Source organism: Bacillus stratosphericus (assembly GCF_020524495.1).
In the GTDB taxonomy this organism is placed as follows: domain Bacteria; phylum Bacillota; class Bacilli; order Bacillales; family Bacillaceae; genus Bacillus; species Bacillus stratosphericus_B.
Genome location: NZ_JAIVLB010000009.1, coordinates 1 through 57,370 on the forward strand (window position 1 = coordinate 1; position 57,370 = coordinate 57,370).

59 protein-coding genes, 1 tRNA gene, 1 other RNA gene and 2 pseudogenes are annotated in these 57,370 nt (G+C 41.2%); 13 read left to right on the forward strand and 50 right to left on the reverse strand.

What is annotated here, in order from left to right:
* Positions 1-95: 95 nt before the first annotated feature.
* Complete coding sequence (locus LC033_RS05045) at positions 96-299, reverse strand: helix-turn-helix transcriptional regulator (RefSeq protein WP_226567166.1); 204 nt, start codon at positions 297-299, stop codon at positions 96-98.
* Between the two features lie 37 nt (positions 300-336).
* Positions 337-543, reverse strand: coding sequence for a helix-turn-helix domain-containing protein (locus LC033_RS05050; protein ID WP_226567167.1), 207 nt, complete (start codon positions 541-543; stop codon positions 337-339).
* A gap of 142 nt (positions 544-685) precedes the next feature.
* Between LC033_RS05050 and LC033_RS05055 the strand changes: the two genes are divergently transcribed.
* A complete protein-coding gene (locus LC033_RS05055; RefSeq protein WP_226567168.1) occupies positions 686-1,075 on the forward strand; it encodes a helix-turn-helix domain-containing protein in 390 nt (129 codons plus the stop codon).
* A 207-nt stretch (positions 1,076-1,282) separates the two neighbouring features.
* Here the strand turns inward: LC033_RS05055 and LC033_RS16795 are convergent, their stop codons facing one another.
* Together LC033_RS16795 and LC033_RS05060 are read right to left on the reverse strand one after the other, a co-directional pair.
* Complete coding sequence (locus LC033_RS16795; RefSeq protein ID WP_264188646.1) at positions 1,283-1,405, reverse strand: hypothetical protein; 123 nt, start codon at positions 1,403-1,405, stop codon at positions 1,283-1,285.
* 18 nt (positions 1,406-1,423) lie between these two features.
* Positions 1,424-2,512, reverse strand: coding sequence for an AimR family lysis-lysogeny pheromone receptor (locus LC033_RS05060; protein WP_226567169.1), 1,089 nt, complete (start codon positions 2,510-2,512; stop codon positions 1,424-1,426).
* A 251-nt stretch (positions 2,513-2,763) separates the two neighbouring features.
* Here LC033_RS05060 and LC033_RS05065 point away from each other — a divergent pair, with 251 nt between their 5' ends.
* Positions 2,764-3,831: a tyrosine-type recombinase/integrase gene (locus tag LC033_RS05065; protein WP_226567170.1), complete on the forward strand. Its 1,068-nt coding sequence runs from the start codon at positions 2,764-2,766 to the stop codon at positions 3,829-3,831.
* A gap of 73 nt (positions 3,832-3,904) precedes the next feature.
* On the opposite strand, the gene ssrA is transcribed toward LC033_RS05065, so the two are convergent.
* The 7 genes from ssrA to LC033_RS05100 all read right to left on the reverse strand — a co-directional run bounded on the left by ssrA (position 3,905) and on the right by LC033_RS05100 (position 9,265).
* Positions 3,905-4,268, reverse strand: a transfer-messenger RNA (tmRNA) gene (ssrA, locus tag LC033_RS05070).
* Between the two features lie 175 nt (positions 4,269-4,443).
* Complete coding sequence (gene smpB / locus LC033_RS05075; protein WP_226567171.1) at positions 4,444-4,914, reverse strand: SsrA-binding protein SmpB; 471 nt, start codon at positions 4,912-4,914, stop codon at positions 4,444-4,446.
* 141 nt (positions 4,915-5,055) lie between these two features.
* Entirely contained in the window at positions 5,056-7,395 is a 2,340-nt protein-coding gene (gene rnr / locus LC033_RS05080; RefSeq protein WP_226567172.1) for a ribonuclease R, read from the reverse strand.
* A 19-nt stretch (positions 7,396-7,414) separates the two neighbouring features.
* Positions 7,415-8,161, reverse strand: a complete 747-nt coding sequence (locus LC033_RS05085; RefSeq protein WP_226567173.1) for an alpha/beta hydrolase — start codon at positions 8,159-8,161, stop codon at positions 7,415-7,417.
* Positions 8,162-8,285: 124 nt separating this feature from the next.
* Positions 8,286-8,519 (reverse strand): preprotein translocase subunit SecG, encoded by a 234-nt coding sequence (gene secG / locus LC033_RS05090; RefSeq protein ID WP_226567174.1) that lies wholly within the window; start codon positions 8,517-8,519, stop codon positions 8,286-8,288.
* 186 nt (positions 8,520-8,705) lie between these two features.
* Positions 8,706-8,996, reverse strand: a complete 291-nt coding sequence (locus LC033_RS05095) for an AbrB/MazE/SpoVT family DNA-binding domain-containing protein (protein ID WP_226567175.1) — start codon at positions 8,994-8,996, stop codon at positions 8,706-8,708.
* Positions 8,997-9,034: 38 nt separating this feature from the next.
* The gene (locus LC033_RS05100; RefSeq protein WP_226567176.1) at positions 9,035-9,265 is read right to left on the reverse strand and encodes a helix-turn-helix domain-containing protein; all 231 of its coding nucleotides are present in this window, start codon (positions 9,263-9,265) and stop codon (positions 9,035-9,037) included.
* A gap of 157 nt (positions 9,266-9,422) precedes the next feature.
* Between LC033_RS05100 and LC033_RS05105 the strand changes: the two genes are divergently transcribed.
* Both LC033_RS05105 and LC033_RS05110 read left to right on the forward strand, forming a co-directional pair.
* The gene (locus LC033_RS05105; protein WP_226567177.1) at positions 9,423-9,827 is read left to right on the forward strand and encodes a helix-turn-helix domain-containing protein; all 405 of its coding nucleotides are present in this window, start codon (positions 9,423-9,425) and stop codon (positions 9,825-9,827) included.
* Positions 9,828-9,957: 130 nt separating this feature from the next.
* Positions 9,958-10,359: a helix-turn-helix domain-containing protein gene (locus LC033_RS05110; protein WP_281430308.1), complete on the forward strand. Its 402-nt coding sequence runs from the start codon at positions 9,958-9,960 to the stop codon at positions 10,357-10,359.
* A gap of 286 nt (positions 10,360-10,645) precedes the next feature.
* Here the strand turns inward: LC033_RS05110 and LC033_RS05115 are convergent, their stop codons facing one another.
* From LC033_RS05115 to LC033_RS05130, 4 genes are read right to left on the reverse strand one after another with little or no spacing between them, the layout of a single operon-like run.
* A complete protein-coding gene (locus LC033_RS05115; protein WP_226567179.1) occupies positions 10,646-11,335 on the reverse strand; it encodes an ABC transporter permease in 690 nt (229 codons plus the stop codon).
* A 21-nt stretch (positions 11,336-11,356) separates the two neighbouring features.
* Positions 11,357-12,274, reverse strand: coding sequence for an osmoprotectant ABC transporter substrate-binding protein (locus LC033_RS05120; RefSeq protein WP_226567180.1), 918 nt, complete (start codon positions 12,272-12,274; stop codon positions 11,357-11,359).
* A gap of 13 nt (positions 12,275-12,287) precedes the next feature.
* On the reverse strand, positions 12,288-12,941 hold the full coding sequence (locus LC033_RS05125; RefSeq protein ID WP_226567181.1) for an ABC transporter permease: 654 nt from the start codon (positions 12,939-12,941) through the stop codon (positions 12,288-12,290).
* Between the two features lie 13 nt (positions 12,942-12,954).
* Entirely contained in the window at positions 12,955-14,100 is a 1,146-nt protein-coding gene (locus LC033_RS05130) for a betaine/proline/choline family ABC transporter ATP-binding protein (RefSeq protein ID WP_226567182.1), read from the reverse strand.
* Between the two features lie 269 nt (positions 14,101-14,369).
* Between LC033_RS05130 and LC033_RS05135 the strand changes: the two genes are divergently transcribed.
* A complete protein-coding gene (locus LC033_RS05135) occupies positions 14,370-14,906 on the forward strand; it encodes a GbsR/MarR family transcriptional regulator (protein WP_226567183.1) in 537 nt (178 codons plus the stop codon).
* A gap of 52 nt (positions 14,907-14,958) precedes the next feature.
* Here LC033_RS05135 and LC033_RS05140 read toward each other — a convergent pair whose 3' ends face one another.
* Complete coding sequence (locus tag LC033_RS05140; RefSeq protein WP_226567184.1) at positions 14,959-15,591, reverse strand: MarC family protein; 633 nt, start codon at positions 15,589-15,591, stop codon at positions 14,959-14,961.
* Positions 15,592-15,707: 116 nt separating this feature from the next.
* Here LC033_RS05140 and LC033_RS05145 point away from each other — a divergent pair, with 116 nt between their 5' ends.
* Together LC033_RS05145 and LC033_RS05150 are read left to right on the forward strand one after the other, a co-directional pair.
* Positions 15,708-16,172, forward strand: a complete 465-nt coding sequence (locus LC033_RS05145; protein WP_226567185.1) for a hypothetical protein — start codon at positions 15,708-15,710, stop codon at positions 16,170-16,172.
* 15 nt (positions 16,173-16,187) lie between these two features.
* On the forward strand, positions 16,188-16,652 hold the full coding sequence (locus tag LC033_RS05150) for a GNAT family N-acetyltransferase (RefSeq protein ID WP_226567186.1): 465 nt from the start codon (positions 16,188-16,190) through the stop codon (positions 16,650-16,652).
* A 452-nt stretch (positions 16,653-17,104) separates the two neighbouring features.
* On the opposite strand, the gene eno is transcribed toward LC033_RS05150, so the two are convergent.
* From eno to LC033_RS05190, 8 genes are all read right to left on the reverse strand, one after another.
* Positions 17,105-18,397 carry a phosphopyruvate hydratase gene (eno, locus tag LC033_RS05155; RefSeq protein ID WP_226567187.1) on the reverse strand — a complete coding sequence of 431 codons (1,293 nt, stop codon included), beginning with the start codon at positions 18,395-18,397 and terminating at the stop codon, positions 17,105-17,107.
* Positions 18,398-18,427: 30 nt separating this feature from the next.
* Positions 18,428-19,963, reverse strand: a complete 1,536-nt coding sequence (gpmI, locus tag LC033_RS05160; protein ID WP_226567188.1) for a 2,3-bisphosphoglycerate-independent phosphoglycerate mutase — start codon at positions 19,961-19,963, stop codon at positions 18,428-18,430.
* Positions 19,956-20,717, reverse strand: coding sequence for a triose-phosphate isomerase (tpiA, locus tag LC033_RS05165; protein ID WP_226567189.1), 762 nt, complete (start codon positions 20,715-20,717; stop codon positions 19,956-19,958). Before tpiA ends, gpmI begins: the two co-directional genes overlap by 8 nt.
* Before the next feature lie 30 nt (positions 20,718-20,747).
* A complete protein-coding gene (locus LC033_RS05170) occupies positions 20,748-21,932 on the reverse strand; it encodes a phosphoglycerate kinase (RefSeq protein WP_226567190.1) in 1,185 nt (394 codons plus the stop codon).
* A 212-nt stretch (positions 21,933-22,144) separates the two neighbouring features.
* On the reverse strand, positions 22,145-23,152 hold the full coding sequence (gene gap, locus LC033_RS05175; protein WP_226567191.1) for a type I glyceraldehyde-3-phosphate dehydrogenase: 1,008 nt from the start codon (positions 23,150-23,152) through the stop codon (positions 22,145-22,147).
* Positions 23,153-23,183: 31 nt separating this feature from the next.
* Positions 23,184-24,221, reverse strand: coding sequence for a sugar-binding transcriptional regulator (locus tag LC033_RS05180; RefSeq protein ID WP_226567192.1), 1,038 nt, complete (start codon positions 24,219-24,221; stop codon positions 23,184-23,186).
* Between the two features lie 264 nt (positions 24,222-24,485).
* Entirely contained in the window at positions 24,486-25,871 is a 1,386-nt protein-coding gene (locus LC033_RS05185) for an amino acid permease (RefSeq protein WP_226567262.1), read from the reverse strand.
* Positions 25,872-26,008: 137 nt separating this feature from the next.
* Positions 26,009-27,202 carry an ornithine--oxo-acid transaminase gene (locus LC033_RS05190; protein WP_226567193.1) on the reverse strand — a complete coding sequence of 398 codons (1,194 nt, stop codon included), beginning with the start codon at positions 27,200-27,202 and terminating at the stop codon, positions 26,009-26,011.
* 205 nt (positions 27,203-27,407) lie between these two features.
* Here LC033_RS05190 and LC033_RS05195 point away from each other — a divergent pair, with 205 nt between their 5' ends.
* On the forward strand, positions 27,408-28,853 hold the full coding sequence (locus LC033_RS05195; protein ID WP_226567194.1) for a sigma-54 interaction domain-containing protein: 1,446 nt from the start codon (positions 27,408-27,410) through the stop codon (positions 28,851-28,853).
* A 24-nt stretch (positions 28,854-28,877) separates the two neighbouring features.
* Here the strand turns inward: LC033_RS05195 and LC033_RS05200 are convergent, their stop codons facing one another.
* Both LC033_RS05200 and rpoN read right to left on the reverse strand, forming a co-directional pair.
* A complete protein-coding gene (locus tag LC033_RS05200; protein WP_226567195.1) occupies positions 28,878-29,615 on the reverse strand; it encodes a FadR/GntR family transcriptional regulator in 738 nt (245 codons plus the stop codon).
* Positions 29,616-29,770: 155 nt separating this feature from the next.
* Positions 29,771-31,069, reverse strand: a complete 1,299-nt coding sequence (rpoN, locus tag LC033_RS05205; RefSeq protein ID WP_226567196.1) for an RNA polymerase factor sigma-54 — start codon at positions 31,067-31,069, stop codon at positions 29,771-29,773.
* A 70-nt stretch (positions 31,070-31,139) separates the two neighbouring features.
* On the opposite strand from rpoN, the gene yvfG reads away from it, so the two are divergent.
* Complete coding sequence (yvfG, locus tag LC033_RS05210) at positions 31,140-31,355, forward strand: protein YvfG (protein ID WP_226567197.1); 216 nt, start codon at positions 31,140-31,142, stop codon at positions 31,353-31,355.
* Between the two features lie 554 nt (positions 31,356-31,909).
* On the opposite strand, the gene LC033_RS05215 is transcribed toward yvfG, so the two are convergent.
* The 13 genes from LC033_RS05215 to LC033_RS05275 all read right to left on the reverse strand — a co-directional run bounded on the left by LC033_RS05215 (position 31,910) and on the right by LC033_RS05275 (position 45,623).
* On the reverse strand, positions 31,910-33,088 hold the full coding sequence (locus tag LC033_RS05215; protein ID WP_226567198.1) for a DegT/DnrJ/EryC1/StrS family aminotransferase: 1,179 nt from the start codon (positions 33,086-33,088) through the stop codon (positions 31,910-31,912).
* A complete protein-coding gene (locus LC033_RS05220) occupies positions 33,085-33,774 on the reverse strand; it encodes an acetyltransferase (protein ID WP_226567199.1) in 690 nt (229 codons plus the stop codon). The genes LC033_RS05215 and LC033_RS05220 overlap by 4 nt, the downstream gene beginning before the upstream one ends.
* Positions 33,737-34,330: a sugar transferase gene (locus LC033_RS05225; RefSeq protein WP_226567200.1), complete on the reverse strand. Its 594-nt coding sequence runs from the start codon at positions 34,328-34,330 to the stop codon at positions 33,737-33,739. Before LC033_RS05225 ends, LC033_RS05220 begins: the two co-directional genes overlap by 38 nt.
* Positions 34,331-34,350: 20 nt before the next feature.
* On the reverse strand, positions 34,351-35,880 hold the full coding sequence (locus LC033_RS05230) for an MATE family efflux transporter (RefSeq protein WP_226567201.1): 1,530 nt from the start codon (positions 35,878-35,880) through the stop codon (positions 34,351-34,353).
* 28 nt (positions 35,881-35,908) lie between these two features.
* Positions 35,909-36,937, reverse strand: a complete 1,029-nt coding sequence (locus LC033_RS05235; RefSeq protein WP_226567202.1) for a polysaccharide pyruvyl transferase family protein — start codon at positions 36,935-36,937, stop codon at positions 35,909-35,911.
* A 5-nt stretch (positions 36,938-36,942) separates the two neighbouring features.
* Complete coding sequence (locus tag LC033_RS05240; RefSeq protein WP_226567203.1) at positions 36,943-37,965, reverse strand: glycosyltransferase family 2 protein; 1,023 nt, start codon at positions 37,963-37,965, stop codon at positions 36,943-36,945.
* 26 nt (positions 37,966-37,991) lie between these two features.
* A complete protein-coding gene (locus LC033_RS05245; protein ID WP_226567204.1) occupies positions 37,992-39,095 on the reverse strand; it encodes an EpsG family protein in 1,104 nt (367 codons plus the stop codon).
* A gap of 15 nt (positions 39,096-39,110) precedes the next feature.
* Positions 39,111-40,241, reverse strand: coding sequence for a glycosyltransferase family 1 protein (locus tag LC033_RS05250; protein ID WP_226567205.1), 1,131 nt, complete (start codon positions 40,239-40,241; stop codon positions 39,111-39,113).
* A complete protein-coding gene (epsE, locus tag LC033_RS05255) occupies positions 40,234-41,073 on the reverse strand; it encodes a glycosyltransferase EpsE (protein WP_226567206.1) in 840 nt (279 codons plus the stop codon). The genes LC033_RS05250 and epsE overlap by 8 nt, the downstream gene beginning before the upstream one ends.
* Positions 41,066-42,214: a glycosyltransferase family 4 protein gene (locus LC033_RS05260; RefSeq protein ID WP_226567207.1), complete on the reverse strand. Its 1,149-nt coding sequence runs from the start codon at positions 42,212-42,214 to the stop codon at positions 41,066-41,068. Before LC033_RS05260 ends, epsE begins: the two co-directional genes overlap by 8 nt.
* Positions 42,180-44,054 carry a polysaccharide biosynthesis protein gene (locus tag LC033_RS05265; RefSeq protein ID WP_226567208.1) on the reverse strand — a complete coding sequence of 625 codons (1,875 nt, stop codon included), beginning with the start codon at positions 44,052-44,054 and terminating at the stop codon, positions 42,180-42,182. Before LC033_RS05265 ends, LC033_RS05260 begins: the two co-directional genes overlap by 35 nt.
* A 164-nt stretch (positions 44,055-44,218) precedes the next feature.
* Positions 44,219-44,902: a CpsD/CapB family tyrosine-protein kinase gene (locus LC033_RS05270; protein WP_226567209.1), complete on the reverse strand. Its 684-nt coding sequence runs from the start codon at positions 44,900-44,902 to the stop codon at positions 44,219-44,221.
* Positions 44,892-45,623 carry a YveK family protein gene (locus tag LC033_RS05275; RefSeq protein WP_226567210.1) on the reverse strand — a complete coding sequence of 244 codons (732 nt, stop codon included), beginning with the start codon at positions 45,621-45,623 and terminating at the stop codon, positions 44,892-44,894. Before LC033_RS05275 ends, LC033_RS05270 begins: the two co-directional genes overlap by 11 nt.
* Positions 45,624-45,879: 256 nt before the next feature.
* Between LC033_RS05275 and slrR the strand changes: the two genes are divergently transcribed.
* The gene (slrR, locus tag LC033_RS05280) at positions 45,880-46,347 is read left to right on the forward strand and encodes an HTH-type transcriptional regulator SlrR (protein ID WP_226567211.1); all 468 of its coding nucleotides are present in this window, start codon (positions 45,880-45,882) and stop codon (positions 46,345-46,347) included.
* A gap of 91 nt (positions 46,348-46,438) precedes the next feature.
* On the opposite strand, the gene LC033_RS05285 is transcribed toward slrR, so the two are convergent.
* The gene (locus tag LC033_RS05285) at positions 46,439-46,663 is read right to left on the reverse strand and encodes a phage holin (protein ID WP_226567212.1); all 225 of its coding nucleotides are present in this window, start codon (positions 46,661-46,663) and stop codon (positions 46,439-46,441) included.
* Positions 46,664-46,805: 142 nt separating this feature from the next.
* A pseudogene (locus tag LC033_RS17195) lies at positions 46,806-47,159 on the reverse strand (TroA family protein); the annotation flags it as partial.
* Between the two features lie 316 nt (positions 47,160-47,475).
* Between LC033_RS17195 and LC033_RS05290 the strand changes: the two are divergent.
* Positions 47,476-48,885: a polysaccharide deacetylase family protein gene (locus tag LC033_RS05290; RefSeq protein ID WP_312887857.1), complete on the forward strand. Its 1,410-nt coding sequence runs from the start codon at positions 47,476-47,478 to the stop codon at positions 48,883-48,885.
* A gap of 15 nt (positions 48,886-48,900) precedes the next feature.
* Here LC033_RS05290 and abc-f read toward each other — a convergent pair whose 3' ends face one another.
* Together abc-f and LC033_RS05300 are read right to left on the reverse strand one after the other, a co-directional pair.
* Positions 48,901-50,460, reverse strand: coding sequence for a ribosomal protection-like ABC-F family protein (gene abc-f, locus LC033_RS05295; RefSeq protein WP_226567263.1), 1,560 nt, complete (start codon positions 50,458-50,460; stop codon positions 48,901-48,903).
* 748 nt (positions 50,461-51,208) lie between these two features.
* Positions 51,209-51,284 (reverse strand) — tRNA-Arg (locus tag LC033_RS05300).
* A 252-nt stretch (positions 51,285-51,536) separates the two neighbouring features.
* On the opposite strand from LC033_RS05300, the gene clpP reads away from it, so the two are divergent.
* The gene (gene clpP, locus LC033_RS05305; RefSeq protein ID WP_226567214.1) at positions 51,537-52,133 is read left to right on the forward strand and encodes an ATP-dependent Clp endopeptidase proteolytic subunit ClpP; all 597 of its coding nucleotides are present in this window, start codon (positions 51,537-51,539) and stop codon (positions 52,131-52,133) included.
* A gap of 56 nt (positions 52,134-52,189) precedes the next feature.
* Here clpP and LC033_RS05310 read toward each other — a convergent pair whose 3' ends face one another.
* Positions 52,190-52,768 (reverse strand): LOG family protein, encoded by a 579-nt coding sequence (locus LC033_RS05310; RefSeq protein WP_226567215.1) that lies wholly within the window; start codon positions 52,766-52,768, stop codon positions 52,190-52,192.
* A gap of 135 nt (positions 52,769-52,903) precedes the next feature.
* On the opposite strand from LC033_RS05310, the gene LC033_RS05315 reads away from it, so the two are divergent.
* The gene (locus LC033_RS05315; protein WP_226567216.1) at positions 52,904-53,245 is read left to right on the forward strand and encodes a MazG nucleotide pyrophosphohydrolase domain-containing protein; all 342 of its coding nucleotides are present in this window, start codon (positions 52,904-52,906) and stop codon (positions 53,243-53,245) included.
* Here the strand turns inward: LC033_RS05315 and LC033_RS05320 are convergent.
* The 6 genes and pseudogenes from LC033_RS05320 to LC033_RS05345 all read right to left on the reverse strand — a co-directional run.
* Positions 53,240-53,391: pseudogene (locus LC033_RS05320) on the reverse strand (hypothetical protein); the annotation flags it as partial. The gene LC033_RS05315 and the pseudogene LC033_RS05320 overlap by 6 nt on opposite strands.
* Before the next feature lie 272 nt (positions 53,392-53,663).
* Complete coding sequence (locus LC033_RS05325; RefSeq protein WP_226567217.1) at positions 53,664-53,921, reverse strand: HPr family phosphocarrier protein; 258 nt, start codon at positions 53,919-53,921, stop codon at positions 53,664-53,666.
* Positions 53,922-53,947: 26 nt separating this feature from the next.
* On the reverse strand, positions 53,948-54,898 hold the full coding sequence (gene whiA / locus LC033_RS05330) for a DNA-binding protein WhiA (RefSeq protein WP_226567218.1): 951 nt from the start codon (positions 54,896-54,898) through the stop codon (positions 53,948-53,950).
* A gap of 17 nt (positions 54,899-54,915) precedes the next feature.
* Positions 54,916-55,875 carry a gluconeogenesis morphogenetic factor MgfK gene (gene mgfK / locus LC033_RS05335; protein WP_226567219.1) on the reverse strand — a complete coding sequence of 320 codons (960 nt, stop codon included), beginning with the start codon at positions 55,873-55,875 and terminating at the stop codon, positions 54,916-54,918.
* The gene (gene rapZ / locus LC033_RS05340; protein WP_226567220.1) at positions 55,876-56,763 is read right to left on the reverse strand and encodes an RNase adapter RapZ; all 888 of its coding nucleotides are present in this window, start codon (positions 56,761-56,763) and stop codon (positions 55,876-55,878) included.
* 39 nt (positions 56,764-56,802) lie between these two features.
* The gene (locus LC033_RS05345; RefSeq protein ID WP_226567221.1) at positions 56,803-57,267 is read right to left on the reverse strand and encodes an 8-oxo-dGTP diphosphatase; all 465 of its coding nucleotides are present in this window, start codon (positions 57,265-57,267) and stop codon (positions 56,803-56,805) included.
* Between the last annotated feature and the right edge of the window lie 103 nt (positions 57,268-57,370).

A 57,370-nucleotide genomic window follows, 5' to 3' on the forward strand; every position in this document is an offset into this window, starting at 1 on the left:
CCTCGTCTGTCTTCTGTTCAAAAGAAAACTTCTCCGACAAACAGATTGCTTTTTTTCTCTTTTTTACTTTGAACTTTTGGTTCACTTTTTTTTATTCATGATCTAACCTCCACCGTATTAAATAACTCCTCTACCTTTTGATCAAAAAAACTTGCAATAGTTAAAGCTTCATCAAGCAGAAAATCTCTTTTCCCAGTTTCTTTTAGGTGATAAGTTTGTGGGTGTGTTCCAATCAATTCAGCTATTTCTCTTTGAGACATCCTTTTTTCCTTACGGGCAACAAATAGATTTAAGTGCATATAATTCCCTCCTAACATTTTGTTTCCTCACAGACACCTATTTTGTCAAAAAAAATTTCACTTCTATATTTAATATTTTTGAAATTTTTTCAACTGCATCAATACTCGGCTTCGCATTTCCATTTTCTATTCTACTGATGAATGATGCAGAAAACCCGGTCATTTCACCTAATTCAGTCTGAGAAAGCTTTCTTTTAATACGAATTCTTCTGACTAGTTTTCCAAATTCATTGAAAACGGACATTCCTTATTCACCCTCTTCGGTGTCTGTGATGTACCAAAAGTGTAACACACGTTTATTTTTAACACAATAGTTATACAAAAAGAATTTTCATGACAGGAACATTCTGTGATATAATTTAGCTAGATAAGGTGGGTGTTTTACCGTGAAAAACAAAATGGGTGAGTCAATTCGTTCATTGAGGAAACAAAAGAAAAAAACACTTAGAGAAGTTGCAGTGGCAATTAATGTTACTCATAGCTATTTATCTAGACTTGAAAGAGGCTTAAAGAAACCCTCTATGGATATGATAGAGAAACTGGCTGATTACTTTGACGTTCATAAATCTTATTTTTTCTTAGAGGATGATAAGATTGAGGAAATGTCTACTGGTGAAAAAATTCTAACCTTTGAGAAAGATCTTTCAATTGAAAATTTAAAAGAAAAATACAATATTACTCACAAAGGAAAACCTGTTTCTGATGATGAGTTAAAAGTGATGATAACTGTTTTAGAAAGTTATAGAGATTCACAAAACATAGGCAATAAAGATTAAGAATCCGTTTGATCTTTATTGCCTTTAATTATGCCCATGAATTCTTCATAATCAATATCAATTTTCATAATAGCCCTCCTCAATAAAATGTCTCTATATGTAGTTTGAACGACTGAGTTTTTAAAGGTTTCCTGTTTTCGCAAATCCGGAAAACAGGAAACTCCCCGTAAAAACACGAAAGACGGTACCATTTCTGGTAACGTCTTTTTACATTCCTACTTTTACATCTTTAGTTTGATAAACAGGTTCTGTAGTTGATACAGTTGTTTGGTACCCTGAAACAAGCAGAATTATGCTTGCTAAAATCAATGTTTTTGTTAAGTATTTCATTTGTTCACCCCCTGACTATTAGAGTTTATAGTCAAGTTCCAATTTTTGCAACTCTAGTTTAGGAATATTAGCTCTGAAATACTCTCTTTTTTCAGAGAAATAATGAAGTGATAACAGAATTTTATCTGCTCTCGCTTCTTTTACTCCATCGAATAAGTATGCATATGGTTTAAGGCGTTCATCACTATAATAATCAGATAATTTATTATGTTCCTTTAGATTTCTGGTAAATTCAGAAACATTATATCTCGAATCAATATCAGTTTTCCAATAATATTGTAAAATCGCAATTTCCTCTTTATTTTGTACAATCTCATCTACTCTTTCTGGATGCTTCTCCATGAGATTTAAAAATCTATTATAATACGTTAATGATTTTTCATAAGATGTTAAGAAATAAGATAGTGCAAGCAGATGGTTAGCAGTTATTTCATGACTTTCACTAACTTTGTTTTCAAGAAGTGAAGTCGCCGCTAGTCTTGCAAGCCCAACATTATTTTCTTGCTTAAGGTAAACATTTGCTAATACCTCATCTATTCTGGCACTGAAACTCTTCCGAAGAAAAGGGTCTTTCATGTTATTCATGCAAGAATCTGCTTTGTTAATATAAAAATGAGCCATATCGAACTTCCCTAAATTATAGTAACCATAAGTTTCAAGGATTAGCAATAATGATTTTGCTTCTTTTGTTTTGAAATTATTCATGCGCAACTTACTAATATTCTGCATGTCAAAATTTCCTCTATAATTCAAAATCCATTTATACAGTAAACAAGGTTCAGGTGCAACCGCTGAATATTCTACAATCAAGTATCTCATAACACCAAACATTTTTTGGTTATAACAATACTCCAAAGCGCAAAAAATATATTTTTTATCTATTCCACTTTTACAGTAATCTTTCATCAATTCTTTTTCTTTATCAGGAGATATGTATTGAACGGCTTGAATCACCATCCAAAAGGCTATCTCTTTCCCAGAGAGAAATTTACTCATATAACCTTTAGTTATACCAATACTTTTTGCAATCTCTATCTGAGTATTTTCTGATATATCTAATCTTTCCTTTAATATTCTCCCAATATCCTTTTTTTCCTTGACTGTCATAAATATCACCTTTTCAATAACAATTTACCATTCTACTGAGAAAAATTATGTCGAATTGTGACGATGAAAGTTAGAATTTTTTGATTTTTCTGATGTAATTAATTCCTCCAATTCTCTATTATACCATATTTTACACTTTTTTCTTGCTAATATAGTCTTATTTTCAAAAAACAAAACTTTTAAAAAGACAATAATAGTGTTATCTTTATATCTAATCTAAGAGTAAATGGAAATTTGTTAGAGGTGAAATGATGCCTGTATACAAGGATAAGAAAACCAATACATATTACTTTGCAACAAGAATCACTTTAAGTGATGGGACAAAAAAACAAGTAAAGCGCAGAGGATTTAAAAAGAAGAAAGATGCTCAAGAAGCCGAGGCAGAGTTACTTCTCGGCTACAATGATGAAAAAATAGCCCAGATTACTTTTCAAGAAGCTGCTCAATCTTATTTTGACTGGTATCAAGCTCGACGAAAAAAGTCATCAATTCAGGTGATTAAAAACATCATCTTCAACCACCTAATACATGAATTTGGACAAATGGAAATCAAGAAAATTTCACCAAGGCATGTAATGCTTTATCAAAATAAAATCATTAATAAATATGCTCCTGATTTTCTTAAAAAAATCCACTCTACCTTATCGGCAGTATTCAACTTTTCAGCGAAGTATCATGGTACTGAGAATAACCCGGCGAAAGTAGTTGGTAATTTTGAAGTGTCTGTTAATAAAAGGTTGAATTACTGGGAGTTTGAAGAGTTTAAAACATTTATAAGTGTGGTCGACGATCCATTGTATAAAGCATTCTTTTCCACGCTTTATTTTAGTGGAGCAAGAAAAGGAGAGTTACTTGCCTTAACATGGGCTGATGTCAATTTTGAAGAAAATTATATAGACATTAATAAAACTGAGTATAATAGAGAAATTACCCCTCCAAAAACAGCCGCATCTATAAGAATTATTTTGATGCCAAATCAAGTGATGGATCTATTAAAGGGCATAAAAAAAGACGCTGAAAAAATAGCGCCAGTTAAAAATGATTATAGAGTTTTTGGAACGTTTTACGATAGTATAGCTACCAGCACTATCGACAGACGTTATGCAAAATATTTAAAAGAATCGAATGTCAGAAAGATTGTTATTCATGAATTCAGACATTCTCATGCCTCATATTTAATAAATAAGAATTGCAACCCTTTGGTACTAGCCAATCGTTTAGGGCACTCAGATGTTGCAGAAACTTTAAACACTTATAGCCATCTGTACCCTTCCAAACAAAAGGAAGTTGTGGCTTTCATGGAAGAAGAGATTTTCTAAAATGTTGCCAAAACGTTGCCAGACCCATATCAAGGGCTTTCAAACCCTTGATATGACTGCATTCTAAAAGTTTTGATGGAGACGGTGGGAGTCGAACCCACGTCCAGAGACATCGATTACTTAAGCGTCTACGAGCGTAGTCAACATATTTACGTGTTCACTCATCCGCATGCCTGCTGACGGGCGCTTGGAGAGCTAGTCTGATGGATCTCTTCTTACGTCCTCAGACGAAGACGTAAGCGTAGCCTACTTCATTGGGCTCCTCACAAACACATAGGCGATGTCAGGAAGAGCTCGCTGCGCTTATTAGGCAGCTAGTGCTAAGTTTTGGTTAAAACTTTTAGTTTTGCCAGTTACATTTAAGTGCGTGTTAACGAGATCGCCTCTCGGCTCGCAGCCTAAGCTCGAACCATCCCTGTCGAATCCGTAACGTCCCCTTGTAAAAGGGATATACGGGATGGAAACGTTCAGCTTAACTGCTTCCGTATATAACTATTATAACAGCCTTATTGCCCGAAACAACTGGTGGTTTCTGTAAAAATGCGATGATAGTTTACTGCACATCGTATTTTAGCATAGTGTTGATGCTCTTAGCAAGCCATCCGCCCCGGGCTAGAATTGCTTCTGCCGATCACGGAAGGCACGTTCGATTTCACGTTTTGCATCTTTTTTCTTCAAATCTTCACGTTTATCGTATTTCTTTTTCCCTTTACCGACTCCGATCAGCACTTTGGCAAAGCCATTTTTCAAATATAATTTAATGGGAACGAGTGAGTAGCCCTCTTCCTTCGTCACACCAATCAATTTGCTAATTTGCTTGCGATGAAGCAGTAGCTTTCTCGTTCTCAGCGGATCATGATTATAGCGGTTCCCCTGCTCGTATGGGCTTACGTGCATGTTGTGAAGAAATACTTCTCCTCGTTCAATTTTGGCAAAGGAATCTTTTAAATTCACTTTTCCTGCACGAATCGATTTAATTTCAGTTCCTTGTAAAACAAGGCCGGCTTCGTACGTTTCTTCTATAAAATAGTCATGGTTCGCTTTTTTGTTTTGGGAAATAACCTTTCCCTCTCCCTTTGGCATTGGCGTACACCCTCCTTTTGACACAATCACGGTCCAAATCGTACGGATTATTTTATCAAACAATCCAGCTTTCGACAATGCTGACGCCATGTGGCCAAAAAAGCAAATAGAGCATGATGCCCTATTTGCTTTTTTGGCCCGTTACTTTTTCTTTTTCCGCTTTTGATTCGGTGTGTTATCAAATACGCGTTTTTTCTTTTTCTTCTTTTTACGGCTAGTGAACCAGTCGCCGCCTTTATCATCTTTGACTTTATCCCCGGACGGCTTTTGACCTCCGTGCCCTCTTTTTGCAGGTGGATCTGTCCGTTTTTTGAACTTGAAATCTTTTGGCAATTTGCGGCGAGTGCCTTTCATCCCGACGATTTCAAAATCAATGGAGTGCTCATCTTTATTGACATCAACCACTTTGACAGTGATTTCATCACCAATACGGTAGACATTTCCTGTGCGTTCACCGATCATGGCAAAGTGCTGTTCATCAAAGCGATAGTAGTCGTCTGTCATGTAGCTGACATGGACAAGACCTTCTATTGTATTCGGTAATTCAACGAATAGTCCGAAGTTCGTCACGGAACTAATCATGCCATCAAACTCTTCACCAATTTTATCAAGCATAAACTCAGCCTTTTTCAGGTCATCTGTTTCACGCTCTGCATCGACTGATCGGCGCTCCATCGTAGACGCATGGTCTGCGATTTCTGGCAACAGCTGCCCCCATTTTTCAAGGGTCTCTTTGTCTGTCTTTTTCTGAATTAAATAGGTTCTGATCAGCCTATGCACGATTAAATCAGGATAACGGCGGATCGGCGATGTGAAGTGCGTATAAAATTCCGTAGATAATCCAAAATGGCCGATGCTTTCCGGATCATACTTCGCCTGTTTCATCGAGCGAAGCATCACGGTTTGAATCACCACTTCTTCTGGTTGATTTCGGACGGCATCGAGTACACTTTGAAGTGCACGCGGGTGAATATTCGTCGACGTACCTTTCACAATGTAACCAAATGTCGTGACGAACTCTAAAAAGCGCTGAAGTTTCTCAGGATTAGGTTCTTCGTGAATGCGGTAAATGAATGGAACATTCATCCAATGGAAATGCTCTGCCACCGTTTCGTTTGCAACCAGCATGAATTCTTCAATTAATTTCTCTGCGACGGAACGCTCACGAATCACCACGTCTTTCGCTGCTCCTTCATCATCTACAAGTACTTTTGCTTCCTTGAAATCAAAGTCTACAGCTCCGCGCTCCATCCGCTTGTCACGAAGAATTTCTGCAAGCTTCTCCATCTCTTGGAACATCGGTACAAGTAGCTCGTATTTGTCTAGTAGCTCTTCGTCTTGATCCACTAAAATCTTATTCACATCTGAATACGTCATTCTCTCCGTCGTTTTGATCACACTTTGGAAAATCTCGTGTTTGACGACCTTCCCGTTTCGATCAATAACCATTTCACAAGACAGTGTGAGACGATCGACCTTCGGATTTAATGAACAAATGCCGTTTGATAGGCGATGAGGAATCATCGGAATCACTCGGTCTACAAGATACACACTCGTCCCGCGCTCATAGGCTTCCTGATCAATGGGAGAATTCTCTGTGACATAATGAGAGACGTCCGCAATATGCACCCCTAGCTTGTATTTACCATCATCCAGCTTTTGCACAGTGACGGCATCATCCAGATCCTTTGCGTCTGCACCGTCAATTGTCACAATCGTTTCGTTGCGCAGATCACGTCTGCCTTTCAAATCTTTTTCATCGATTGTTTCAGGTGTGTCTGCTGCCTGCTGGAACGCTTCTTGTGGGAACTCACCCGGTAGGCCGTGTTTATGAATGATCGACAAAATATCGATGCCAGGGTCATTTTTATGACCTAAAATTTTAGTCACTTCGCCCTCTGCACTCATTCTTCCTTCTGGATAGCTTGTCAGCGTAACAACAACCTTATGACCTTCTACCGCTCCGTTTTTAGCGGATTTCGGAATAAAGATATCGTTTGTGATCTTTTTATCATCAGGAATGACAAAACCAAAGCTTTTCGTTTCTGTATAGGTACCGACAACCGTTTGAATATTTCGCTCCAGAATTCGAATGACTGTTCCTTCTTTTTTGGTGCCATTGGATTTATGGCTGACACGAACCATGACCGTATCGCCATTCATCGCTGTTCCAAGCTCTGTTGGAGGAATGAAAATATCATCCTGTCCAAACTCTTCAGGTGTCACAAAAGCAAATCCTTTCGTATGAGCGGACAGCTTTCCTTTTACCAAATTCATTTTTTCAGGTACACCGTAGCGATCACTGCGTGTACGTACAATGAGTCCCTGATCTTCTAGTGTCACAAGGGCTTTAATGAGCTCTTTATAATCATCCGCATTGGTAATTTCCATCATGACTTCTAGCTCTTGGACCGTTAACGGTTTATATGCTTCTTCTTTCATGAAAGCGAGTAATTCATCCATAAATTCTTCTTTTTGCACACTCTAACCTCCTATATATTTAAATTGACCAATCGAGTGATTCCAAGAATGCATATACATCCTGATGAACCTTTTCTCGCTCTTTATCAAGCGTGATGACATGGCCCGATTCTTCATACCATTTCAAGTGTTTTTCATCTGATTCTACTTCGTTATAAATAATATTGGCACTGTCTGTATTAATCATATGATCATGACGTGCCTGAACAACAAAAGTAGGTGAATAAATCATGTCAACATTACTTCTGACATCTGCAATCAGTTCTTGCAGAGCCTTGAGCATACCCATTGGTGGTTTCTTAAATTCTTCCATTTCTTGTTCAATCTGGTCCTCTGACTTACCCTCGAATTTTTTATAGTTACGGGCATAATCTAGTACACCCTGGTACATGACTTCTTCACTTTTTATGTACATAGGTGCACACATAGGTACAATTCCCTTTACAGGTACAGTGTAACCTAATTTCAATGAAAAAACTCCTCCGAGGGATAGTCCGCACACAGCAATTTCCTCATAGCCCTCATCTTTTAAAAATTGATAGCCTTCTTCTACATCTTTCCACCAATCTACCGGGCCTGTATAGACAAGCTCCTCTGGTGGCACGCCGTGTCCTTTGTATTGGGGTGCGTGGCATGTATAACCTCTTTCATTCAAATAACGGCCAAGCATTCGAACATCTGCTGTATTTCCAGTAAAACCGTGAAGAAGAAGCACCGCCTTTTCTCCACCTTTAAACGTAAATGGTTTTGGTGTAACAACTTTCATGATGTGACTTCCTTTCCTTCTGATATGGTTTATATTTTCCACTTGTATGTATGAAACACAGAAAAAAGAGTGCTGATAATAAAAAAAGGTCTGAAAAAAGATCAGACCTTCTGTTACTCGCGCCTTACACGCCTAAATATGCCAATGCAAGTGTTAAAATGAAGAAAAGCACTGACAAAATGACAGTTAATCGGTGAAGAATCAAGTCAAGACCTCTCGCTTTTTGCTTACCGAAGAGCTGCTCGGCTCCACCTGAAATAGCACCTGACAGTCCGTCACTTTTACTTGATTGTAATAATACAACAATGATAAGTGCGATACTGACAATTACGAGTAATGTGATAGCAAATACGTGCATGAAAACACCTCCAGACAAACTGGTACACATAACTTTATTTTACATGAAAATAAGGTGCATGTCACGAAACATCAAAATAAAGATTTACTATATATCGTCGACTTTATTTATCATTTTGATTCAATTTCTTTCCAAAGGTTTTCATACAACATGTTTTATATGGCATTTTTCTTTTAAAAAAAGATTTTAACGAGTTGCTTCTTCTTTTAATAGCTGTTTTAATTCTACTAACAGTCGTTCAGCCCCTTCAGGACTCAGCACCACTTTGCCATTTCCGTAGCTTTTGTTGTATTTCGTTATTTGGCCAGTTAACTGGCAGCTCTTATCTGCATCATATTTTTTCAGCATAATGGTTTGACCTTCGATGAAAATTTCTAAAAGCTGCTCTACTTTGATATTGAGTACCTTTCGCATTTCTGAAGGCAGAACAATTCTGCCAAGAGAATCAATGTGTCTGACCATCCCAGTCCTTTTCAATGATGTTGCCTCCTTTAGTTAAGATACTATGATTTTATTTATTGACTTTTGTCAATACTTTCATAGTAAAATAGATCTTCAAATTTTTTTTCAAAGTAATGAATCATTTTGCCAATGACAAGCTGTCCTGGTTTCCGGTGACCATTTAATACCCTGCTGAGTGTGGCAGGAGAGATGCCAATTTCATCTGCGAGCTGATTTAAAGACATATCGTTTTCGATCATATACTGCATCACAAAAGAACGCCTGATCTGAATCTTTTCAACCATCTTTACAACCTCCTATAGGATCAATATGTACAGAATGTAAGACTCTCTCATCAAACAGCTCCATTTACTTATGTCAACACTTTTATACCCTTGCTATTTCCTTTGGTCAATGATCATACTAAAATAAGTCATATACTGTAATGTGAGGTTCGATGACATGAATCCCTTTGGTGAACAATTACGCATTTTAAGAGAAAATAGAAAGATGTCTGTCAATCAACTCGCCATGTATTCTGGTGTAAGCGCTGCTGGTATTTCCCGTATTGAAAATGGAAAGCGTGGTGTGCCAAAGCCTTTAACCATAAAAAAATTAGCACACGCTTTGAAGGTGCCTTATGAGGATTTAATGCTGCTTGCCGGTTATATTGAACAGGAAAAAGTTCATGAAATGAAACCTAAATATGAGTCCATTTTGAAAATCTATCAAACGGCGCTCCAAAAGGATGTAGAACATCTCCCCATTTTTGATGGAGACCAATGGGAAACACTCACCACACAAGACATCAGACAGCTAAATCAATACTTTTTCACGCTCACCAACCAAAAAAAAGCGAACAAATAGCGGGGCATAAACTTAATGTACATCCACCATTAACTAATGTCAATATTTTCATGGTATACTTATTGCCAATAGTCAACAAATCGAGTAAAATAGAAATACCTAATCTTTAACCATGTGAGGTTTTGAGTTGATGAACTTCGGTGCATATTTAAGAGCATTACGTGAGGAAAAGAAACTATCTGTGAACCAATTAGCCATGTATTCAGAGGTTAGCGCTGCCGGTATTTCTCGGATTGAAAACGGGAAACGCGGCATTCCGAAACCTCCAACGATTAAGAAACTAGCAGGTGCATTAAAAATACCCTATGAGGAAATGATGCTGGCTGCAGGCTATATTGAGGAAGCATCCCCTGTCCCTCTGATCAAGGAAGCGGAAATGGCTTTGTCCAAAATAAGGGAAGCAGCAGAGCAATATGAACTTGGAGATCTCGAAATATTTGATGGAGACATATGGTCTACCCTTTCAAAAGAAGAAATTGAGGGCCTAAACCGCTATCTGTTATTTATGTTAAACATCCGTTCGTCATCATAAAATATTTTGATCATTGACAAGCTTTTTACGCTTATTTATAACTGAATTTCGGTATTATGGTGTCAGATTGCAGTGAAGAAAGATGAATTAATCTGACATGTGCCCCGGTTTGAAAAAGCAGAGATTAAAAGAGCTAGGAGCATCAGGTATTGTAAAACGGAGGTTTTTGCATAAACACCAGTACGCATTGAGTATTCTTTTGATGTGAGCCGCGTGATGATCATAAAACAACCTCCCTATCACATATGTAAGGGAGGTTTTGTCTTTTCTTTATGCCTCGAAATGCTTAAGCAGAGGTGATGTTTTTTTCAGGTAAGGCTTTTCTTTCTTTTTTCTTGTTGGTCGGGCTTAAATAGCGTTCAAGCCAGCCCATGACAAGATCGGCAATAATGGCCATGAGCGCAGTTGGAATAGCACCTGCTAAAATAATGGCTGTTCCGTTTGTGGCGTTTGATCCTCTGATGATGATATCACCAAGTCCTCCAGCACCAACAAATGTCCCAATCGCTGTAATGCCGATTGCGATGACTAGTGCGGTTCTTAAACCAGCCATAATGACAGATAAAGCAAGCGGTAATTCAACCATTCTCAGCACTTGCCATTTCGTCATGCCCATTGCCTTACCAGATTCTAAGTAGGCGTGCTCAATGGTAACAATTCCTGTGTATGTATTTCGGACGATGGGCAGAAGCGAATACAGAAAGAGTGATAGGATCACTGTATTTGCGCCAAGTCCTAAAACAAGCATCAACACAGAAAGCATCGCTAACGCTGGTATGGTTTGAATGACATTTGTAATGGCGAACACCCAATTGCTCAGCTTGCGATAATGTGCCACGAAGATGCCTACCGGAATTCCAACAATCGCCGCAAACAACACCCCATACGCTGACATGAGAAAATGCCGATAAAATTCTTCTAACACATATGAACCGTTCTGCTGATAATACGCCCATAATTGCTGCAATGTGTCCATCAGATTTGACACCTCCCAATCTTATTCAAAGTAATTGTGTTTTTTCAAGAAATTCTTCGCAACGGTCGCTGGTTCTTTAAGTTCCCCATCAACTTGATAATTGAGCTCTTGCATTTGTTCCGTATCGATTTTCCCAATCAGCCTGTTAATCACCTTATCCAGCCCTGGATTTTCTTTTAACACCTTCTCCGGGACAACTGGTGATGCATCATACGGCGGGAAGAATCGTTTATCATCTTTTAAAATTTTGAGATTATAGGCTTTGATCCGTCCATCTGTTGAATAAGCGAGCACAATATCCATTTTTTCATTTTTCAATGCATCATAAACTAAACCAATTTGCATCGGAAATGTGCTTCCAAATTGGATGCCGTATGTTTTCACAAACCCCTCATACCCGTCACCTTTCTTTTTGAGCCAAATATTATCAACACCGAAGCGATAATTTTTCGCATTCTTTTTCAAATCAGAGACAGTTTCTAAATTGTTTTCCTTCGCCATCTTTTGCGTCACGGCAAAGGCATAGGTATTATCAAAGCCATAGGAATCAAACCAATTGTATCCGTAGCGCTTTTTGAATTCTTTCTGGACAATTTCCATCGCAAGCTTTGGGTCCTTTTCCGCATCCATTCCAAGCGTACTTGTCAAATCCGTGCCTGAATATCTTGTCGCAGAAATGTCAACATCACCGTTTTCCATCGCTTTCTGCTGTACGGTGTTAGATCCTAGGTTTTTCACAATGGTCGTCTTTTTATCTGTGTAATGCTCAATCATATCCCCAACCATATAGGCCATAATTTCTGATTCGGTAAAGTTTTGTGCTCCAATTCGCAGCGTATTGCCTGAGGAGCCGGCTAGTCCAGGAAGTGAACAGCCACTTATCAATAGCAAGCATCCGGCAAGCAGTGCACTGATCCAATTTGTTTTTCGATTCTTCACATGAGCCAACTCCTTATGAAACTTCCTTCAATCCTTTTAAGCCTTCTGGTGTAACTTTTTTCTCAAGCTTCATCAATGTAAAATCGATGATTACCGCTAAAATCGTGACTGGAATGGCACCAGCAATAATGTATTCCGTCTGATATAGTTGAAGTCCAATTAGAATATAGTCACCAAGACCGCCTCCACCGATAAAAGCGGCAAGTGTTGTCCAGCCAATCAAATAAATCGTTGACGTTCTGACACCTGCCATAATGACCGGAACGGCAAGCGGGAGTTCAACAAGACGAATTTGTTCAAATGTCGTCATGCCGATCCCTTTACCAGATTCAAGCAAGTTTTTGTTCACACCTTGAACACCGGCATACGTATTTCTCAAAATAGGCAAAACCGAATAGAAAAATAGAGCAACGATTGCAGGTATTTTCCCAACCCCCAAAATAGGAATAAAAAATGCAAGAATCGCTAAACTAGGGAGTGTTTGAAAGACATTGACAACACCGATGATAAAACCTGCGCCTTTTTTCATTCGTGTGAGAATAACACCTAGAGGAACGGCGACGATAATGCCTAACACGACAGCAATTAAAGAAATATATAAATGCTCCCACATTTTTGTGAGGAGTTCCCCACCATTTTTCTCTAGAAAATTGATGATTTGATCCATATGTACACCTCCCTTAGTTCATTTCAGTGACAGCCGGTGTATCTTCTCCCCAAATGGAATCATACACAACATCAACAAGACTTGCACGTGTCACAATGCCTTTTAAATGCCCTTGTGCGTCCACAACCGGTACATATTTAATGCCGCGTATTAAAATTCTTCGGACGGTGTCTCTTAGCAGCGCGCCTTCTTGTACTGTATAAAACTCTGTATTTAAAATATCGCCAACGAAGGCTGCTTTTCTGCGGTTCGCATCGATCGTTTCAATATCGATATAGCCTTTTAGCAATTGATCTTCATCCACCACAAGCAAGGAATCAACCCGCTTTTCTCTCATGATATAAATGGCATCCGTCAGCGTTTTTTCAACTGTAATCGTTACTGGTGACGTATTCATCATTTGCTCTACACGTTCCATGTTCGGATTTGATTGAAGCAGACGTTCTTTCCCGATGAACTCTTCTACGAACTCATTGACAGGGTTACGCAAAATATCATCTGGCGTGCCTACTTGGACAATCTCTCCATCCTTTAAGATCACTATTCGATCAGCGAGTTTGATCGCTTCATCCATGTCATGTGTGACAAATACGATTGTTTTATTTAACGTTTTTTGTAGTTTCTTAAATTCTTCTTGCAATGAATCTCGTGTAATTGGATCCAGTGCACCAAATGGTTCATCCATAAGGATGAGAGGGGGTTCTGCTGCTAGTGCGCGAAGAACGCCGATTCGCTGCTGCTGTCCGCCACTGAGCTCATGCGGGTAACGCTCTAAATATTCCGGCCCCATGTCCACTAGCTTGAGCAGTTCTTGCGCCCGTTCTTTTCGTTTTTCTTCCGGCCATTTTAATAGCTTCGGAACAAGTGAAATGTTTTGCGCAATGGTCATATGGGGGAAAAGTCCAATTTGTTGAATGACATAACCAATCTCTCTTCTTAATTGGACTGGATCTTTTTTCATAATGTTTTCTCCCTCGATTAAAATGTTTCCTGAAGAAGGTTCAATGAGCCGGTTGATCATCTTCATAGTTGTCGTCTTACCACAGCCACTCGGTCCAATAAAACAAATAAATTCTCCTTTTGCTATTTCTAAATCAATATTTTTGACAGCTTTTCTTCCGCCTTTATACGTCTTAGATACATTGTCTAGTTTCAGCAAATGAGACACCTCCAATTAGTGGGATATATATTTTCAGAAAATTTTCACCTTATTTATTATAGTGCAAACTTTATAAAATAAAAAGTTTACGGTGTGTTTGTATTACATAAGATTCATTTAAAATTTTCAGTTAACGGTCTAATATGTAGTAATCCCTCCTTTTTCCTCCAAATTACTAGCAAATACTCAATATTTATTGTTTTCATCAACAAACAGGTATATGATATATTGTGATACAAATTGTCAGTCGTGAAGGGATGAAGCCAAGAGTGGACAAGTTAGCGTTAGGTGCCATTCAAAAAGCACAGGATCATTATATTGAAAAAGCTGCCGAGAACATGAATGCCTTTGGTCTTTCTGCTACAGTGGGTAGAGTGCTTGGTATCATTCACATGAACCGTAAACCGATGACGCTAGGAGAGCTATCAGAGGAGACCGGCATGAGCAAAACAAGAATGAGTCAAGTCGTTCGAGAAATGCTTGATTTGAATATTGCTGAAAAGGTTTATGAAAAAGGAATACGTAGAGATCTGTATGACGTTGAACAAGATCATTACCAAACGTTTATTTCGTTGTTTGCAGCCAATTGGTCACGTGTTGTCAGCAAAAATCGCAAGGCACATAAGAAAACGTGCAAGGAATTGTTGGAGCTACTTGAACAGGACGACTTACCAAAAGAGACAGAGGATAAAATCAATCTTCTTCTTTCAGAAATTAAGGAAAGTCTAGATTACTATGATTGGATTAGCCGCTTAATTGAGTTTTTTGAAAGTGAAGAAGTGTTTAAGCATGTGCCAAAACCTTAAAAAAGCTGTTTTATTTTACATTTTGTAGAAAAAACGGCTTTTTTATATACACTTATGACATCAACATTGGGAACATCCCTTTTATTCCTGCGCCAATCATCTCTACTGCTACTACAGCAAGAATCAAACCCATCAAACGAGTGACGACATTCATCTCTGTTTTCCCCATTTTTCGCATGATGAAACTTGAATATTGAAAGGCATAATAGGTCATGGCAAGAACGATCATAATGCCAATCAGAATCGCAAACATATGAAGCGCCACCTGACTTCCTGGGGTTAAACTCATCACTGTGGCAATCGTACCGGGGCCGGCAATAATGGGGATCGCTAGCGGTGTAACAGAGACATCTGCTTTCTCTTTGCTTTCTGCCTTTTCGTCCGAATGAGGGTTTTGAACATGGGATTCTTTTGCATTCAGCAAATTGTAAGCGATACCAAAAATAAAAATACCTCCGGCAATGCGGAGTGCATGAATATCAATTCCAAATAACTTGAAAATGAGCCTACCTGCCAGTAGAAAAGCAATCAAAATGATAAAAGATACGATAATGGCTTTTTTGGCCGTCTGGGTGCGCTCTTTCTCTGAATAGCCTTCTGTTAAGGTGATAAAAAGAGGCACGTTTCCAATTGGGTTTGACACAGCAAATAATGACACAACGACATGAATCATAAAGGAAATCAACAGACACCCTCCTTTTTTCATAGTGTCTGCCAATATGACGTAATTATTCCCATGTTCTGTTAAAACCTGTTTGTCTTTAACCGATGTTAATAGAGATTAAGAGAAAGGGGAATCACATGAAGAAAACCATCACCATTATCCTTCTGTCTGTTGCGATTTTAGGCGCAGTTGGCTGGATTGTCTGGCAGCAGCAGACCATCAACGAAGCAGAGGAAAAACATCAGCAACAAACCAAAACGACCGATCAGCAGCTAGCGCAGTTAAAATCAGATAAAACGGATATGAAACATGAAAACGATGATCAAAAAAAGAAACTGTTCACCGTCACAAAAAAGCTGGAGAAAGAAAAGAAGGCTTATCAAAAAGAGGTCAAACAGCGTAAAGCTCTTGAGTTAAAAATTGACCAGCTTCAAAAAGAGCTGGCAGCAGCGAAAACAACTGCTCAAGCAAATAAGCAGACAGCACAAGCTACTAGGAAACCACCTGTCAAAAAAGACCCGAATGTCACTCATCACCCTCCCTCCCAGTGGGTACAGGATCAATATGATTGGGGCGTTAAACAAGGGTATATTAAAGAATAAAGAGGATGAAGTGAATTGATACAGATTCGGCCATTGTCTCGTGATCAATCTGTTCCTATGGATCTTTTACTATTAGCTGACCCTTCAAAAGAAAAGGTCCTTGCCTATATACAATCTGGCTCTTGTTATGTCGCTTTTCATGAACAAGAACTGATTGGTGTCTATGTTCTTTCATCTCGATCCCAGCACACCGTAGAAATTATGAATGTCGCCGTCAAGGAGTCATGGCAAGGAAAAGGAATTGGGAAACAGCTAGTCCGCCACGCCATTACTGAAGCTAAAACAGCCGGTGCTCACACAATCGAAATCGGCACGGGAAACTCTAGTATTCATCAGCTAGCCCTTTATCAAAAGTGTGGCTTCCGCCTTACATCCATCGATCATGATTTCTTCCTTAAGCATTATGATGAACCGATCTATGAAAATGGCATTCAATGTATGGATATGGTCCGACTTTCGTACGTTCTTCAAGCAGACTGACTTCATTCAGTCTGCTTTTTTATGTTCTGCGCTTTTTTACCACATGAATCACATATTGAATCAAGAAGTAGAGTACACCGCCCGCTAAAAAGCATACCACGCATCCAAAAAGGGTCGCCTCTGAGCTGAATTGATCCTCATCAATTTTCATGATATAAAACGGCATGCCAAACAAAGTGGGACTTGATTCAACATGATTGACCTATATCATCAGTAAAATAATACCATTATCGTATATAAAACATACAGTTTAATTAGAATCGTATTTTTATTATGTATTTAGTTATTTATTTCACATAAATTTTGGTCGATTTATATTTTCAACTGACATCAAGATCCTTTTTTCACAATGAAACAAAGCTGACTAAACATTCAGCTTTGCGGATTCCAAAAACAAAAAAACGCTGTTGCACGCTCTCATAAAAGAACGGCACGCAGCGCCTTGTTTAACATTACTTATTCAAGTTGTAGAATGTTGCAATACCGTGATATTGTGCTGTTTCAGCCAATTGATCTTCGATGCGAAGTAATTGGTTGTATTTCGCCACACGGTCCGTACGAGACGGAGCACCTGTTTTGATTTGTCCAGCATTTGTTGCAACTGCGATGTCTGCGATTGTGCTGTCTTCAGTTTCACCAGAACGGTGAGAGATGACAGCTGTGTATCCTGCACGTTTCGCCATTTCGATTGCATCAAATGTTTCAGTTAATGTACCGATTTGGTTTACTTTGATCAGGATGGAGTTACCGACACCATTTTTGATACCTTCAGAAAGCTTCTTCGTATTTGTTACGAACAAGTCGTCTCCTACTAACTGAACCTTGCTGCCAATACGCTCAGTTAATAGTTTGTGACCTTCCCAGTCGTTTTCATCAAGGCCGTCTTCGATAGAGATGATTGGGTATTTCGATACCATATCTTCATACCAGTCAACCATTTCAGCAGATGTTTTCACAACACCTTCGCCTGATAAATGATATTTACCGTCTTCTTTGTTATAGAACTCAGAAGATGCAGCATCCATTGCAAGTTTCACTTCTTCACCTGGTTTGAAGCCAGCTTTTTCAATAGCTTCTACGATTGTTTGAAGCGCTTCTTCGTTAGAACCAAGGTTTGGAGCGAATCCACCTTCGTCACCTACAGCTGTGTTTAAGCCTTTTGCGCTTAATACAGATTTCAGGCTATGGAAGATTTGTGCGCCCATGCGAAGTGCTTCACGGAAGTTTGGTGCACCTACAGGCATAATCATGAATTCTTGAATATCTACGTTGTTATCCGCATGCTCTCCGCCATTGACAATGTTCATCATTGGAACTGGAAGCGTTTTGGAGTTGAATCCACCAAGATATTGGTAAAGTGGAATTTGTAAAAAATCAGCAGCTGCACGTGCTACAGCGCTAGATACGCCAAGGATTGCGTTTGCGCCTAATTTCCCTTTGTTTTCTGTTCCATCAAGTTCGATTAACAGCTTGTCAATCGCTACTTGTTCTGTTACATCAAATCCTAAAAGCTCTGGTGCAATGATTTCGTTTACGTTGTTTACTGCTGTTAGAACACCTTTTCCAAGGTAACGGTCTTTGTCCCCGTCACGTAGTTCTACTGCTTCATATTCACCAGTAGAAGCACCACTTGGAACTAATGCACGGCCAAAGCCGCCAGACTCCGTGTACACCTCTACTTCAACTGTTGGGTTACCGCGAGAGTCTAATACTTCGCGTGCATATACGTCAACAATGTATGGCATTGTTATTTCTCTCCTTTTGAAATCAATTTGTTATTTATGAATCAATGATGTTCCTGTCATCTCTTTTGGTTTTTCAAGACCAAGTAAGTCTAAAAGCGTTGGAGATAGGTCGGCTAAAATGCCGCCTTCTCTAAGCGTCACACCTTTTTTCGTCACGATCACTGGAACAGGGTTTGTTGTATGCGCAGTATGCGGCTTTCCTTCTTCGGTAATCAGCACGTCTGCGTTACCGTGGTCTGCCGTGATGATGGCGTGTCCGCCTTTTGCTAGAATTGCGTCGACGACAGCTCCTAAGCACTCATCCACTGCTTCAATTGCTTTAATTGTTGGGTCGAGCATCCCTGAATGACCAACCATATCCGGGTTAGCAAAGTTCAGAATGATCGCATCATGCTTGTCTGCATTGATGTCTTCAACAAGTGCATCCTTTACCTCGTAAGCACTCATTTCCGGCTTTAGGTCATAGGTTGCAACCTTTGGTGAATTGATCAGGATGCGGTCTTCACCAGGGAATTCTTCTTCACGTCCACCACTCATAAAGAAAGTCACATGAGGATATTTCTCTGTTTCCGCAATACGCAGTTGTTTCATTCCATTTTTAGAAATGACTTCTCCTACTGTGTTATCCAAATTCACGGGTTTGAAGGCTACATAGCCATCAACCGTTTCACTGAAGTGTGTTAAGCAGACGAAATGTAAATGCTTCGGATGCGCTTCTCCGCGGTCAAACGAGCGGAAATCTTCATTTGTGAATGTGTTAGAAATTTGGATCGCACGGTCTGGTCGGAAGTTATAGAAAATCACAGAGTCGCCGTCGCTTACTTTCCCAACAGGTTCACCATTTTCTCTTGTAATGACAGATGGAATCACGAATTCATCGTAGATTCCATTTTCATATGAGTCATCAACAACATCATAGATGTTTTGATAACTTGGGCCTTCACCATACGCCATTGCGCGATATGCTTTTTCCACACGATCCCAGCGTTTGTCACGGTCCATTGAGTAATAGCGTCCAGAAAGTGTTGCGACTTCACCAACACCAATTTCTTTGATTTGTTCCTCAAGCTGTTTTAAGTACACTTTGGCTGTCTTCTGACCTACATCACGTCCGTCCAAAAAGCCATGAATGTATACCTTTGTTAAGCCTTCTTTTTTCGCTAGTTTCAGCAGGGCAAAAAGATGCTGGATGTGACTGTGTACACCACCATTAGACAATAGACCAAATAAATGAAGGGCTTTGTCATTCTCTTTTGCATAAGTCATTGCATCTAGGAACGTTTCGTTTTTCTCAAATTCCCCATCACGAATGGCAACATTCACTCTTGTTAAACTTTGATATACAATGCGTCCTGCACCGATGTTCAAATGCCCCACTTCAGAGTTCCCCATTTGACCTTCCGGGAGACCTACTGCCTCACCTGAAGCCGTTAAGGTTTGATGCGGGAATTCGTTCCAGTAGCGGTCATAGTTCGGTTTCTTTGCTTGTGCAACAGCGTTACCGACTGTTTCGCTTCTTAAACCGAACCCGTCTAAGATGATTAATGCAGCTGGTTTCTTACTCATATTGACCTTCCTCCAATAATTGAACGAAAGACTGAGGCTCTAGGCTTGCGCCACCAACCAAAGCACCGTCAATATCGGATTCTGCCATATATTCTTTAATATTTACCGGCTTCACGCTTCCGCCATATTGAATGCGAAGGCTATCTGCCGCTTCTTGACCAAATTCGTTTGCAACGGTCTGGCGAATGTGTGCACAAACATCGTTTGCATCTTTGGCTGTAGAAGATTTCCCTGTACCGATGGCCCAGATTGGCTCATACGCAATGACAGATTCAGCCACTTGCTGCTTTGTTAAACCAGCTAGTGCTTGCTTCACTTGATCAGCGACAAGTTCATTTGTTTTGCCGGCTTCACGCTCTTCAAGCGTTTCACCTACACAGATCATTGGTACAATACCATGCTTGAATGCTGCATGTGCTTTTTTGTTCACTGTTTCATCTGTTTCAGCGAAGAATTCGCGGCGCTCTGAATGTCCAATCACTGAGTAGCCGATACCTAGATCTTTTAGAGCAGTAGGGCTGATTTCGCCAGTGAATGCACCGTTTTCTTCAAAGTGCATATTTTGCGCCCCAATTTTAAGGTCTGTTTCGTTTGAAAGGCTGTTTAGCTTTTCAAGGAAAAGTGCTGGCACACAGACAATAGATTCCACTTTGTCAGGAGATGGAATAGATGACTTTACTTCTTGAACGAAGCTTACTGCTTCGCCAAGGGTTTTATTCATTTTCCAGTTCCCAGCTATAATTGGTTTTCTCATGATTGACACTTCCTTATAGCAGTTTTGGTCTTATTTATCGTTTAATGCAGTAACACCTGGAAGTTCTTTGCCTTCCATAAATTCAAGTGAAGCGCCGCCGCCTGTTGAAATATGGCTCATCTGATCCGCAAGGCCAAATTTCTCAACAGCTGCTGCTGAATCTCCACCACCAATGACAGAATATGTATCTTTTGCTTCTGCCAGTGTTTCTGCGATTGCTTTTGTTCCTTTCGAGAATGCATCGATTTCAAATACACCCATTGGTCCGTTCCAGACAACAAGTTTGCTCTTTTTGATTACGTCAGCATACATGTCTCTTGTCTCTGTCCCAATATCAAGTGCTTCTAGATCACTTGGAATATCAGAGATTGGCACAATGCTTGTATTCGCATCATTTGAAAAGTCGTCGGCTACTAGAACATCTGTTGGAATCAGGAAGTTCACGCCTTTTTCTTTTGCACGATCCATAAAGGATTTCGCTAAATCTACTTTGTCTTCCTCTAAAAGAGATTTCCCTACTTCGTGGCCAAGTGCTTTGACAAATGTATAAGCAAGTCCGCCGCCGATGATGAGATTGTCCACTTTATTAAGAAGACTTTCAATCACACCGATTTTATCCTTTACTTTTGCACCACCGATAATCGCTGTAAATGGGCGATCAGGGTTTAATATTGCCTTTCCTAGAACCTCAAGCTCTTTTTGCATGAGGAAGCCCGAAACAGCAGGAAGATATGCTGCAATACCAGCTGTCGATGCATGTGCACGATGTGCAGCACCAAACGCATCATTGACATACACATCCGCTAAATCAGCAAACGCTTTTGATAATTCAGGATCGTTCTTTTCTTCACCAGGATAGAAACGAACGTTTTCAAGCACTAGCACATCTCCTTCTATTAAGTCAGAGATTTGCTTTTTCACGTCATCGCCGTAAGCTTCATCCGCTTTTTTCACTTCTTTTCCAAGAAGCTCTTGCAGACGTTTAGCCACAGGTGTCAGTCGCAGTTCTTCAGTAACTTGACCCTTCGGACGACCCAAATGACTAGCTAGTAGTACCTTTGCGCCTTCTCCTGTTAAATACTCAATCGTTGGTAATGCTGCGCGTATACGAGTATCATCCGTCACTTCTCCGTCCTTCATTGGAACGTTAAAATCTACGCGGCAGAACACAACCTTACCTTTTACGTCAATGTCTTTTACTGATTTCTTATTCATGCTCGTCAGGAGATCCTCCTTTATTCTGGTTTCCTTACGCATTGGACAAGTCTCTCTTTATCCTTTTCCCATTTTGCCCTCATCAAAACGAGAAATCGTGCAGAACGGATAAAAACAGAGAAAAGGGAAAGGGATGCTTCCCCTTCCCTTGTCCGTCTTCATTATATCGTGTCTCTAGGAAAGAACCAAGTGAGTTCCTTCAGTGTGAGAAATTAAAGACCTTGTTTTGCAATATAAGCTGCAAGGTCAACTACGCGATGAGAATACCCACTCTCGTTATCGTACCAAGAGATGACTTTTACCATGCTGCCTTCCATGACCATTGTAGAAAGAGCATCAATTGTAGAAGAGTTTGCATTACCATTGTAGTCACCAGACACTAATGGCTCTTCGCTGTAGCCAAGGATTCCTTTAAGTTCTCCTTCAGCTGCTTCTTTTAATGCTGCATTTACGTCTTCAGCTGTCACATCTTGGTTTAATTCAGCAACAAGGTCAACTAAAGAAACGTTAGGTGTTGGAACACGCATTGCGCCGCCGTTTAATTTGCCTTTTAGTTCAGGCAATACAAGAGAAACTGCTTTTGCAGCACCTGTAGAAGTTGGGATGATGTTTTCCGCAGCTGCACGAGCACGACGGTAGTCTTTGTGCGGAAGATCAAGAATTTGCTGGTCATTTGTGTATGAGTGAACTGTTGTCATCATACCGCGTTTAATGCCAAAATTATCGTTAAGTACTTTTGCAAATGGAGCTAAGCAGTTTGTTGTACAAGATGCATTAGAAATGACATCGTGGCTAGCTGCATCGTATTTGTCTTCGTTTACACCCATAACGATTGTGATATCTTCTTCGTTAGCAGGAGCAGAAATGATCACTTTTTTAGCGCCAGCTTCTAAGTGTTTTGCAGCGTCTGCACGTTTAGTGAAGAAACCAGTAGATTCAACAACGATTTCTACGCCTTGTTTACCCCAGCTTAATTTTGCAGGGTCACGCTCAGCTGATACTTCGATTGTTTTACCGTTCACTACTAAGTTTGTACCGTCTACAGAAACCTCTGCGTCTAGTTTTCCGTGAACAGAGTCATATTGTAAAAGGTGTGCAAGCATGTTAGCGTCTGTTAGATCGTTAACCGCTACTACCTCAACCTCAGGATTAATTAATGCTGCACGAAATACGTTACGTCCAATACGTCCAAATCCGTTAATACCGACTTTTACTGCCATGATGTTTCCTCCTTTTAGGTAACAGAATGTTTTATATTGAGGGATCAATTGACTCCCTTAATAACTCTTTTGCGGCTCCTTCGTCTGTGACAAGAACGGTTCGGCGGGGTTTTTTGAAATAAGCTTCAATGGCCCCTGCCTTTGAAGATCCACCTGCAACAGCAATGATGTGTGGAATGCTTTCTAAATCATCTAGCTGCATGCCGACGGAGTGAACTTTGTGGACGACCTCACCATCACGATTAAAGTAATAGCCAAAGGCCTCTGTCACTGCGTCAAGCTCATCAATCTTTTTTAAATCTTCATCTGGTGTGTTTCGTCTCATCGCCATTGTTTTTGCTTCACCGATCCCATGTATGAGCATCGTGGATGATTTAATCGTTTGAAGCACTTCTTTGACGGACGGCTCTTCAATAATCGAAGAGTACGCACCTTCTGACAGCTGCCCTGGAACAAACAGCAGCTTGTAAGTACCGGAAGCTTTTTCAGCCATGTGGGCACAAATGGTGTTTGCCTGATTTTTTACATTCTCCCCAAGACCGCCTCTTGCAGGGACAAACATCATGTCTCGATTTTTGGCATCAGGGGTCATCATGTCGGCAACGGCTTCCATCGTCGTTCCGCCAGTGACGGCGACGATATTATTTCCTGTAAACCTTTTTTTCATACATTGGACAGCAGCTCTTCCCATTTCTTGCTTCACCCACAGGGATTCATCACTGTCACCAGAAACGATCATGACTTCTTCCAGGCCTAACTTTTTCTTTAATGTATTTTCCAAAAAGGTTAAACCTAAAACGTCCTTCATCATTCCTTCTAGTAATTCCAGCAAAGCATGACCTTCACTTGTCAGCATCATACCGCTTGCTTTGACATCCAGCAGGTTTTGTTCTTTTAAGAATAGAACTTCAGCTCTTAATATACGCTCACTGAGACCAAGACTATTCGCAAGGCTTCTGCGGCCAATTGGTTCAGCTAATCTAATGTACTGCAAAATGTCGTAGCGTTTTTGCATAACTGTGAGAAGATCTGGCAATAATTTTTTTTGAGCTTCCAATAAACGATTCATGGCAAACGACCCTTTCTCGGACTTAAAACGTCCCACTGTGACAAAAAACGTCCCACCACAGCCAAAAAAAATCAATCCCTGCTTTCTTTAATTATTTTAACAGGACCATCTTTCATTTTCAACTCTTACAAGCACATTTAGACAAAAAATAGACACATTTTCACCGTTATCCTTCTTGTCATCAAGCTTTTCGCAAATATTTATTTTTTTCTATATTTAATGATTTTGTCATTGAAAAGGTGCAGGCTGATGTCCTCAGCCTGCTTATGTTTTTGGTATGGCCCCTTCCTCTTCGGCAAACCGTTTTGCATCCTCCTTCGGTTTGATTTTGAGGTAATAAATGATGTAGCAAGCGGCCATGAACGGAACACCGCAATAAAGGCCAATCCGCTGATCCTCAATAAAGAATAAACTGATGAGGACAATGCCAAATACGATAAAGCCTGCCAATGGCACAAATGGATATAGGGGTGTACGGAAGACGAGATCCTTTACATCGCCGCCCTCTTTCACGAATTGTCTTCTAAAGAAATACTGAGATAGACAAATGGACATCCACACGACCACAAGCACCATACCTGAAATTGAAATAAGCCAGACATAGACCGTTTTTGGTGCGACAACACTCGTAAGCAGTGATAGAGCGGACACGCCCATTGTCACCAATAATGCATTGATGGGAATTTTACGCTTGGACAATTTTTTCGTAAAATCAGGGCCTTTCCCGTCTTTTGAAAGTGCCCAGAGCATACGTGATGATGCATATAAACCAGAGTTCGCCACAGATAAGACGGCTGTGATGATAATAAAATTCATAATATCTGCGGCGTATGGTATACCGACTTTGTCCAGTACCACAACAAACGGACTATCAACGGCATCTGCTGTCTGCCATGGGAGAAGTGCAGCAAGAACCGCAATAGATAAGACAAAAAAAACCATCGTTCTCCATATAATATTCCGAATTGATCGAGGCAATGTCTTTTCTGGATTTTCACTCTCACCAGCTGCGATCCCTACAAGCTCTGTTCCCTGAAAGGAGAAATTGACTGTGACCATGGTTAATAAAATAGCAAAAATCCCATTTGGAAAAAGTCCACCATGGTCCGTCAAGTGACGGAATAGAGGAGCCGGTTCTCCGTCTTTCAGATGAATCATTCCGAAAATTGCGCCAATTCCAATAATAATAAACAATAAGATGGCGGCTACCTTGATCGCTGAAAACCAAAACTCTGTTTCAGCAAAACTACGCGCTGATATGGCGTTGATCACAAATAAAATCACACTAAATACAAGACACCAAAGCCAAACTGGGATATCAGGGAACCACCTTTGGAGTAAAATACCTGCCGACGTAAACTCCAGTCCGATCGTACATGCCCAACTAAACCAATAGAGCCAGCCGATCATAAAGCCTGTGGAGGGTCCAATATACTTGGTTGCATACTCTTGGAAGGAACCTGCTGTCGGCATCGCCACTGCTAATTCACCAAGACACAGCATCACCAAGTACATCAATAGTCCGCCAATAATAAACGAAAGAATGGCTCCCCCAGGTCCTGCCTGGTGAATAATAAGTCCTGATCCAAGGAAAAGGCCTGTGCCGATGACGCCTCCTAAGGCAATCATAAAGAGATGTCTGCTTTTCATGGAACGCTCTAGTTCATTATGCTGTTCTAGCTTCAAATCCGCTTCCCCACTTTCACTCTTCTATTCATCATTCTTTGACAAAATTCGCCGTTTGTTGAAAGAGAAAGGGAGAATTCTAAGGCTTCTCCCTTTTATATTTATGCTTGAAACAAGGCTTCAATATGACCGATCGCCCAGTCTAAATCTTCCTTCGAAATAGTGAGCGGCGGTGCAAAGCGGATCACTGTTTCATGCGTTTCCTTACATAACAGCCCAGCTTGCTTGAGCTTCTCACAATATGGTCTAGCTGCCTGGGTCAGCTCCATACCAATAAATAGTCCGCGCCCACGTACTTCCTTAATGACAGGGCTTTGGATACGTGACAGTTTGTCTTTGAAATAGTGTCCAAGCTCCATAGAACGCTCTGCAAGCTTCTCATCGATTAAGACTTCCAATGCAGCAAGCGACACCGCACAGGCAAGAGGGTTTCCACCAAAGGTAGAACCATGAGACCCAGGGTTAAACACGCCTAAAATATCGCGGTTCGCCACGACACATGAGATTGGGAAAACACCACCGCCTAATGCCTTACCGAGGATCATCATATCTGGCTCAATTTCTTCCCAGTCGCATGCAAACATCTTGCCTGTTCGCGCTAATCCCACTTGAATTTCATCTGCAATGAATAAAACATTTTCCTGCTCACATAGCACCTTTGCTTCTTTCAAAAACTCCTGTGGCGGCATGACAATGCCCGCTTCTCCTTGAATCGGCTCAATAAGAAAAGCCGCTGTCTGCGGAGTGATGGCTTCACGTAATGCATCAATATCTCCATAAGAAATGAGCTTGATTCCCGGAAGCATGGGCCCGAAGCCTCTTTGATATTCTGCTTCAGAAGAAAGTGAAACAGCCGTCATCGTACGCCCATGAAAATTTCCGACACACGCGATGATTTCAGCGCGATTCTCTTCAATTCCCTTGACGTCATAGCCCCAGCGTCTCGCTGCCTTTACAGCCGTTTCCACAGCCTCGGCTCCTGTATTCATCGGCAATGCCATATCTTTATTCGTCAGTTTACAAATTTTCTCATACCAAGGACCAAGCTGATCATTGTGGAAGGCTCTCGATGTGAGCGTCACGCGGTCAGCCTGCTTTTTGAGCGCATCAATAATACGGGGATGGCGATGCCCTTGGTTCACTGCGGAATACGCACTGAGCATATCCATGTATCGATTACCTTCAGGATCAGTCACCCAAACCCCCTCAGCCTCTGAAATCACAATTGGCAGCGGATGATAGTTCGTAGCACCATATTGCTCTGTTTGTTGAATCAATTCATTTGTCTGTGTCATCTTGTTATCCTCCTTCGATTAACATTCTTTCAATTGGGCTCATCTTCACTCATATGTTATGCAAGGATTGTGCCAACTTGCTGATCGCTTTTTCTCAAGGGTTTTCTTTTTCTTGAAAGCAAAAAAAATTTGCATATGCCAAATTTTTAGAGGAAACCGCAAAATTTTTCATGTAAAATGGTGGTAAGGTCTGGAGGTGGCGTAAATGAAAAAAGATCCACATGTCTTGAAGCTAGAAAATGAGATTGATTTGTATAAACAAATGCTTGATTTAATTGACGTCGGTGTTCATGCCATTGACGAAAATGGCAATACCGTTGTTTATAATCAAAAAATGATGGAGATTGAATCTTTAAAACGCTCTGATGTTCTCCATAAAAATGTATTAGACTTCTTCGTATTTCAAGACGAGATGCACAGCACGCTTGTCCAAGCACTACGAACTGGGAAACAAACCGTTCACGCAAAACAGACATATCATAATTACAACGGGAAAGAAATCACAACCATTAACCATACATATCCGCTCGTTGGAGGTGGCCTCATTCAAGGAGCGGTTGAAATCTCAAATGATGTGACCAAGCTAGAACGGCTTATTCATCACAACATGAAGAAAAAAGGAAACACACGCTTTACATTTGATTCGATTATCGGGAAAAGTCCTGCATTTTTAGAAGTGATTGAACATGCGAAACGAGCGACACGCACCTCTTCTTATGTACTGATTGTTGGTGAAACAGGGACGGGAAAAGAACTATTTGCACAAAGCGTTCATAATGGCAGCAGCCGTTCATCTGGACCATTTATTACCCAGAATTGTGCGGCGCTGCCTGATCATCTCATTGAAAGTATGCTTTTTGGTACGCAAAGAGGTGCTTTTACGGGTGCAACGGATCAGCCCGGTCTATTCGAACAGGCACAAGGAGGCACACTGCTTTTAGATGAGATCAACTCATTAAACCCCGCTCTTCAAGCAAAACTATTGCGCGTATTGCAGGAAAAACGTGTGAGACGGTTAGGCAGCACAAAAGAAATCGCCGTGGATGTCAGAGTAATTGCCAATATAAATGAGGACCCTGTTGATGCGATCGCAAGTGGACGCATGAGAAAGGATTTATTTTATCGATTAGGAATTGTCACCTTATTTATCCCCCCCCTTTCTGAACGAAAAGAAGACATTCCTATGTTTGTGGAACATTTTATTCAAAAATATAACGAGCTGTTTCAGATGAATGTGAAGGCGGCTGATGAAGAGGTACTTGCCCTCTTTCAAGCTTATCATTGGCCAGGCAATGTAAGAGAGCTGGAGCATGTGATTGAGGCTGGGATGAATATGATGATGGATGAAGCATACTTAAGCTTGCATCACCTCCCCTATCATTTCAGGTTCAAGTACGGCGAAGGTCGTCCTGCTGCACAAATTCAGGCGAATTCTTTGCAGCAAACAGCAGCGGCTGACACCTTTATCTACACAAGCCCAGAGCATACGACTGATTTTCAAACCCAGATGGAACGATTTGAAAAACAATACATCGTCCACTACTTAGAAAAAATGGACGACAATATTTCACAGACTGCAAAGATACTGGGCATGAGTAGGCAAAGTCTGCAATATCGAATGAAAAAGCTACATATTTCTCGACAATCATAGAGCTGTGCCATCATTCGGCACAGCTTATTGTGTATCTGACTGCCCTACCGGTTTTTGCAGCACATCACTTAGCAGTCTTTCTACATGTTCCAGATGTGTGATCATCGCTCTCTCCGCTTCCTCTGGCTGCTTGGCAATGACAGCTTGATAAATTTGTTCATGTTCTTTGTAAAGCTGCAGAATGGAAGCTTTTTGTGAAAACAACACGACTTTTCTCGTTTCACGCATCGTTTCTGCTAACAAGGTTGAGACCTGATTCATTAATGCCTTTAATAAATCATTCTTTGAGGCTTTCGCTAAGGCTAGATGAAACATGAGGTCTGCCTCTTCACCAATTTCTTTATGCACTTCAGCCAGTTTCATTTGTTCGAGTGCATCACGCAGTTGATGGAGGTCATCGTCCGTTCTTAGCAGCGCCGCCTTTTTGACAGCTCCTGTTTCAATGATTGATCTCACTTCAAGGAGCTGCGCTACATTATTTTGCTTCATTAAAAACACAGGGGATAGGCAAAATGTGAACTGATTAGGATCGAACTGCTTCACATACGTGCCTTCCCCTTGCTTCATCTCTATTAATCCAATTGCTTTCAGAGCGGATAGCGCCTCCCTCACAGCGGAACGACTGACTTGAAAACTTTCAGAGAGCGCTTGAACGGAATCTAATTTTTCCCCCGGAAGAAGCTCACCCGTACGAATGGATTCGACTAATGCATCCGCAATTTCTTCATATATTTTTTTTGTTTTGATTTGTTTATATTTCAATTGGTCTCACCTCATCACTGTTGTCTAACGGCCCATGCCCTATATTATACTTCACCCCAACATTTCCGATCCATTTCTCAATTTTTCAAGAATTCTTCGGGGTCTCCTCTTATCAAAAAAAGAAGCACCTGCCATTTTTCTGGAAGGTTCTTCTTTTAATCATAACGCTTCCGCAGCGTTGATGATGGAAGATTCATTTGTTCACGATATTTTGCAATTGTTCTACGTGAGACTCGGATTCCGAAGGTTTGCTGAAGCTGCGTCATCATTTGCTGATCTGAATACGGTTTTTTCTTATTTTCCGTTTGAATCAGCTCCGCGATGTGGGTCTTGACTGTGTAGCTTGATGCCTCTTCTAGCGAATGCCCCTCTAGTTTTGATTGGAAAAATTGTTTCATTTCCATTAAACCATAAGGGGTTTGCACCATTTTCCCTTTTACGGTTCGGCTGACTGTCGACTCATGCACTTGCAATATATCTGCTATCAGCTTCATCGTAAGCGGTTTCATTTTGTGCTTGCCTGTGAGGAAAAAATCTGTCTGATGTAAGATAATCTCACGAACGACATGTGTCATCGTTTGCTTTCTCTGCTTGAGTGCTTGGACAAGCCAATTGTACTGCTGCTCTTTCTCTTTTAAATACGCATATGCTTCATGCCGTTTTTGGTCTTGAATCATCGCAAAATAACTTTCATTCATTTCAATGTCAGGAAAGGCGCGCTGATTCAGCTCAAATGTGATGTGATCCTGCATCACAGTAATCAATACATCTGGCTCTATATACACATGCTGTTCTTCAAAAGAGAAATGAAGGCCTGGCCTTGGTTCAAGGAGCGACACCTCATCTTGTATTGCTTGAAGTGTTTTCATTGAAACGCCTGTTTTCGCCGCAATTTCCTTCCAAGCCTTCCTTGCAAAAAGAAAGAAATGCTTTTCAATGATCAGCTCGGCTTCATACCAGCGCTCCTGTTTTCTTCTTAATTGCAACAAGATGCACTCTTGCAATGATCTTGCGCCAATACCGGCAGGCTCTAATGCTTGAAGCTGATGAAGAACGGCCTCTACTTCTTCCGACGAAACCTCTAAAACAGCGGCCATTGCGTCAACCGGTTCATTTAAATAGCCATTTGAATCAATGGACTCAATCATAAAGTGAAAGATCCTTTGATTCTTTTCACTTAAGGTCAAATCAATTGCCTGCCTTTTCAAATACATTTGCAGGCTTTCTTTTTGATGCGTACGATACGGCTCTGACATTCGATCTTGTGATCTTTTATGATAAACTGGTTGAAAGCTGTCCGTGTCTTTCCGCTCAATCAGAGGGTTCTCAAGCGCTAATTGGTCAAGATACTCACCCAGCTCTGCACAATTCAATTGCAGCAGCGTAATGGCCTGCCTGAGTTCTTGTGTGAGCACCTGCTTTAATACTTGTTCTTGTTGCAGTTTAAGGCTCATTGTCTCCCCTCCCTCTCATCATTTTACATGAAGATTGACGGACCGTATATACGAAATAGGAGTGATTTCCATGTCTGAACTTTTTTCCGTTCCATACTTTGTCGACAACTTGAAACAGCATATCGCCATGAATCAACATGAGGACAAGGTTCATGCCATGAATGCTTACTACCGCTCGTTGGTTTCTACACTGGTTCAGGACCAATTGACCAAAAATGCTGTTGTATTGAAACGAATTCAACATCTTGAAGAAGCCTATCAAAAGGTGAAAAAAGAAAGCGAATAAATGGACGAAAAACAACACCCTTTGTCACGATTGCAAAGGGTGTTTGTCATGTAGAAAAAGCTTCTAATCCAGCTTTGATTTGTACATCATCAAATACATCCCACAGTATAAATGATAAAGGCACGTATTGTGCCAAATCGGGGTGACCGCCACCGACAAAAAAACATCATCGCAAACAGCATCGAATTTCTGAAAGGAATTTCTGTCGCACCTATAAATAAACAAGCGGCGAACGGATACAGAACAAGCCAGTCTGCATAGTCCTATGTGACGTCAAGAAGCAAATTCGTAAAAACTAAAAATCGGCTCTTTTAACAGAAAATAACTCACCGCAATGATGCTGAACCCACTAGCCCAAGGATCAGCACAAGTTCGGGAATGCCAAGACAATGACTCGTATAACATCGATTACGGAAACAATTGTGATGGATTCTAAACATGCGGATTCATTTCACCAATATCTCTTGGCCATGCCATTGTGATCATGTCAGGATGATCCTTCTTTCAATATATTTCATAAATTGATGAATTTAATAAAAAGAGAGGCAGGCTGCTTATGAACGAGCAGCCTGTGAAGAGGTGAATGTTTTTTCTCGCAGGACGTCACGCAGTGTGTCGATGATACGCTCCTGTTCTACTTCTGTCATGCTTGTTCCAGATGGCAGACAAAGGCCAGTTTGAAATAATAATTCGGATTCAGGGGTTCCTTTGACTGCTGTATAAAATGGGCAATCACGAAACAGCGGCTGCTGGTGCAACGGCTTCCATACTCGCCTTGCTTCGATCTGTTCTTTTTCTAACGTATCAATGATGTCCACTGGATGAATCTGTGCATCACGTTCAATGGTCAATGTGGTCAGCCAGCGGTTAGACTTGGTTTCTTGATATTCGGGCATAAAATGAATGCCTTCTATCTCAGACAAAGCGTCCTTGTATCTCTGAAAAATACGACGCTTTTGCTCTACACGCTCGTTTAATACATCCATTTGGGCGATCCCCACACCTGCTAGTATGTTGCTCATGCGATAGTTGTACCCAGCCTCTTGATGCTCATAGTGCATGGCAGGTTCTCTTGCCTGTGAAGCAAGAAAACGGCATCGTTCGATGGCAGCTTCATCATCACTCACAAGCATTCCGCCCCCTGACGTTGTAATAATTTTATTTCCATTAAAAGAATAGACTCCGAATTTTCCCATCGAGCCACTTTTTCTTCCTTTATACATAGCACCTAACGATTCAGCAGCATCTTCAATGATCGGCACATCATACGCTTCACACAACTCCATGATGTCATCCATTTTTGCACTTTGTCCATATAAATGAACGACAATGACTGCGCGGGGTCTTTTTCCAAGACGTTTTGCTTCAACAAAGGCTTTTTCTAAAGCAAGCGGACACATATTCCATGTATCCCTTTCAGAGTCAATAAAAATGGGCATTGCCTGTTCATATAAAATAGGATTTGCACTTGCAACAAATGTTAGTGTGGAACAAAAGACAACGTCATCTTTTTGAACGCCTATTAGCTTTAAAGCAAGATGAATCGCTGCTGTTCCTGAAGATAAAGCCGCTCCTGCCTTCACCCCCGAATAGCCCGCGACCACTTTTTCAAATTCATTCACAAGAGGCCCTAACGGCGCAATCCAATTACTCTGAAAGGCTTCCTCTATTTTCATATATTCCTTTCCACTCATATCAGGAGGAGATAAGTAGATTCGCTTTCTTTCCTTCATGATTTCCCACCCTCTCTCCGATCTTTGATCTCAATTGCAGGAACCCCTACTGCGACCTTCTGCTCCCGTATATCTCTGGTCACTGCCGCTCCTGCGCCAATGACAGCCCAACTTCCGATTGATATTCCAGGTGTCACGACAGCACCTGCACCAATATGGGCACCCTCGCATATGGAAACACAGCCGGTAAGGACTGCTCCTGGTGATAGGTGAACAAAGGATGCAAGTAAGCAGTCATGCTCCACGACTGACCCTGTGTTGATAATCGCATGTTCACCGATGACTACATCTGGTTGGACAACAGCCCTTGCCATCACCACACATCCATTTCCGATAACGGCTGATGGACTAATGACCGCCGCTGGATGAATCAGTGTGGCAAACGCCATTTGTTCAAACGAGAGACGTTTCTTTACCTTCTGTCTTATCTCGTTTTGTCCAATAGCAATTAGCCATTTGGTGTGAGGCATGTCCTCACTCAGCTGCTCACTCATGGAGATCGGTCCATAGAGAATGCCGTTCTGAGTGACAGCCTCTTCAAATTGATCGTCTAATACGACACACAATGAGTAATCCGGGTGAGCAAAAATCAAATCCTGAATGACTTTGCTATGGCCACCAGCTCCAATTAAACCAATGGTTTGTTGATTAAGTATCGGTTCCTTTGAATTTTTCAGCTGTTGCATGATGCGGCTGCTGCACCCCCTCTGTTTTCATCACTTTCAGCAAGGTCATCCATAAAATTTTCATATCCAGCCAAAACGATTGATGCTCTACATACCACAGGTCATAGGCAAATTTCTCCTCCCATGAGAGGGTGTTCCTTCCGTTTACCTGCGCCCATCCTGTGATGCCAGGCTTCACAAGGTGCCGCCTTGCTTGCTCCTCTGTATACATTGGTAAATACTCCATCAAAAGAGGTCTTGGTCCTACGAGACTGATCTCTCCTTTGAGCACATTAAATAGCTGCGGCAGTTCATCAAGACTGAGCTTGCGGATCATGGCACCGGTTTTTGTTAATCGAAGATGATCTGGTAGCAGCACGCCAAGTTCATCGCATTCGTCGGTCATCGTCCGAAATTTATATAGCATAAACGGCCGACCATGCAGACCGGGCCGTACCTGTCGAAACACCACAGGAGCACCAATTTTCCACCTAATTAGTCCATAGATGAGAAGAAAAAGAAAGCTGCCTGCTATGAGCAGATTCAGTGCCACGATCACATCTATCATTCTTTTCATGATTGAATCTCCTTTTCACACTAGCGGGATACAGCTCGTTCAGCGGCGGCTTGTTTGACCTTACGCATCAGCTGCATCCGCTCTTGTTTTGTTCCTACAAAATGGTACAAGTAGCCCATGTAGAGAATGAAACAAATACCTCCAATACAAAACAGTTCCCACCATGTGGTCACGTCATTTACAAACTCTATTGCCACACAGACACCCCATATGAACAAAGCCCCCAATAGCGGTACCACCGTTTGTTTGTAAAAGATTGCGCTTTTCTGTTTCGTGATTTTGGACGTATACAATGGGAGAAACACAATATTTTTGATCAATAAAACAACTGCCCCCGCTGATGCAATGCCATATAAACCAAGCTGAAGCATATGAGTCAATCCATAAGCAAAAAGCACATTGCAAGCGCCTAAAATGAGCGTGACAACCGCTGGAATTTTAAATCGATTATAGGCGGTCGGTACATATGTCAGTGGTAAAAACATCAATGTCAAACACAAGTATGCAGCATGAAGCATCAGAAGCCATTTTAGCTCCTCAAAGGCTGGTCCAAGCCATAGAAGCATAAGCGGGCCGGCAAGACCTCCTAGAAGAGCGGCTGGAAACGCAACAAATAAACCACTCCACTTTATGGCTTTGGCGGCATATTGAATGAGTCCCTGTTCGTCCTGATTCGAATAAAATTTTGTGATTGTTGGCGCAAACACAACCGCGAGTGTCCCTGCAAGTGTTCGTAATAATAATGGGAATTGTAAAATGGCGGCATACTGTCCAGTCGCCTCTGCACCAATCAGTAAGTTGGTCATCAATAAATCAATTTGTAAAAATAACAAGATCCCCATTTGCTCAAATGAATGCCATACCCCTGACCGAACAAGAGTGAGACTAGAAGATAACGAGACATGACGCCACTTAAACGAAAACCAAGGGATAAGTTTCTTAAAATAATAAATGCCAACACCCATAGCCGTTAAACTCCCAATGACGGCTGCGAGCGGAATATGCCAAATGGTGGGTGTCGTAAACGTAAACAAAATCACAATCACGATCGCCCTGCAAAATATCTGAACAGTTTGCCCAGCACTTGATACATATAACTGATTCGCATAAAATGGTGCAGCGCCAATGCCTGACATGACGAAATTGAGCATAAATAAAAGACCCCCTAAAATAAAGGCGATCTGTGTGTCTTTTGCAAGATGTACAGGCACATGGAGCCAATTGATTAGCTGCTGAGACAATAAAATGCAAGTTAAAAAGATTCCAATTGATAAAAAAATGGAACTGACGAAATAGGAAGCGAGATAGCTTTGCGCCTTTTCCATCTCCCCTTTATGAGCCGCCACGGAAAAAAAACGCACAACAACAGCACTTAATGAAGCCGTAATGACCGATAAATAATTGATCATATTTTGCGTAAGATGAATCAAGCCGAATGCTTCCACTCCAAGCGTATGGACAATGTAAGGCGTTAAACAAACCGACATGAGCATCATCAAGACAAAGGTCATTAGGTTCGCACTGACATTATAAAGAAACGCACGATTCATTGTGTTTTCACGCAGTATGTAAGGATCGTCATCCAGCTTCCTCTCCCTTTTTACCGCTTGTTTTCATATGCTGATGAATTGCCTTTTTCACCGCTTCCTCATTTGGTTCTTTCAAAAGGGTCACAAACGGAAGATGCGCTATCCATTCATACCCTTCCATTACTTTATGATCAAACGACCTGATGACAACACATGGTGTATGTGTAATCGCACAAAAGATCATACCATGTAACCGATCTGTCACGACGACTTGCGCCTGTCTTAAATGCGTCCATAAGGATGATAATTCCTCGAAGCGAGTGGTTCGATCCACCCGTTTTCCAATTGTCGTTGTGATGAAACCGACTTGATCATATATCTCTTTTATATGTTGCTGTAATTGCTGCCGCTCCTCATGAGTAAGATAAGCTTCCTTATCCTCACGCAGGCAAAGCAGAACCCCTTCACGTTTTTGTTTTTTTGATGATTCGTCTAACGTCAGCACCATATCAGGCTGTTTCCATACATCCTTATTAGGAAAATGCCTCTTCATCCAATCATATGTTGTTTGATCTCTTGCCATGAGAAGAAGCCTCGGGTGGTTTGCATATGTTTGAATCGCACGGCGTTCTTCCCTCTTCCCTCTCTTTGTTTCTGTAAAATGAACTGTAGCGGGTAGCTGAATCATGGGATATGACTGGAAGGTGTTCATGATAAACTGTCTTGTCCATTCTTCATACCGGTATAAATCCCCCATATTGCCCCCACCGATGATACAGACGATGTCTTCCGGATGCCGCACGTCCTTCAGCGGGCGTGCTAGACGATACATCTCTCTCATATCCACTTCAACGATTTGATAGGCTTGAAAGTGCTTTTGAAAAAAACAGTAACTGGCATAGGCAATGGCATGATCACCTAAATTATCATGTGCCGGCAGCAGCGTGAGAATGATTTTCTTCTGATGACTCATCTCTGGCAGCCTGCGGCGGCTCATCCTATACTCAAGCGGATATTTGACCTTTAAGAGCAGCCACTCTGCGGCGTGTGCTTTCAATTGCTGCAATGTCAACCTCATCACCCCTATTTCCTTGTTTGATATTCGATCCATTTTTGATAGCTTGAAGCTGCGGCAGAAAGCGGATAAACCCACTGACTTCTTGCAAGGAATAAAATCATTCGCTTTCGCACGGTGAACTTCGACGGTTCCACTTGTTTGACTGCATGCTGAAAGGCCTCGTGTGTCACCATTTCCCGCATGTGATCAAGTTTTTCCTGAAAAGAGAGGGAATTCTGGCTCTTCCATTCATTGAGCATACAATGAAGCGTATGATTGACGATAAACAAATCTAAGGCCTTCTCATATGTCGCCATCACTTCATGCTCCTTAAAGAACAAGCGCTGTGCATGATAAAACATCAGTCCATGATGAAAAAATTGCTTCTGATATCGCTGTACAATGGACGACATATGAACCCGGTAATAGTAAAGAGGCTCATGTACAAAAGCAATGTTTTTTGATAAATAAAAGCAGCGCAACGTAACATACTGATCTTCAATATTCTCAAGCTCACATCGCAGCGGAAAACGGATGTGGTGTTCTTCAATAAAAGCACGCCGATACAGCTTATTCCATGAGAATCCCGTGATTTCTCCATATAATAGTGCTTCTATTAAACTCGGTTTATGGGCTGATCGATGGGATAAAAGATTCGTCGGTATGGTTCGTCTTGACTGTTCAAATTGAATCCAATACTCACTCACAACAAGATCTGCCCCGGTCATTTTTGCTTTTTCATACAAGGCTTCACAGTAATGAGGAGCGAGAATATCATCTGAATCAACAAAGGCAAGATACGTGCCTTGTGCTTCTTCTATTCCTCGGTTTCTCACTGCTCCTAACCCTTGGTTAGCTTGATGAATCACCCGAAATCGCTGATCACGTGCAGCAAACGCTTCAAGCAATTCTCCGCAGTGATCTGTAGATCCATCATTGATGAGAATGACCTCTATATCTGAAAAGCTTTGGTCTGCAATCGATTGAAGGCATTGCTCCACATATTGACTCGTATTGTAGACTGCGACCAATAGACTGATAGCTGGCATTACTTCATGCCCACCTTTCTTCAAATCTACTTTGTAAAAATCGTTCTATACGGTAAAACAGAAGAATCAAACGGCATCAGCATAATGCTGTACAAAATATAGCAAACGGCAATTCCAACATACATAAAGAAATTGGACCGCCGATCAAAAATGCGTGTGAAATATGGCAGTAAAATGAGCTGATACAGGCCAAAGTAAATATGAAATCTAGCGTAAATGACATCCTTTGTTGCAATGATGCCAAACAAGAATCCAAGCAAGCAAAAATTCACAATATAATCACTCTCCGGCGTCAGCTCACGAAGCCGTTTTCGGTAAAAAAAAGCAAGCAGGAGCGGCAGGATCAATACGCCAATTTTTGTTACATTCATTCCATTCGTATTCGTTGTGAGCCATTCCTCGTAATGATCATAAGAGCTCCCTTGCAGCATCACCACAAACACTGAGACAAAGCGATCATAAAGAGCGGTTAATCCTAAGAAAGCCATGCATAAAACAAGCATCATCCATGACCATGCTTTTGTTCTCACGATAAAATAGACAGGGATCATGATGAGTGCAGACGAATGAAACAATGAACACACAAGGACAAGCGGAAAATACAATTTCCACTCGCCTTTGATGACAAACTTGATGGCATAAAATAGAACCGCAGCGACCATATACTGACGCATCCCATTAAACGAGGCGTAGTAATGAAAGGTACCCAGAAAAAGAAGCATACTGAGCTCAAACGGCCGTCCATATCGAACTAGCGTCTTGATAATAAAAAAATAGGTGATGACTCCGACTGTGATATACATGATTTGCGGCTCATGTGTTATTTGATTGAGCATCCATAAGATGAACGTAAACCCTGGATCGGTTGCGGCCTTGTCCACACCGAATCCAAAAATATGCCAAGGCTTTTCATAGTGGACGGAGAACTCATACATCTGTCCATAGGTCACAAAATCGGTTCCTACTTTGTACCGAATACCAGCTACGATACAAAGAAAAACAAACGGAAAAACCACCAGAAGCTTGTTAGGCCGCCAGCCGCTTTGAATGGTATCATCACGCCTGCCATAAAATGAGGCAAAGCTCGACCATAAATAGACCATGATCATGTTCACCAAATAAACCGCCATTATCTAAACCCTTCCTTATAACCCATATAAATCCATTACACGTGTGATGTTCTGTTTCACATCAAATCCTCTTTGTGCAAGCTGAGAGATAATGGTCTCTTGAAGAGGGGATTCTGCATGATAGGCTTCAAGTACCGTCTTCATCCATTCATGTGCTGAGTCCTGAAATGACTTCCGTTTCACAAGTCCGCAACCTAGATCAACTTCTTCTGTAATATGATCTGAAATCACACAAGGCAAACCAGATGCCTGTGCTTCCACTAATACAAGCGGAAGGCCTTCAAACAAGGAGGGCATCACAAAAACATCAAATGCTTTCATATATTGCGGAACCTCCGATACAACGCCCGTAAAGACAATGTCCTCCATCAATCCTGCTTTTTTTGCATACGTTTCAATCTCTTGTCTCAGCGGTCCGTCTCCTACGAGGACAAGCTGAAATGAGACTCCCTGTTTTTTTAAAGCCTGTGCAAGCTCAATGAAAAAAACATGATTTTTTTGCTTATGAAATCGACCGATATGACCAATCACCAGCTTCTTTTCATGAAGTTGGAGCTGTTTTTTCATCTGAACCTTTTCGTCTTGCCCCGGCTGAAAAAAAAGGTCCAAATCGATCCCATTCGGTAACATCTCAACTTGTTTATTTTTCATTTTTTTCTGCCCAAATAAAAAGACACCGGCATCTTCACCGCATGCAACGAGCTGTGTGGAAAAGGCAAAGATCAGCTGACGAAACCCCTTGAGTATCAAGTTGTCAAACCAGCTTGGCGACTGTTTCCAAGCGGTATTATGTGAATGGCAAATGCGCCCCTTGACACCGGCCAATTTAGCAGCAAGTGCGGAAAAGCCTGTTTGAAAGTCAGTATGCGCATGCACTGCCTGATAAGGTCCCGTTCGCTTTATCGTCTTCGCCAATGTGATCACAAAAGCAAAAGGAGAGGACGCCCCAATACTCGGGACATAAAAGATACGTCCCCCGAGCTGACGAATTTCCTCATCGTAATCGCAGGTATCCTCTCGGTGGGTAATGAAATCAAATTGAAGGGCATTCCTGTCGAGTGCACGATAGAGATTCATGATCATGGTTTCTGCTCCGCCGCGGTTCATCCCACCCACAATATGCAGCATGCGCTTTGGCTCACTCACCCCGAATCGTCCTCCTTTTCAACATAGACGCTTCAAGCTTTCGGTGATGATAAAGCCTCATCAAATTAGGTGACAAACAGGCGCGAATCACCGGCTTGAGGGCATATAGATAATCTAACGGCGACAATTTGAATAGCCAGCATGCTTTTAAAACGAGCCAGGCATTATCAATGGAATATCGGAACTTACGGCGCTGAAAGGCCGCTTCATCCTCTCTCACAAGGTATAAGGGTTCTTGTAAATTAAAGCCTTTCCTCCCAGCTTTAAAAAAGCGAATCCAAAGGTCAATGTCTTCCATACGTCTTGTTGTTTTCACAGATCGATATCCATTTAATGATTTGTAAGCAGATGCCCTCATCATAATGGTCCCGTGACAAAAAGGAGTTCCTCTTGCCAGCACCTTTCGATCAGGTTCTGATGTAAGTGACCGCACACCTTTCGTTCCCGACTCATCAAAAACTGTCATCGCCGTACCGACCACATCATATTCAGGGTGTGTTTCGAGGAAATGAACCTGTTTTTCTAAACGTGTAGACACCGATAGATCGTCACCATCCTGTCTAGCGATCCATTCACCCTTTGCTTCAGCTAGACAGCGATTCAGACTAGCAGCCAGTCTTTGGTTGTGTTCGTTTCGGAGGAGGCGGATTCTTTCAGGATCATGCTTTAAATAAGGCAACACTTTTTCATATGTGCCATCTGTTGATGCATCGTCACATATGATGAGCTCCCAGTTTTGATAGGTTTGATGAATGATTGATTCAATGCTTTCTTCTACTGTATCTTGGCAATTGTATACGCCCATGATAATTGATACTTTTGGCTTACGCATGCTGTATCACCTTCTCTGCTTGATCTATATAGGTTGTATAAATCTTTTCCATGGCATTAACCGTTTGTTCCTGTGCAAATATGTGAGCTATGGAACGCCCCGCTTTTCCCATGAGATGCTTCTGGTCTTTTTTATGATAGAGCTGCTTTAAATAATCAGCTAAACCATTTATATCTTGCGGTTTTACTAAAAAGCCATTCACCCCATGCTTGACAAGCTCACAGTGTCCTCGATTTTCAGTTGCAATGACCGGTTTCTCAGCAGACATTGCTTCAAGAAGATTCATGCCGAGCCCTTCTCTCCTGCTGGTTGACACACAGACATCACTTAGATGTATCCATTCCTCAATTTGTTTACAGAAACCAGCAAATTGAACATGCTGCTCAAGATTCAACTGACGTACCAGTTTTTCATAGAATGGCCGGCTTATCCCTTCCCCAGCAAACACGATCTTCACATTCGGTATTTTCCTATAAAGCTGTGCACATGCTTTGATAAGCATCTTTTGATTTTTATTGACGTTCAATTCGCCCGCACATAGCACAATAAAATCTTGTGAGGTCAATCCATATTTTGTGCGAAGGCGCTGCTTTTCTTTGTCATCAACTGGTGAAAAACGCTTCATATCTACACCCATGCCGGGAATATAATGGACAGATGCCCGCTCTTTTGACAAACGATTCGCTCTTTTATAATCTTCTCCATTAATGGTGATGAGGACATCTGTATATCGAATGAACCATCTCTCAATCGGGTAGTAAAGCAACCAGTTTTGAAACGGCGCCCCCTTCCAAAAGTGAAACCCGTGTGCGGTGTAAAGAACCTTCGTCCCTTTTTTACGCGTGCTTTTGGCTGCAAGCCTGCCAAGAACACTTCCCATCGGTGTGTGACAATGAATCAAATGGTAATACTCTTTGTCCAGTAGCTTTTTCAAATCCATATAAGCAAGCCGGTTTTGTAAATGAAAAGGGGAACGCTGAATTGGAATAGAGTGAGATTGATCTACATGCGGCAGCTCCAGCTGACCATTTGCGGCCGTATGCACTTCCCACCCTTGTTCCTGAAACCACCGAAAATACGGAAGGTGGAATGCCTTAAAATGATAATCAACCGTTGCGCAAAACAAGACTTTTTTCTTCATTGGCAAGCGTCCCCTCCTCTCTTTTCATCTGTTCAGACAATAGATCATGAGACTCAATCGCAGCAAATAACGATTGTCTCAATTGATCGTCACTCATCATGTCAAATTCTTGGATAAAGCGGTTCAGCACATATGGATCACCATCCAGTGCATGGCCGATATGAATTTTCGGAAAAATTTGCTCCTTTGCTTTTTCATGCTGGTTGAGTAACTCCTCATACATTTTCTCTCCTGGACGAATGCCGGTAAACATAATCGGAATCTGGTCTGTGGTGTAGCCTGAGAGGTGAATGAGGTTTTCTGCGAGGTCGACAATTTTCACTGGCTCCCCCATGTCTAAAACAAAAATCTGTCTTCCTTCTGCCAGTGCACCTGCTTGAATAACAAGCCTTGATGCTTCTGGGATGGTCATAAAATATCTTGTCATGGCTGGATGCGTGACCGTCACCGGGCCACCTTTTTCGATTTGTTTTTTAAAGATTGGAATAACGCTTCCCCTGCTTCCGAGTACATTCCCAAATCGAACGGCCACAAATTTCGTCTCGCTGCTTGCCCCCATTTGCATGATCAGCATTTCAGCAAACCGCTTTGTGGCTCCCATCACATTGGCAGGGTTGACCGCTTTGTCAGATGAAATGAGGACGAATGTTTCGACTCCGTGCTCATGTGCGGCTTCTGCGACATTTTTTGTCCCAATGATATTGTTTTTCACCGCTTCTTTCGGACTGATCTCCATGAACGGGACATGCTTATGTGCCGCTGCATGATACATGATATCTGGCTGAAATTGACCAACAATTTCACTCATTTTCTGTTTATCTTGAATATCCGCAATTTGTGGATAGAGGCTGATGCTGTCTCCATATAATTCTTTCAGCTCTAGTAAAATAGAATGAATGCTAAATTCTCCATGTCCCACAAGCACAATCGCTTGAGGGGCAAACACACAAATTTGACGACAGATTTCTGATCCAATCGACCCACCTGCCCCTGTCACCAGGATCGTTTTTCCCTTTAAGTGAGCAGATAGACGACTTGTATCTAATTGAATCGGCTCTCTTCCTAATAAATCCTCTGGCTGCACATCCCGTAATTGATTCAGCGCATAGGTGCCTTTTAAAATCTGTTCCATTTCCGGCATGATCTGTGTTTTGACCCCAGTCCCTACACACTCCTTATACAGCCCTTTTAATGTTTGGCTGCTTTTGGACGGAATGGCAATGATGATCTTTTGAATATCCATCATCAAGACAGCTGTTTGAATGTTTTCTTTTCCCCCAAGGACGGGCAGGCCCATGATTTCAAGTTTATGCTTCGTTTTGTCATCATCAATGAAGGCTACTGGCTCAATATGTACATCACTCGACTGCTGAAGCTGACGAACGATAATCGTCCCTGCTGATCCAGCGCCAATGATTAACGCCCGCTCCTTTTCTTCCTGCAACCGCTTTGCGCCATCATGAAATAATCTAGATGCCATCCGAGATGCACCGATGAACAAAACATGGAAAAGCCAAACGATGAACAAGAACCGGAATGGCCATGTTTGTACGAAGAGGTACAACATCGTCATCGAAAATAAAAAAGAACACACAAAGGTCTTCATTAAAGAAAATAACTCTCTAACCCCTGTATATGCCCATATTTGCTTGTACACATGAAAGATGTGAGCAAATAAATGGTGCCCAATGAGCAGACTGAGTGAAGAAATGACGAGCATTTCAAATGTATATACGGTTAACGCCGCCTCTTGGACAAATTGAAAGCCAAAAAAGACGGCAACTAAAATGAGATATGAATCTAGTGCCACGATGATTGATAATCTTTGGGCGTATGTCAACGCTCCTCCCCCTTTTTCAACATCACTATTCTTACGTAAAATGGGCATCAAACCCGTCCTCACACCCCACCTTTGATGACGAGCATCTAAGGCATATCATATGCCCACAGCAGAATCGAGTACCTCCGTTGTTAAAGATTAGGAGACATCACCTATCAGTCTATTTAATACATATACAACCTGCCCTTTTTTTCTTTCTTTCCATTTAGCATAGCTCCAAGCAGTTTGCCTGTTGTTCCTTCTAATACTTCTTTTGACTTCTTCACGGCGGCAATTTTTGTTTTGCCACTTAAAACAACGAGAATGCTACCATCTGTTCGGTTCGCTAGTATTTTTGCATCTGCAACAGGCAGTAGCGGTGTGGAATCAACAATCACCATGTCATATTGCTGTTCAATATCATAAAAAAGCTGCTTCATAACAGAAGAAGAGAGCAGCTCAGCTGGATTCGGCGGAATGGTCCCGCTCGGAAGCAGTTCTAAATGCTCAATCGGTGTAGGTAAAATGGCTTCCTCCAAGCTGCAATTATTTAATAGCACATTGGTTAAACCAGTGTGATGACTCAGGTCAAAGTATTCATGAACCGCCGGTTTTCGTAAATCAGCATCCATGAGCAGCACCCGCTTTTTTTGCTGTGCAAAAACAGCTGCTAGATTTGCAGCCGTAAATGATTTCCCTTCCTTCGGTAAGGAGGATGTGACCAAAATCGACTTCAATCTTGTTTGGATGGATGTGAATTCGATGTTGGTTCGGATCGTACGGAATTGTTCCGCAATGACAGAGTGAGGATTTAATACAGAAATACAGGATAAGTCTCTCTTTTCTCGTTTATTCCTCTTAAAGATCAATGTTCTGTCCTCCCGTTATGACGGAATGCTTGTCTTTTTTTGCCCTCCTGTCTGCTTGCATCTGATAGACACTGCCGAGCGACGGCAGCCCGATCTCTTCTCTTATTTGATGTGTTCGTTTTACAGTATCATCGAGTAGATTCATTAAGAAAATGAGTGTAAGGCTTCCTAATAAAGAGGCGCCTAGTGCCATAACGATGTGAACGAATTTCCTTGAATTCATGAGAATCGTGTTTGACAGCTTGGCTTCAGACAAAACGTTAATACGATCCATATTCATGGTTTTTTTGATTTCTTCTTGCAGCACCTCTGTTGCCGTATTAGCGATCGCGACTGCTTTCGCACGGTCTTCATCTTGTACAGTAATATTTATGACCTCAGACTCATTTTCTGTACTAGTGGCAATTTTGTGTTTTAATCCTTCAGCCGATTCTGTGAGATGTAGCTTTTCCTTTACTTTTTCAATGACAATGGGACTTTTCAACAGGACTTGAAAGGTACGTGTATATTGAAGGTTCATCTGAATATCGTTTAAATTCGCTTGTGCGTCATTGCTTCGTTTATGAACAAGAATTTGAGTGGTTGCCTGATATACAGGAGTTGAGACATAGAACTGATAGTAGGCTGAAATGCCCGTTACGATCAGGACAATCAGGATCAGAAGGGCCATTTTCTCTTTAACGACAGAAAACAGCTGCTTAAAACCTATATTCTCATTCATAGATCCTCCCCATTTCATCATTAAAAGGTTATATATGGTTTCTTTTTGTTAATGATTGGATTATAAAAGATAATACCCGCAAAGAAAAATGTCATAATAGGTCTTGTAGTTCTTTTTAAAGAACGAAATCGTTCGTTTTCTTTTGTTTACTTCCTGTTTCTTATGTTTTTGAATTTTATAAAGAACAATTTATTTTTTATAATGAACGAAAAGGTCGCAGAACTATTCTTCAGGGAGAAGGGAGATCATATATCGAATGATAGGAAAGGTGATACGTATTTACCGAAAGAGGAAAGGATACTCGATTCATCAACTGGCTGAAGAGGCCCATGTCTCTAAGTCCTATTTGAGTAAAATTGAGCGTGGTGTCCACCGAAATCCATCTGTCCAGTTTTTAAAAAAGGTAACCTCTTCACTAGAAATTGATTTACAAGAGCTGTTTGATGCAGAGACGATGATATTTCATTACTCTGAGGGTGAACAGGAATGGCGGGAACATGTAGTTAATGCCGTCCAATGTGGCATGCCAAAAGAAGAGCTGTATCAGCTACTTCAAACCTTTAAAAAGGAGCAGGAAGAAAAGACACTACATGTCACCCATAGAAAGCTGACTGATTCAAATCTGTCAGAGTGGAAGCATCTCATGAGTGAAGCGAAGGCTATTGGCTTAACCATTGAGGAAGTAAAAGCGTTTCTTACCAATATGGGAGAACAGCGGGCGTAAGCCTTTCAGGAAGGACCAATTTGCGGGGAGAGGCGTCAGATGACGCCTCGATGAAATAGAGCCTTTTATCATCAAAAGGCTCTGTTTTCTCTTATTCTTCTTTTTTTGTTCGTGCTTTTTTCGTAATATCATTGTTTTTCCAATAGGCCCATAGCGATGTAATCCCAAGAAAGGCTAATGTAATGAATTGCTGAACGCCTTCTTTATCAATGGGAATTGGGCTTTTCCCGGCAGCGGTTAGAGCACTGTTAACAAGCGCCAATAAAAGCAACACAAGCCTTGTGATCGTACCTGCACTAATTTTTTGAACTTTCAACTGTAGACCCTCCCTTTCCCTTCACGCAGAACTGTACTGCTCGTTCCCTCTCATATGTATGCAATAAGCGAATGAATAGAAGAAAGAATTAAAAAAAGAGACATCATTCCTATGTCAGAAATGATGCCTTGATCGTGTGTTTTTATTTTTGAAAACATTTTTTTGCTACATCCATTGCCATTTTATTGCCTAGTGCTGTGAGTAATCGAGCTATGGCTGATCTACAATCGGATTACTTGGTTTTTCTTCACGGCTTTAGTCCTTTCCAGATTGGTGTCTGTTCTAACTGTTTGAATACCGCTGCGCTTTATCATCAGGTTGACGACGACAAAAATAGCATCTGCATCAAATTCAGGAAGCACCTCTGAGAAATTACTTCAAAAGGCCTTTTGCTATCCAGCTTTTTTACACCATCTGCAGGTGTCAGTCCTATATCCTCGTATAAAATAGGACTCATCGGGCGCTTCATACAAATTACACGTTTTGGTTGAGGTGTTCGCTTATCCTGCAAAATTGGTTTCATTCTTTACTTCATTAAAAGTCAATTTGAAAATGAGAATATAATATCAAAATGATAGCTGTCAGCCCCTGAAAAATAATGTAAGACTGAGGATACTAGAGGCGATGTTTCTTTTCTCCTGCTTTTTTGGAAAAAACGACCTATCATTATTGATGATAGTTTGGAAAATAGTTGACATCCCCTATGAAAATCACCTAAAATTACAAAAGCAAGTCAAATGTTATAAAGATATTACAAAGAGATGTCAAACGGATAAATAATGACCCGTCATATGAGAGGAGAAATGAAAGTTGTGTCAGTAAAGGGAAAATGGAGTATGATGCTATTTGCGCTTGCTATCGTCATTGGAGCAGTTGCTTTCTTTCAAAATCAGCAAGCAAGCGGTACAAAGAAGAAAAATGTGAAGCAGGATACAAATTATAAAAACGTCGAAATTGTCACCCTCGTAAATGACGGGAAATTTATGAGATATGCAGTCAACTATCCTCTTTTTCATCAAAAAAAGCTAGATGACAAGATCCAAAGCTATGTAAATTCAGCATTAGAGCATTTCAAAAAGACATTCAGTGAAGCAAAGGATATTGATCAAAACAAGCGCTTTGAACTGAATATTGATTATGACATGGTGCATTATGCTAAACAATCCGCTGCCATTCACTTTACGACCTATACCTATACAGGTCAGCAAAAAGGGACCACCCATAGTGTAACGATCAATTATGATTTTCAGAAAAAAGCCTTTCTGGACACAGAAGATTTATTTCAGCCAAAAACGAATTATTTAAAGCAATTATCCTATATTACATACACAGAGCTTCAAAAGGATAAAACCTTATCTAAGGATCAATCTCTCCTTCAGAAAGGAACAGCCCCTACTACTCAAAACTTCAGTCAATTTGCCTTGAAAGAGAATTATGTAGAGTTTTATTTCCCAGCATCTCAGGTGGCCGCAGAGGATCTTGGCCCGCAAACGCTGGCGATCAAAAAGACGTTGCTGAAAGACATACTGAAGCCAGAATATATGAATAAGACAAAAAATCAGAATGAAATCAAAGAACCAAAACCAAAAAGAAAAGCCGTCGATCTGCCGCAAAAATCAGAGCTAGATCCGAACAAAAAATCCATTGCACTCACATTTGATGACGGCCCGAATCCAGAGACAACCTCAAAAATTTTAGATGCGCTTAAGCAAAATAAAGGCCATGCCACCTTTTTCGTATTAGGCAGCAGGGTGCAATATTATCCCTGGATGCTTGCCGATATTTTAAAAGGCGGGAATGAGATCGGAAATCATACATACAACCATCCTTTATTAACAAGACTTCCTCTTAAGCAAGCGGTGAAACAGGTAAAGGATACGCAGCAGCTGATTGAGAAAGCCAGCGGTTATACACCTTCGCAATTTAGACCGCCATATGGAGGAACAAATCAAGAAATCAATCAAGCGGTTGGGATGAACGTTTCTTTATGGGATATTGATCCTGAGGATTGGAAAATTCGTAACAGCGAGCAGATCACAAGCCTTGTTCTCTCACATGCAGCAGATGGCAGAACGGTATTAATGCACGATATCTATGACAGCTCAGCTCGAGCAGCAGTGAAGATCATACATGAGCTCACCAAACAAGGCTACCAGCTTGTCACAGTCAGTGAACTTGAACAATTGAAAAAAGAACGAAACGAACCAACCCCTGTGCATTAAACACAGGGGCTTCTTTTATGCCTCTAACGACTTCTTTTTTTTCAATAATGCTTGAAATGTCTCTTCCAGCTCCTGAGATGGCTCTATACTTAAGCGGCTGATCACTTCAGACAACTGCATATCAATTAACAAAATCTCCTCTTCCCTCTTTGTCACAGCTTGCTTTTTTTCCTTTTGGTTATACTCTTCATATGTGCCATCAAACCGTTCAATGGTTCCTTCGTGAACATGCAGAATACGAGTGGCGACTTGCTTAATGAGCCTCCGATCATGGGAGACAAACACAACGGTACCTGGGTAATCTTTTAAAAGTCCTTCAAGCGCTTCTACTGCCGCAAGATCTAAAAAGTTCGTCGGTTCATCAAGCATCAGGACATTAGCATCACTGACGAGTAGTTTCGCAAGCAAAGTCTTTACCCGTTCTCCCCCGCTTAACACACCAACTGGTTTATACACATCATCTTCTCTAAATCCAAGTCTCGCTAAAACCGTTCGAATCACCGTCTCATCTTGAATAGCCTGTTCAAGCGCATTGTGTAAGATCGATTCATCTAGCTTCAGTCCTAAAAGATCCTGACTGAAATAGCCTATCTTGACAGCTTCTGAACGAGAGATATCGGGATGTCCGTTCACAAGCATTTGGAGAAATGTCGTTTTGCCGCTCCCATTCTTCCCGATGATGGCAACTTTGTCTCCGCCACTCACTTCAACATTCGCCTGCTTCCAAAGAATTTGATCACCAACTATTCCATCTACATTATGGACCCGTAAGATGGTCCGGCTTGCCACTTCCTTCATCGTATTCTGAGTCATTTGAATGGGCTGTATGTCCTTTACTTTCTCGACCTTTTCTAATTTCTCCATTCTTGTTTCAATGGATTTGGCTGTTTTTTGAAGCTTTTTTTGCTTGTTTGCGTAGTAAGGTTTCGCAATTCTAGGTCCTGAGGATTTCAGTTTTTGGGATGTCTTTGTGGCTTTGTCGGCTTTTTTCATTTTCTTTTTCAGCGCATTCTCTAACTGTTTTTTCTTTTGTGTATAAGCCTCGTACGCTTCCACTTGCTGACGATGCGCCAGTTCTTTTTGCTGTGCAAAATGCGTGTAGTTGCCTTTGTATTGTTTGAGCATCCCATCATCTAGCTCCCAAATGTCTGTACATACCGCATCTAAAAAAGTGCGATCATGTGAAACGACAATGAGGGCACCTTGGTAATCGCGTAACTTTCGTTCTAGCCATTCAATGTGCTCTGTATCTAAATGTGTCGTCGGTTCATCTGCTAATAAAAGGGCAGACGGACGACTTAGAGCTCTTTCAATATATGTCTGGGTTATCTCTCCACCACTCTTTCTGCCATCTGCTTTTTTCAGCTGAGGAAGCAGCGTACAGGTCGTTGTGGCAGCAAAAGTTCCACTGTCAGGTTTTTCTTGACGAGCCAGCACATGCAATAAAGTGGTTTTTCCACTGCCATTTGTCCCCACAAGTCCAATGCGATCGCCTTGATGGATGGCAATCTCCTCTATATCAAATAACACCCGATCCTTTCGAAACACCTTTAACTGATTGGCTTTCATTAACATCCCATCCTCCCCTTTCATATCAGAAGACATGAAAAAGCCTCCCATTCTCAGAATAGGAGGCAAATTGGTGTACAAAAATAAGCGTATTGATACAGAATGACATGCCTTTCATCAAATGAACACAAATTCCCCGTATCAATCACCTCATTCCTTGATTCCCAAGCTGTACCATCCTATTCCGAAGCTAAAAAATGAAAACGCAGCAAACATGGCAACACATGTCGTTTCTTACTGCCTTCGTTCTTTCATTTTGCTTACAGGTCATAGGATTAGTACTTCATTGCATTGGGTCACCCTTCCATCGTTTGTTACGTATACGATAAAAGATTGGTTATTTTTTGTCAAGCCTGAAAAGACATGAGTTTAATCATTATTGTAATATAGGTATAAAAAAGATCTTCGGTACCAACGTAATTGGCATCGTAGTTCAAGTGTAGTCTCTGATGGTTCTTTCTCTAAAGTTCTGCGCAGTCATTACGGTTATAACCGCATCTAATGCGTCTTGTATTGTCGTGAATGATGAACGAATCCGATCGCTACTTCCGTTGCGCCTATTCCCTTTCCGTCTTCTTGTGATCGCCATAATAAAAAGCCTCCCGGAAATTATTCCGCAAAGCTTCGTAGAGAATCGGTCTAGGTTGTCCGCAAAGACACGAAATCGGATAAAAACGAATGTCCTTTTCTTCCCTGATCGTGGCATTAACGGACCGTTGGAAAACGTTGATATAACGGGCGTTAAACGTTAGGACGCGCTCGGAGGGATTCGAACCCCCGGCAGACGTGGTACCGGAAACCACCGCTCTATCCAACTGAGCTACGAGCGCACGATATGTTTTTTGAACGTCAGCATAACAAATTATAAGGGAAATGTTGCAAAAAAGCAATGATTAATCATCAGTCGTGATGATGTATTTTCTTCTTTCAGATACATATACTCATATGATGGTTTTAAGTGGAATGATTTTGGGAAAAATGGATAAGGGTATTTGATTTTAGGTCAGCATTTTGTTTGACCTTTATTGACCAAAAATGTATCATTGAATTACATACTACCTAAAAGGTGAAGGAGGAACATTATGAATTTAATACCTACAGTCATTGAACAAACAAATCGTGGGGAAAGAGCTTACGACATTTATTCTCGTCTTTTAAAAGACCGTATCATCATGCTTGGTTCTGCGATTGATGACAATGTTGCCAACTCCATCGTGTCACAGCTTCTTTTCTTAGAAGCCGAAGATCCAGAAAAAGATATTTCTATCTACATTAACAGCCCTGGCGGTTCTATCACAGCTGGTATGGCCATTTACGATACGATGCAATTTATTAAACCAAAGGTATCAACTATTTGTATTGGTATGGCTGCATCAATGGGTGCGTTCCTGCTTGCTGCTGGTGAAAAAGGTAAGCGTTATGCCCTTCCAAACAGTGAAGTCATGATTCACCAACCACTAGGCGGTGCCCAAGGTCAAGCAACAGAAATTGAAATTGCGGCAAAACGAATCCTTTCTTTACGCGATAAACTGAACCAAGTACTTGCTGAACGTACTGGTCAACCAATTGAAGTCATTGAGCGCGATACAGATCGTGACAACTTCAAAACAGCGGAAGAAGCACTTAAATATGGACTCATTGACAAAGTCTTGACCCGTAATACAGAAGACCAAAAATAGTCACAGAACCAACCGTCTGTTTCTTTGAACAGACGGTTTTTTGTTGTTCAAATGCTTTAAGACAGCTCCGTCCATTTCTGCTGAAGAGAAGGTGTTTGATAAGAAGCCATCTGTGAAATTAATGCTTCCGGCTCTCCGGAAGCATTCAATAATTGAAGGTGTGATTCATTTGAAAAGCCTTCCTGTACACTGAATGTCACCATATCAAGGAGCGGCTTGAAATAGTCATTCACTTGATACAATCCGATTGGCTTTTGGTGAATTCCGATTTGTGACCAGCAAAGCACCTCAAATAATTCTTCATATGTACCAAAACCACCTGGCATGGCAATAAATCCATCGGCCAGCTTGCTCATTTTCGCTTTTCGTTCATGCATCCCTTTTACTTCTATTAATTCTGATAGCTCTTGATGAACAACCTCTCCTCTAAAAAGCCCTTTTGGCATGACGCCGATCACATGCCCGCCATTTTTCAATACCTCATCCGCAATGACTCCCATTAATCCAATTCGTGAGCCGCCGTATACAAGACGGATTCCCTGCTCTGCCATATAAGCGCCCAGCTCGACAGCCTTTTGTTTGTATATGTCATTCACACCTGGATTTGAACCAGCAAACACACAAATCGTTTTCATCAAAACAGCTCCATCTCTCTCTATGATTTTTTCACCCACTCATTCTACTATAGATGATTGTAAAAAAACAGCCACTTTGTCTATATATAGTGTAGAATTAATAGATGAACACCATATAAGGAGCTGTACGAAAATATGCAAATAACTGAGATGGAAAAGTGGATCAAGGATTTTTACGAAATGAGAAAATGGACAGAATACGGGCCGTTTATCCGATTAGGCTTCCTCATGGAAGAAACGGGAGAACTCGCTCGTGCCGTCAGAGCAGTAGAAATTGGGCGCGATCGGCCTGATGAGCAAATACAAGAGGCATCTCAGTTAAAAAAGGAACTCATTGAAGAGATGGGAGATGTGTTAGGGAATTTACTCGTTTTAGCTGATCTCTATGATGTGTCATTAGAAGAGGTCTTTTCCTCTCATCAACAGAAACTTACACAGCGTTTTTCTGGTGAGAAAGAGCAGGCAAAAAGCTTATAGGTGCTGTGGCGAAATATCATCGGTTCGTTCAAAGAAATGCTGCTTTCCGATGTGATGAAAAAGACCCGTACGATGCAAAAGCTTTCGATGTGATTGAAGCCCAACAATCATGAGTTTTCCATATGATGCTTTAAACGATTGGAGATAAAAAGTTACTACCAGTCTCTTTATCGGTAATTCTAAATGAATACCCATCTGGAGCGTAAACTGACAAAGAAAATTAAATGACTCATTCGCTTCTTTTATCATTCCAGTGAAAAAGTCATCATTCAAATAGCTATTAGGAACAATAAGAGCTAATATTCCCTCTGCGCCATTTTTCTTAATAAAGCGGGCAATTTATCAAAGCCGATCTTCTGTAAAAAGGCTGATTGAAGAATCAACATTCTCTCCTAAAAAACTGAGCCCTTGAAGAGACTCAGTTTTCTTGATTGATAAAATCTGTTAACGCATCCATGGCTTCCTGTTCATCCGCGCCATTTGCTAGCAGTGTGACGGTGACCCCAGAGCTGATCGCAAGACTCATAAGCCCCATAATACTCTTCGCATTGACCTTTTTCCCATCTTTCTCTAAAAAAATATCCGCACCAAAGCGATTGGCTTCTTGAACGAACAAAGCAGCCGGTCGTGCCTGCAAACCTGTTTTCAACTGAATTGTGACCGTTTTTTCCACCATATCATCTGCCTCCTTTTTTGATTTCCCTATTTGAGTGTAACAGCTTGTCCATTTCGTAATTGTTCTGCAATTTGGTCTAGTTTTCTTAAGCGGTGGTTAATGCCTGATTTGCTGATCTTCCCGCTTTCCACCATTTCGCCAAGTTCCTTTAGCGTGACTTCTTGATAGTCAATTCGCAGTTTAGCAATTTCACGCAGCTTATCCGGCAGGGCATCCAGTCCAATTTTTTCATCAATGAATTGAATGTTCTCGACCTGACGCAGTGAGGCACCGATTGTTTTATTCAAGTTTGCTGTTTCACAATTGACAAGACGGTTAACCGAATTCCTCATATCACGGACGATTCTCACGTCTTCAAAGCGAAGCAATGAGTTATGAGCACCCACGACACTGAGAAATTCCGTAATTTTTTCAGCTTCTTTCATGTACGTAATATACCCTTTTTTGCGCTCAAGTGTTTTACTGTTAAGATGGAATTGATTCATTAGCTCACAAAGGGCATCATTATGTTCTTTATATAGTGAAAAAATCTCAAGGTGATAGGAGGATGTTTCTGGATTATTGACAGAACCTCCTGCTAAAAAGGCCCCTCTCATATAGGAGCGCTTGCAGCATCTTTTCTTCACAAGCTCTTCTGAAATATTACGCTCAAATACAAATTGTCCGCCTAATATTTTCAAATCCTCTAAAATGGTTTTCGCTCGTTCTACCAGTCTGACAATATACACATTATTCTTTTTTAACCTCATTTTTTTACGGACGAGCAGCTCGACTGTCACATCATACTTCTTTTTCAAAAGGGTATAAATACGTCTTGCAATAGCTGCGTTCTCTGTCTGTATATCTAAAATCAATTTCCGATTAGAGAAAGATAAAGAACCGTTCATACGGATGAGGGCAGAAAGCTCTGCTTTTGTGCAGCAGTCCTTCACGTCCAGATTAGTCAACTCTTTTTTTGTTTCTGATGCAAATGACATCCTTGCCACCCCCATTCCTATTTTTTCTGATGCAGCAGATCGACGAGCAGTGAGGCTACTTTCAGTGTGTCGTGACGTATCACATTCTGGTCATATGTAATGATTTCTCCAGGAATGACTTCCAGTCCCATTGCTTTGAGTACATCTGTGTCGAATTGTACAGGCTGTGCCTGTTCTTCTGCATATCTTGCTTTGATTTCTTCTGGAATTTCTTTATTGTTGACAAAAATGGTGTCAATAAATGACTGGTTCATATGATGGTTTAATGCCTGCACATGATCAGCTGCGCTATAGAAAAGCGTTTCCCCTGGCTGCGTCATGACATTGCAAATATATACTTTTTTCGCCTTTGAGCAAATGACTTCTTCTCCAATATGCGGTACAAGCAAATTGGGCAAAATACTCGTGTACAAGCTGCCAGGACCAATGACGATCAAATCAGCCTCACGAATGACTTGAATGGATTCTGGGAGCGGTTTAATGGTATTTGGTGTGAGGAAGACTCGTTTAATCCTTTCACCATAGGTTGGGATTTTCGATTCTCCTGTGACCACTTGCCCGTTTTCTAATTCTGCATGAAGTACAACACTTGAATTCGCTGCTGGCAATACTTTTCCTCTCACATTTAAGACCTTGCTCATTTCTGTGACGGCATGAAAAAAATCACCGGTTACATTTGTCATAGCCGCAAGAATGAGATTGCCGAGAGAGTGGCCTGTTAAGTCATTCCCTTTGTTAAAACGGTGCTGAAATAAATCTTCCACAAGCGGCTCAACATCAGAAAGGGCCGCGAGCACATTTCGAATATCACCGGGAGGCGGGATATTCAAATCATGGCGCAGTCTGCCTGAGCTGCCTCCATCATCAGCAACCGTCACAATGGCGGTAATGTCCACTGGTTTTGTTTTTAGCCCTCTCAGTAAAACAGATAAGCCAGTGCCTCCACCAAGAATGACAACCTTTGGTAGTGTCGTCATCTATTTTCGGCTTCTCTTTTCAATGTCCCGGTGAGTGACATGTGTGTAGTAATCGTTTTTAAAATACTCCGCTAAATAATTGGCTAGCGTCACTGATCGATGCTGGCCGCCCGTACAGCCAATGGCAATGACAAGCTGACTTTTTCCTTCTCGTTTATAGGATGGAAGCATAAAGCTGAGAAGATCAATTAATTTCTCCGTGAATTTTTGCGTTTCACTCCACTTCATTACATAGGAGCGCACTTCTTCATCATTTCCAGTCTGTGGACGCATGCTCTCAATATAGTAAGGATTCGGTAAGAATCTCACGTCAAAAACAAGATCAGCATCAATTGGCAAACCGTATTTAAAGCCAAATGACATCACGTTCACTGTAAACACTTGCCCTTGATTGGTCGCAAAGTGTGTGACAATCTTTTCTCGAAGCTGTTTTGGCTTCAGGTCCGATGTATCAAAAATCATTTGAGATCGGCCTTTCAACTCCTCTAACAGCTCACGCTCCATTGCAATCCCTTCGAGCGGGAGACCTGTTGTCGCAAGGGGATGCGAACGTCTCGTTTCTTTGTATCTTGAGACAAGCACCTTATCGTTTGAATCTAAAAATAGAATCCTTGGTGTGATCCAGCCGATATCACTCATTTCATCTAAGGCAGCAATTAAGCTATCAAAGAATTCGCGTCCGCGCAAATCCATCACAAGGGCAACCTTGCTCATCTTTGAATTTGATTCCTTCATGAGCTCCAGAAACTTCGGTAAAAGTGATGGTGGTAAGTTATCCACACAGAAATAGCCTAAGTCTTCAAAGCTTTGAATGGCAACGGTTTTCCCCGCACCTGACATCCCTGTAATAATCACAAGCTGAATATCATCTTGTTTGTACGTATTCATGCCTGCTCCCTCTCCTTCTTTATGAAAACGGTTGATTTATTAGTCTCCTTGAGGATCTAACCGATAAGAAATCAGCTCAAAATCTGGTGTATACGTAAAAGTGCCGTGGAGAAGTCCTTTCCCTTTTAGCATGAAATCAAGAATATGGGAATCTCCAGGAGCAATTGGCAAACTAGGCACATCCTTTACGTCATGCCATTTTAAAATGCCTTCCTCCGACTCTGACACGTTTTTCCCCGTAAAGGAATCTGCCATAAAGGTGAACATCATCCACTCTTGGATGATTTGATCCCCTTCTTTTATGATAAAAGTAAAAACACCTTTTAGCTGCGGATTTAAAAGATAAATGCCTGTTTCTTCTCTATACTCTCGAATGACTGAATCCTTAACCGATTCCCCGCTTTCCATTTTTCCACCAGGTGCTACCCACCAGCCGCGTCTTGGCTTTTGTAGCAAGAGAACTTGATCTTCGTGATGCAGCACACAATTGGTTACTCGTTGCATCAGCTGTCACCTACTCTTTTATGTCTTTTTCTTATTATACAGGTTCATACTAACTCCCACAATGAACATGCCCGTTGTTCACTGAAAACGGACAGGGTTTCAT

What these genes read in the sequence shown, in the direction of transcription:
- epsE (WP_226567206.1), bottom strand. Translation starts at nt 41,073, where the DNA reads ATGCGTAAGCCAAAAGTATCAATTATCATGGGCGTATACAATTGCCAA.
- LC033_RS05220 (WP_226567199.1), bottom strand. Translation starts at nt 33,774, where the DNA reads ATGCAACAGCTGAAAAATTCAAAGGAACCGATACTTAATCAACAAACC.
- whiA (WP_226567218.1), bottom strand. Translation starts at nt 54,898, where the DNA reads ATGTCATTTGCATCAGAAACAAAAAAAGAGTTGACTAATCTGGACGTG.
- LC033_RS05345 (WP_226567221.1), bottom strand. Translation starts at nt 57,267, where the DNA reads ATGCAACGAGTAACCAATTGTGTGCTGCATCACGAAGATCAAGTTCTC.
- LC033_RS16795 (WP_264188646.1), bottom strand. Translation starts at nt 1,405, where the DNA reads ATGAAATACTTAACAAAAACATTGATTTTAGCAAGCATAATTCTGCTT.
- LC033_RS05195 (WP_226567194.1), top strand. Translation starts at nt 27,408, where the DNA reads ATGAAAAAAGATCCACATGTCTTGAAGCTAGAAAATGAGATTGATTTG.
- LC033_RS05100 (WP_226567176.1), bottom strand. Translation starts at nt 9,265, where the DNA reads ATGGTTGAAAAGATTCAGATCAGGCGTTCTTTTGTGATGCAGTATATG.
- secG (WP_226567174.1), bottom strand. Translation starts at nt 8,519, where the DNA reads ATGCACGTATTTGCTATCACATTACTCGTAATTGTCAGTATCGCACTT.
- rpoN (WP_226567196.1), bottom strand. Translation starts at nt 31,069, where the DNA reads ATGAGCCTTAAACTGCAACAAGAACAAGTATTAAAGCAGGTGCTCACA.
- eno (WP_226567187.1), bottom strand. Translation starts at nt 18,397, where the DNA reads ATGCCATACATTGTTGACGTATATGCACGCGAAGTATTAGACTCTCGC.
- slrR (WP_226567211.1), top strand. Translation starts at nt 45,880, where the DNA reads ATGATAGGAAAGGTGATACGTATTTACCGAAAGAGGAAAGGATACTCG.
- LC033_RS05085 (WP_226567173.1), bottom strand. Translation starts at nt 8,161, where the DNA reads ATGAAAGTTGTTACACCAAAACCATTTACGTTTAAAGGTGGAGAAAAG.
- LC033_RS05115 (WP_226567179.1), bottom strand. Translation starts at nt 11,335, where the DNA reads ATGGACACATTGCAGCAATTATGGGCGTATTATCAGCAGAACGGTTCA.
- smpB (WP_226567171.1), bottom strand. Translation starts at nt 4,914, where the DNA reads ATGCCAAAGGGAGAGGGAAAGGTTATTTCCCAAAACAAAAAAGCGAAC.
- clpP (WP_226567214.1), top strand. Translation starts at nt 51,537, where the DNA reads ATGAATTTAATACCTACAGTCATTGAACAAACAAATCGTGGGGAAAGA.
- LC033_RS05050 (WP_226567167.1), bottom strand. Translation starts at nt 543, where the DNA reads ATGTCCGTTTTCAATGAATTTGGAAAACTAGTCAGAAGAATTCGTATT.
- yvfG (WP_226567197.1), top strand. Translation starts at nt 31,140, where the DNA reads ATGTCTGAACTTTTTTCCGTTCCATACTTTGTCGACAACTTGAAACAG.
- LC033_RS05180 (WP_226567192.1), bottom strand. Translation starts at nt 24,221, where the DNA reads ATGAATCGTTTATTGGAAGCTCAAAAAAAATTATTGCCAGATCTTCTC.
- mgfK (WP_226567219.1), bottom strand. Translation starts at nt 55,875, where the DNA reads ATGACGACACTACCAAAGGTTGTCATTCTTGGTGGAGGCACTGGCTTA.
- LC033_RS05235 (WP_226567202.1), bottom strand. Translation starts at nt 36,937, where the DNA reads ATGAGGTTGACATTGCAGCAATTGAAAGCACACGCCGCAGAGTGGCTG.
- LC033_RS05065 (WP_226567170.1), top strand. Translation starts at nt 2,764, where the DNA reads ATGCCTGTATACAAGGATAAGAAAACCAATACATATTACTTTGCAACA.
- LC033_RS05060 (WP_226567169.1), bottom strand. Translation starts at nt 2,512, where the DNA reads ATGACAGTCAAGGAAAAAAAGGATATTGGGAGAATATTAAAGGAAAGA.
- LC033_RS05125 (WP_226567181.1), bottom strand. Translation starts at nt 12,941, where the DNA reads ATGGATCAAATCATCAATTTTCTAGAGAAAAATGGTGGGGAACTCCTC.
- LC033_RS05240 (WP_226567203.1), bottom strand. Translation starts at nt 37,965, where the DNA reads ATGCCAGCTATCAGTCTATTGGTCGCAGTCTACAATACGAGTCAATAT.
- LC033_RS05275 (WP_226567210.1), bottom strand. Translation starts at nt 45,623, where the DNA reads ATGAATGAGAATATAGGTTTTAAGCAGCTGTTTTCTGTCGTTAAAGAG.
- abc-f (WP_226567263.1), bottom strand. Translation starts at nt 50,460, where the DNA reads ATGTTAATGAAAGCCAATCAGTTAAAGGTGTTTCGAAAGGATCGGGTG.
- LC033_RS05045 (WP_226567166.1), bottom strand. Translation starts at nt 299, where the DNA reads ATGCACTTAAATCTATTTGTTGCCCGTAAGGAAAAAAGGATGTCTCAA.
- LC033_RS05230 (WP_226567201.1), bottom strand. Translation starts at nt 35,880, where the DNA reads ATGAATCGTGCGTTTCTTTATAATGTCAGTGCGAACCTAATGACCTTT.
- LC033_RS05170 (WP_226567190.1), bottom strand. Translation starts at nt 21,932, where the DNA reads ATGAATAAGAAATCAGTAAAAGACATTGACGTAAAAGGTAAGGTTGTG.
- gpmI (WP_226567188.1), bottom strand. Translation starts at nt 19,963, where the DNA reads ATGAGTAAGAAACCAGCTGCATTAATCATCTTAGACGGGTTCGGTTTA.
- LC033_RS05190 (WP_226567193.1), bottom strand. Translation starts at nt 27,202, where the DNA reads ATGACACAGACAAATGAATTGATTCAACAAACAGAGCAATATGGTGCT.
- LC033_RS05310 (WP_226567215.1), bottom strand. Translation starts at nt 52,768, where the DNA reads ATGAAAACGATTTGTGTGTTTGCTGGTTCAAATCCAGGTGTGAATGAC.
- tpiA (WP_226567189.1), bottom strand. Translation starts at nt 20,717, where the DNA reads ATGAGAAAACCAATTATAGCTGGGAACTGGAAAATGAATAAAACCCTT.
- LC033_RS05185 (WP_226567262.1), bottom strand. Translation starts at nt 25,871, where the DNA reads ATGAAAAGCAGACATCTCTTTATGATTGCCTTAGGAGGCGTCATCGGC.
- LC033_RS05105 (WP_226567177.1), top strand. Translation starts at nt 9,423, where the DNA reads ATGAATCCCTTTGGTGAACAATTACGCATTTTAAGAGAAAATAGAAAG.
- LC033_RS05215 (WP_226567198.1), bottom strand. Translation starts at nt 33,088, where the DNA reads ATGAAGGAAAGAAAGCGAATCTACTTATCTCCTCCTGATATGAGTGGA.
- LC033_RS05245 (WP_226567204.1), bottom strand. Translation starts at nt 39,095, where the DNA reads ATGGCGGTTTATTTGGTGAACATGATCATGGTCTATTTATGGTCGAGC.
- LC033_RS05260 (WP_226567207.1), bottom strand. Translation starts at nt 42,214, where the DNA reads ATGAAGAAAAAAGTCTTGTTTTGCGCAACGGTTGATTATCATTTTAAG.
- gap (WP_226567191.1), bottom strand. Translation starts at nt 23,152, where the DNA reads ATGGCAGTAAAAGTCGGTATTAACGGATTTGGACGTATTGGACGTAAC.
- LC033_RS05110 (WP_281430308.1), top strand. Translation starts at nt 9,958, where the DNA reads ATGAACTTCGGTGCATATTTAAGAGCATTACGTGAGGAAAAGAAACTA.
- LC033_RS05145 (WP_226567185.1), top strand. Translation starts at nt 15,708, where the DNA reads ATGAAGAAAACCATCACCATTATCCTTCTGTCTGTTGCGATTTTAGGC.
- rapZ (WP_226567220.1), bottom strand. Translation starts at nt 56,763, where the DNA reads ATGAATACGTACAAACAAGATGATATTCAGCTTGTGATTATTACAGGG.
- LC033_RS05325 (WP_226567217.1), bottom strand. Translation starts at nt 53,921, where the DNA reads ATGGTGGAAAAAACGGTCACAATTCAGTTGAAAACAGGTTTGCAGGCA.
- LC033_RS05225 (WP_226567200.1), bottom strand. Translation starts at nt 34,330, where the DNA reads ATGAAAAGAATGATAGATGTGATCGTGGCACTGAATCTGCTCATAGCA.
- LC033_RS05315 (WP_226567216.1), top strand. Translation starts at nt 52,904, where the DNA reads ATGCAAATAACTGAGATGGAAAAGTGGATCAAGGATTTTTACGAAATG.